At 65.8% G+C, this 54,264-nt stretch carries 55 protein-coding genes, 1 tRNA gene and 3 pseudogenes (2 of these 59 cut by a window edge); 31 read left to right on the plus strand and 28 right to left on the minus strand.

All coding sequences use genetic code 11. From position 1 onward, the window contains the following. The 5 genes from tssI to LGM71_RS22010 all read left to right on the plus strand — a co-directional run. On the plus strand, window positions 1–1,593 hold the 3' portion of the coding sequence (gene tssI / locus LGM71_RS21990; protein ID WP_226116400.1) for a type VI secretion system Vgr family protein. The gene continues 1,407 nt to the left of window position 1, outside the view; 1,593 of the gene's 3,000 nt are visible here — the last part of the coding sequence; its start codon lies beyond the left edge, outside the window; its stop codon occupies window positions 1,591–1,593. A 95-nt stretch (window positions 1,594–1,688) separates the two neighbouring features. Next, window positions 1,689–2,375, plus strand: a complete 687-nt coding sequence (locus LGM71_RS21995; RefSeq protein WP_226116401.1) for an ankyrin repeat domain-containing protein — start codon at window positions 1,689–1,691, stop codon at window positions 2,373–2,375. 97 nt (window positions 2,376–2,472) lie between these two features. Beyond that, entirely contained in the window at window positions 2,473–3,294 is an 822-nt protein-coding gene (locus tag LGM71_RS22000; protein ID WP_226116402.1) for a DcrB-related protein, read from the plus strand. A gap of 12 nt (window positions 3,295–3,306) precedes the next feature. After that, window positions 3,307–4,590 carry a PAAR domain-containing protein gene (locus tag LGM71_RS22005; RefSeq protein WP_203249546.1) on the plus strand — a complete coding sequence of 428 codons (1,284 nt, stop codon included), beginning with the start codon at window positions 3,307–3,309 and terminating at the stop codon, window positions 4,588–4,590. Next, window positions 4,587–5,018: a hypothetical protein gene (locus LGM71_RS22010; protein WP_059605653.1), complete on the plus strand. Its 432-nt coding sequence runs from the start codon at window positions 4,587–4,589 to the stop codon at window positions 5,016–5,018. The genes LGM71_RS22005 and LGM71_RS22010 overlap by 4 nt, the downstream gene beginning before the upstream one ends. Before the next feature lie 161 nt (window positions 5,019–5,179). Here LGM71_RS22010 and LGM71_RS22015 read toward each other — a convergent pair whose 3' ends face one another. Together LGM71_RS22015 and LGM71_RS22020 are read right to left on the minus strand one after the other, a co-directional pair. Continuing rightward, window positions 5,180–5,674 (minus strand): hypothetical protein, encoded by a 495-nt coding sequence (locus LGM71_RS22015; protein ID WP_059680486.1) that lies wholly within the window; start codon window positions 5,672–5,674, stop codon window positions 5,180–5,182. Beyond that, window positions 5,671–6,261: a hypothetical protein gene (locus LGM71_RS22020; protein ID WP_175816146.1), complete on the minus strand. Its 591-nt coding sequence runs from the start codon at window positions 6,259–6,261 to the stop codon at window positions 5,671–5,673. The genes LGM71_RS22015 and LGM71_RS22020 overlap by 4 nt, the downstream gene beginning before the upstream one ends. Before the next feature lie 248 nt (window positions 6,262–6,509). On the opposite strand from LGM71_RS22020, the gene LGM71_RS22025 reads away from it, so the two are divergent. The 3 genes from LGM71_RS22025 to LGM71_RS22035 all read left to right on the plus strand — a co-directional run bounded on the left by LGM71_RS22025 (window position 6,510) and on the right by LGM71_RS22035 (window position 8,850). Then, the gene (locus tag LGM71_RS22025) at window positions 6,510–6,719 is read left to right on the plus strand and encodes a hypothetical protein (protein ID WP_124626724.1); all 210 of its coding nucleotides are present in this window, start codon (window positions 6,510–6,512) and stop codon (window positions 6,717–6,719) included. 138 nt (window positions 6,720–6,857) lie between these two features. Next, the gene (gene otsA / locus LGM71_RS22030) at window positions 6,858–8,279 is read left to right on the plus strand and encodes an alpha,alpha-trehalose-phosphate synthase (UDP-forming) (protein WP_226116403.1); all 1,422 of its coding nucleotides are present in this window, start codon (window positions 6,858–6,860) and stop codon (window positions 8,277–8,279) included. Further along, complete coding sequence (locus LGM71_RS22035) at window positions 8,272–8,850, plus strand: AAA family ATPase (RefSeq protein WP_226116404.1); 579 nt, start codon at window positions 8,272–8,274, stop codon at window positions 8,848–8,850. The genes otsA and LGM71_RS22035 overlap by 8 nt, the downstream gene beginning before the upstream one ends. Before the next feature lie 25 nt (window positions 8,851–8,875). On the opposite strand, the gene LGM71_RS22040 is transcribed toward LGM71_RS22035, so the two are convergent. Together LGM71_RS22040 and LGM71_RS22045 are read right to left on the minus strand one after the other, a co-directional pair. Further along, window positions 8,876–10,243, minus strand: a complete 1,368-nt coding sequence (locus tag LGM71_RS22040; protein WP_124626730.1) for an MFS transporter — start codon at window positions 10,241–10,243, stop codon at window positions 8,876–8,878. A 182-nt stretch (window positions 10,244–10,425) separates the two neighbouring features. Beyond that, complete coding sequence (locus LGM71_RS22045; RefSeq protein ID WP_059605672.1) at window positions 10,426–10,806, minus strand: DUF5594 family protein; 381 nt, start codon at window positions 10,804–10,806, stop codon at window positions 10,426–10,428. Window positions 10,807–10,923: 117 nt separating this feature from the next. On the opposite strand from LGM71_RS22045, the gene LGM71_RS22050 reads away from it, so the two are divergent. Beyond that, window positions 10,924–11,325: a hypothetical protein gene (locus LGM71_RS22050; RefSeq protein WP_124626732.1), complete on the plus strand. Its 402-nt coding sequence runs from the start codon at window positions 10,924–10,926 to the stop codon at window positions 11,323–11,325. A gap of 196 nt (window positions 11,326–11,521) precedes the next feature. Here LGM71_RS22050 and LGM71_RS22055 read toward each other — a convergent pair whose 3' ends face one another. Continuing rightward, complete coding sequence (locus LGM71_RS22055; RefSeq protein WP_124905493.1) at window positions 11,522–11,851, minus strand: hypothetical protein; 330 nt, start codon at window positions 11,849–11,851, stop codon at window positions 11,522–11,524. Between the two features lie 144 nt (window positions 11,852–11,995). Between LGM71_RS22055 and eco the strand changes: the two genes are divergently transcribed. Further along, a complete protein-coding gene (eco, locus tag LGM71_RS22060; RefSeq protein WP_175816149.1) occupies window positions 11,996–12,496 on the plus strand; it encodes a serine protease inhibitor ecotin in 501 nt (166 codons plus the stop codon). Window positions 12,497–12,577: 81 nt separating this feature from the next. Here the strand turns inward: eco and LGM71_RS22065 are convergent. Continuing rightward, window positions 12,578–12,835, minus strand: a pseudogene (locus LGM71_RS22065) (TetR/AcrR family transcriptional regulator); the annotation flags it as partial. On the opposite strand from LGM71_RS22065, the pseudogene LGM71_RS33320 reads away from it, so the two are divergent. Next, window positions 12,835–13,085: pseudogene (locus tag LGM71_RS33320) on the plus strand (SDR family oxidoreductase); the annotation flags it as partial. The pseudogenes LGM71_RS22065 and LGM71_RS33320 overlap by 1 nt on opposite strands. A gap of 43 nt (window positions 13,086–13,128) precedes the next feature. Here the strand turns inward: LGM71_RS33320 and LGM71_RS22075 are convergent. Continuing rightward, complete coding sequence (locus LGM71_RS22075) at window positions 13,129–13,560, minus strand: hypothetical protein (protein ID WP_226116406.1); 432 nt, start codon at window positions 13,558–13,560, stop codon at window positions 13,129–13,131. Between the two features lie 399 nt (window positions 13,561–13,959). On the opposite strand from LGM71_RS22075, the gene LGM71_RS22080 reads away from it, so the two are divergent. Beyond that, the gene (locus LGM71_RS22080; protein ID WP_319000394.1) at window positions 13,960–15,078 is read left to right on the plus strand and encodes a right-handed parallel beta-helix repeat-containing protein; all 1,119 of its coding nucleotides are present in this window, start codon (window positions 13,960–13,962) and stop codon (window positions 15,076–15,078) included. 429 nt (window positions 15,079–15,507) lie between these two features. On the opposite strand, the gene LGM71_RS22085 is transcribed toward LGM71_RS22080, so the two are convergent. Beyond that, window positions 15,508–15,855, minus strand: coding sequence for a hypothetical protein (locus tag LGM71_RS22085; protein WP_226116408.1), 348 nt, complete (start codon window positions 15,853–15,855; stop codon window positions 15,508–15,510). A gap of 214 nt (window positions 15,856–16,069) precedes the next feature. After that, window positions 16,070–16,543, minus strand: a complete 474-nt coding sequence (locus tag LGM71_RS22090) for a surface-adhesin E family protein (protein WP_226116409.1) — start codon at window positions 16,541–16,543, stop codon at window positions 16,070–16,072. A 548-nt stretch (window positions 16,544–17,091) separates the two neighbouring features. On the opposite strand from LGM71_RS22090, the gene LGM71_RS22095 reads away from it, so the two are divergent. After that, window positions 17,092–17,439 (plus strand): hypothetical protein, encoded by a 348-nt coding sequence (locus LGM71_RS22095; protein ID WP_226116410.1) that lies wholly within the window; start codon window positions 17,092–17,094, stop codon window positions 17,437–17,439. Between the two features lie 93 nt (window positions 17,440–17,532). Here the strand turns inward: LGM71_RS22095 and LGM71_RS22100 are convergent, their stop codons facing one another. From LGM71_RS22100 to LGM71_RS22110, 3 genes are all read right to left on the minus strand, one after another. Next, window positions 17,533–17,700: a hypothetical protein gene (locus LGM71_RS22100; protein ID WP_226116411.1), complete on the minus strand. Its 168-nt coding sequence runs from the start codon at window positions 17,698–17,700 to the stop codon at window positions 17,533–17,535. Window positions 17,701–17,792: 92 nt separating this feature from the next. Then, a tRNA-Arg gene (locus LGM71_RS22105) sits at window positions 17,793–17,867 on the minus strand. Between the two features lie 147 nt (window positions 17,868–18,014). After that, window positions 18,015–18,197: a rubredoxin gene (locus tag LGM71_RS22110; RefSeq protein ID WP_006478164.1), complete on the minus strand. Its 183-nt coding sequence runs from the start codon at window positions 18,195–18,197 to the stop codon at window positions 18,015–18,017. Between the two features lie 12 nt (window positions 18,198–18,209). On the opposite strand from LGM71_RS22110, the gene LGM71_RS22115 reads away from it, so the two are divergent. From LGM71_RS22115 to LGM71_RS22140, 6 genes are all read left to right on the plus strand, one after another. Continuing rightward, the gene (locus LGM71_RS22115; RefSeq protein WP_174906323.1) at window positions 18,210–18,383 is read left to right on the plus strand and encodes a hypothetical protein; all 174 of its coding nucleotides are present in this window, start codon (window positions 18,210–18,212) and stop codon (window positions 18,381–18,383) included. A gap of 11 nt (window positions 18,384–18,394) precedes the next feature. Continuing rightward, window positions 18,395–18,799: a DUF4399 domain-containing protein gene (locus tag LGM71_RS22120; protein ID WP_059600451.1), complete on the plus strand. Its 405-nt coding sequence runs from the start codon at window positions 18,395–18,397 to the stop codon at window positions 18,797–18,799. 126 nt (window positions 18,800–18,925) lie between these two features. Beyond that, the gene (locus LGM71_RS22125; protein WP_174919989.1) at window positions 18,926–20,911 is read left to right on the plus strand and encodes an ATP-binding cassette domain-containing protein; all 1,986 of its coding nucleotides are present in this window, start codon (window positions 18,926–18,928) and stop codon (window positions 20,909–20,911) included. 223 nt (window positions 20,912–21,134) lie between these two features. Next, window positions 21,135–23,117: a DNA topoisomerase IV subunit B gene (locus tag LGM71_RS22130; RefSeq protein ID WP_059600344.1), complete on the plus strand. Its 1,983-nt coding sequence runs from the start codon at window positions 21,135–21,137 to the stop codon at window positions 23,115–23,117. 62 nt (window positions 23,118–23,179) lie between these two features. Next, window positions 23,180–25,501, plus strand: a complete 2,322-nt coding sequence (gene parC, locus LGM71_RS22135; protein WP_226116412.1) for a DNA topoisomerase IV subunit A — start codon at window positions 23,180–23,182, stop codon at window positions 25,499–25,501. 248 nt (window positions 25,502–25,749) lie between these two features. Then, entirely contained in the window at window positions 25,750–26,208 is a 459-nt protein-coding gene (locus LGM71_RS22140; RefSeq protein ID WP_059600346.1) for a CopD family protein, read from the plus strand. Between the two features lie 62 nt (window positions 26,209–26,270). Here the strand turns inward: LGM71_RS22140 and LGM71_RS22145 are convergent, their stop codons facing one another. Continuing rightward, on the minus strand, window positions 26,271–27,155 hold the full coding sequence (locus tag LGM71_RS22145; RefSeq protein WP_124905502.1) for a LysR family transcriptional regulator: 885 nt from the start codon (window positions 27,153–27,155) through the stop codon (window positions 26,271–26,273). Between the two features lie 112 nt (window positions 27,156–27,267). Between LGM71_RS22145 and LGM71_RS22150 the strand changes: the two genes are divergently transcribed. After that, window positions 27,268–27,714, plus strand: coding sequence for a multidrug/biocide efflux PACE transporter (locus tag LGM71_RS22150; protein ID WP_226116413.1), 447 nt, complete (start codon window positions 27,268–27,270; stop codon window positions 27,712–27,714). Between the two features lie 35 nt (window positions 27,715–27,749). Here LGM71_RS22150 and LGM71_RS22155 read toward each other — a convergent pair whose 3' ends face one another. The 7 genes from LGM71_RS22155 to LGM71_RS22185 all read right to left on the minus strand — a co-directional run bounded on the left by LGM71_RS22155 (window position 27,750) and on the right by LGM71_RS22185 (window position 36,106). Further along, entirely contained in the window at window positions 27,750–28,964 is a 1,215-nt protein-coding gene (locus LGM71_RS22155; RefSeq protein ID WP_151049696.1) for a chromate transporter, read from the minus strand. Between the two features lie 196 nt (window positions 28,965–29,160). After that, window positions 29,161–31,500, minus strand: coding sequence for an EAL domain-containing protein (locus LGM71_RS22160; protein WP_174906329.1), 2,340 nt, complete (start codon window positions 31,498–31,500; stop codon window positions 29,161–29,163). A 217-nt stretch (window positions 31,501–31,717) separates the two neighbouring features. Further along, a complete protein-coding gene (locus tag LGM71_RS22165) occupies window positions 31,718–32,599 on the minus strand; it encodes a PhzF family phenazine biosynthesis protein (protein ID WP_174906330.1) in 882 nt (293 codons plus the stop codon). 13 nt (window positions 32,600–32,612) lie between these two features. Next, on the minus strand, window positions 32,613–33,071 hold the full coding sequence (locus tag LGM71_RS22170) for a RidA family protein (RefSeq protein ID WP_034208050.1): 459 nt from the start codon (window positions 33,069–33,071) through the stop codon (window positions 32,613–32,615). A 42-nt stretch (window positions 33,072–33,113) separates the two neighbouring features. Beyond that, complete coding sequence (locus LGM71_RS22175; protein WP_226116414.1) at window positions 33,114–34,295, minus strand: PLP-dependent aminotransferase family protein; 1,182 nt, start codon at window positions 34,293–34,295, stop codon at window positions 33,114–33,116. Between the two features lie 152 nt (window positions 34,296–34,447). Next, the gene (locus LGM71_RS22180; protein ID WP_124626763.1) at window positions 34,448–35,356 is read right to left on the minus strand and encodes a DMT family transporter; all 909 of its coding nucleotides are present in this window, start codon (window positions 35,354–35,356) and stop codon (window positions 34,448–34,450) included. Between the two features lie 57 nt (window positions 35,357–35,413). Then, window positions 35,414–36,106, minus strand: coding sequence for a VOC family protein (locus LGM71_RS22185; protein WP_226116415.1), 693 nt, complete (start codon window positions 36,104–36,106; stop codon window positions 35,414–35,416). Between the two features lie 233 nt (window positions 36,107–36,339). On the opposite strand from LGM71_RS22185, the gene LGM71_RS22190 reads away from it, so the two are divergent. From LGM71_RS22190 to LGM71_RS22205, 4 genes are all read left to right on the plus strand, one after another. After that, window positions 36,340–37,800: a PLP-dependent aminotransferase family protein gene (locus LGM71_RS22190; protein WP_059600355.1), complete on the plus strand. Its 1,461-nt coding sequence runs from the start codon at window positions 36,340–36,342 to the stop codon at window positions 37,798–37,800. Window positions 37,801–37,958: 158 nt separating this feature from the next. Further along, complete coding sequence (htpG, locus tag LGM71_RS22195; RefSeq protein ID WP_226116417.1) at window positions 37,959–39,857, plus strand: molecular chaperone HtpG; 1,899 nt, start codon at window positions 37,959–37,961, stop codon at window positions 39,855–39,857. A gap of 8 nt (window positions 39,858–39,865) precedes the next feature. Then, window positions 39,866–40,462 carry a chorismate--pyruvate lyase family protein gene (locus LGM71_RS22200; RefSeq protein ID WP_226116419.1) on the plus strand — a complete coding sequence of 199 codons (597 nt, stop codon included), beginning with the start codon at window positions 39,866–39,868 and terminating at the stop codon, window positions 40,460–40,462. Then, on the plus strand, window positions 40,462–40,938 hold the full coding sequence (locus LGM71_RS22205; RefSeq protein ID WP_226116421.1) for a DNA-deoxyinosine glycosylase: 477 nt from the start codon (window positions 40,462–40,464) through the stop codon (window positions 40,936–40,938). The genes LGM71_RS22200 and LGM71_RS22205 overlap by 1 nt, the downstream gene beginning before the upstream one ends. A 92-nt stretch (window positions 40,939–41,030) precedes the next feature. Here the strand turns inward: LGM71_RS22205 and LGM71_RS22210 are convergent, their stop codons facing one another. After that, window positions 41,031–42,833: an alkaline phosphatase D family protein gene (locus tag LGM71_RS22210; RefSeq protein WP_226116423.1), complete on the minus strand. Its 1,803-nt coding sequence runs from the start codon at window positions 42,831–42,833 to the stop codon at window positions 41,031–41,033. A 229-nt stretch (window positions 42,834–43,062) separates the two neighbouring features. Here LGM71_RS22210 and LGM71_RS22215 point away from each other — a divergent pair. Then, window positions 43,063–43,260, plus strand: a pseudogene (locus LGM71_RS22215) (DNA-deoxyinosine glycosylase); the annotation flags it as partial. Between the two features lie 133 nt (window positions 43,261–43,393). On the opposite strand, the gene LGM71_RS22220 reads toward LGM71_RS22215, so the two are convergent. Continuing rightward, a complete protein-coding gene (locus tag LGM71_RS22220) occupies window positions 43,394–43,648 on the minus strand; it encodes a hypothetical protein (protein ID WP_124626901.1) in 255 nt (84 codons plus the stop codon). 138 nt (window positions 43,649–43,786) lie between these two features. Here LGM71_RS22220 and LGM71_RS22225 point away from each other — a divergent pair, with 138 nt between their 5' ends. From LGM71_RS22225 to LGM71_RS22240, 4 genes are all read left to right on the plus strand, one after another. Beyond that, window positions 43,787–44,704, plus strand: a complete 918-nt coding sequence (locus LGM71_RS22225) for a hypothetical protein (protein WP_059600359.1) — start codon at window positions 43,787–43,789, stop codon at window positions 44,702–44,704. A 199-nt stretch (window positions 44,705–44,903) separates the two neighbouring features. Beyond that, window positions 44,904–45,146, plus strand: a complete 243-nt coding sequence (locus LGM71_RS22230; protein WP_059600360.1) for a DUF3311 domain-containing protein — start codon at window positions 44,904–44,906, stop codon at window positions 45,144–45,146. Continuing rightward, a complete protein-coding gene (gene mctP, locus LGM71_RS22235; RefSeq protein ID WP_059680633.1) occupies window positions 45,143–46,693 on the plus strand; it encodes a monocarboxylate uptake permease MctP in 1,551 nt (516 codons plus the stop codon). Before LGM71_RS22230 ends, mctP begins: the two co-directional genes overlap by 4 nt. A 429-nt stretch (window positions 46,694–47,122) precedes the next feature. Then, entirely contained in the window at window positions 47,123–47,635 is a 513-nt protein-coding gene (locus tag LGM71_RS22240) for a hypothetical protein (protein WP_151049680.1), read from the plus strand. Window positions 47,636–47,688: 53 nt separating this feature from the next. On the opposite strand, the gene LGM71_RS22245 is transcribed toward LGM71_RS22240, so the two are convergent. The 5 genes from LGM71_RS22245 to LGM71_RS22265 all read right to left on the minus strand — a co-directional run bounded on the left by LGM71_RS22245 (window position 47,689) and on the right by LGM71_RS22265 (window position 52,818). Next, window positions 47,689–48,141, minus strand: coding sequence for a VOC family protein (locus LGM71_RS22245; RefSeq protein ID WP_059527353.1), 453 nt, complete (start codon window positions 48,139–48,141; stop codon window positions 47,689–47,691). Window positions 48,142–48,387: 246 nt separating this feature from the next. Next, window positions 48,388–49,341 (minus strand): transaldolase, encoded by a 954-nt coding sequence (tal, locus tag LGM71_RS22250; protein WP_124903321.1) that lies wholly within the window; start codon window positions 49,339–49,341, stop codon window positions 48,388–48,390. Between the two features lie 169 nt (window positions 49,342–49,510). After that, window positions 49,511–50,722, minus strand: coding sequence for a benzoate/H(+) symporter BenE family transporter (locus tag LGM71_RS22255; protein ID WP_059600364.1), 1,212 nt, complete (start codon window positions 50,720–50,722; stop codon window positions 49,511–49,513). 56 nt (window positions 50,723–50,778) lie between these two features. Next, window positions 50,779–51,954: a vWA domain-containing protein gene (locus LGM71_RS22260; protein ID WP_124626783.1), complete on the minus strand. Its 1,176-nt coding sequence runs from the start codon at window positions 51,952–51,954 to the stop codon at window positions 50,779–50,781. A 21-nt stretch (window positions 51,955–51,975) separates the two neighbouring features. After that, a complete protein-coding gene (locus tag LGM71_RS22265) occupies window positions 51,976–52,818 on the minus strand; it encodes an AAA family ATPase (RefSeq protein WP_226116425.1) in 843 nt (280 codons plus the stop codon). Between the two features lie 246 nt (window positions 52,819–53,064). On the opposite strand from LGM71_RS22265, the gene LGM71_RS22270 reads away from it, so the two are divergent. Together LGM71_RS22270 and LGM71_RS22275 are read left to right on the plus strand one after the other, a co-directional pair. Then, a complete protein-coding gene (locus tag LGM71_RS22270) occupies window positions 53,065–53,424 on the plus strand; it encodes a c-type cytochrome (protein ID WP_011885616.1) in 360 nt (119 codons plus the stop codon). A gap of 40 nt (window positions 53,425–53,464) precedes the next feature. Beyond that, window positions 53,465–53,824, plus strand: a complete 360-nt coding sequence (locus LGM71_RS22275) for a c-type cytochrome (RefSeq protein ID WP_011885615.1) — start codon at window positions 53,465–53,467, stop codon at window positions 53,822–53,824. A gap of 72 nt (window positions 53,825–53,896) precedes the next feature. Here LGM71_RS22275 and LGM71_RS22280 read toward each other — a convergent pair whose 3' ends face one another. Further along, window positions 53,897–54,264: the 3' portion of a DUF1841 family protein gene (locus tag LGM71_RS22280; RefSeq protein WP_413226898.1), read on the minus strand. 187 nt of this gene lie beyond the right edge of the window; only the last 368 of its 555 coding nucleotides appear in the window; its start codon lies off the right edge, out of view; the stop codon is at window positions 53,897–53,899.

The following is a 54,264-nucleotide window of genomic DNA, read 5'->3' on the forward strand; positions in this document are numbered from 1 at the left end:
TCCGCGATCGTGGTCGGGCCGAAGGGCGAGGAAATTCACACCGACGGCAGCCGGGTCAAGCTCCATTTCCTGTGGGACCGGCGCGGCAAGCTGGACGGTTCCGATTCGATGTGGGTGCGCGTATCGCAACCATGGGCAGGCAAGGGATGGGGTGGCTCGGCGATTCCGCGGATCGGCCAGGAGGTGCTCGTCTCGTTCAATCAGGGCGATCCGGACAACCCCATCGTCGTCGGCCGTGTGTTCAACGGCGATTCGGGCAACCCGTATCACGGCAGCGGCGGCCAAACGATGGGGATGCGCAGTCAGACGCACAAGGGCGAGGGCTTCAACGAACTGCGATTCTCGGACGTGAATGGCGCCCAGGAGGTCTTTCTGCATGCGCAGAAGGACATGAAGACGATCGTCAAGGACAGCGAGTCTCACACGGTCGAATCCGGTGCGCGGAACGTGTCGGTGCTCAAAGGCGACGAGAGCAAGCATGTCGCAGAAGGCAGCCTGTCGGAAAAGATCGCGAAAGCGCGCTTCACGACGGCCAACACCGTTGGCGTGCAAGCGCTGGCTGGCGACGCCGGACCCGGCAAGCAGAGCTATCAGGCGACGGACGAGATCGAGCATCGGGTCGGCGCGAGCATCGTGACGCTGAAGCCGGACAGCATCAAGTTGTCCCACGGCGCATCGAGCATCCTGATCAATCAGAGCGGCATTTTCCTCGATGGTCCGGTGATCCATCTGAACCAGGGGCTTTTCGTCACGCCCGAGCAGGCGATGGCGATCGAGTGGGCGAATCAGCAGGCCGTCATCGCCGCGGGTCTCGCGTCTGCCGATCCGAAGGTGCAGGCCGCGGCACGCAAGCTTCAGGCGACGGTGAAGGCGCAGCAACTGGCCAAGCTGGCGGAAGCGGTGTACACGCCGGGTACGGCGCCGCCGGGATGGAAGAACGTGTCGAACGATCCGGAAGCGCTGAAGAAGTTCGGCATGCGGCCGCAAGATCTGAAGATCCCCGGCAGCAATTTCGGCGCGCAGGTCTACGCACCCGATCCCGCGGTGTTCGGCGACAGCATGAAGCCGACGCTGGCATTCAAGGGCACGCAGCCGACGGTCAAGGAGGACTGGTCGAACAACCTCAGCCAGGGGCTGGGCGACAATTCGCCGTACTACGATCGCGCCGTGACCTTAGGCAAGAAGATCTACGGCTCCGGTAATGCGGGCGGCCTCGACCTCACCGGCCATTCGCTCGGCGGCGGGTTGGCGTCGGCTGCATCGCAGGCGAGCGGCGCTGGCGCGACCACCTTCAACGCGGCAGGCCTCAATCCTGAAACGTTGCCGCTGTACGGAGCCACGCCGCGGGCGTCGTCGATCACGAACTATCGCGTCGACGGCGACATCCTGACGGGCTCGCAGGAAGGCGGGCTCGGCCCGATCAGCGATGTGACGTCCCACCTGATGCCCAAGGCCGTCGGCGAGCAGATCACCATTCCGGGCACCAGCGTGACGACGGTCCAGCGGCACATGATGGGGCAGGTGACGAGCGGATTGAATACGACCGTCGCGGAGCAGCAATCGTCGCTGCTCGGTCAACTTCAGGGACATTGATGAAATACAGCAAGGTCATCGCCGCGGGCGCGGTTGTCGCGGTAATCGGTTTGTCGTCGCCGTTCTGGTGGCCGACTCAAGCACAGGAAACAAAAATGGCAGACTTCAAACGTTACCCGCCCGAAGATTTTTTCACGGGACAGCCGCTCGAGCTGGCGCGTGCCATTCGCGACGGGAATCTGGAGCAGGTCAAGGCGCTCGCGCCGCATACCGATCTCGCTGCCCTGGGCAACAGGAAGGCGAGCCTGTTGTCGTTCGCAGTGCAGGAAGCCGTGCCGGTGAAGACGGACGCCGCCAACGTGCGCTTTCAGATCGTCAGCGAACTGGTGCGGGACGGCGCGAAGCCCGAACAACCGTTCGGCGAGAATGATGCGAACGTTGCATATCTGGCCGCGCGGGCCGACACGCCGAACCTGCTCAAAGCGTTGCTCGCCGGCGGCATGAATCCGGATCTCAAGTACGACGGCGATACGCCGCTGCTCTTCGCGACCTGCAAGGACACGCTGTTGCCGCAAATGCGCGTACTGGTCGAGCACAAGGCGAACGTCAATGTGCGGGATTCGATGAAAGAAACCGCGCTTTTTGAAGCGACGCGCCTGCGGCAATGGGACGTCGTCGATTATCTGCTCGCGCACGGCGCCGATCCGTCGGTGAAGAACGACAACGGTCTCGCGTACGCGAAGGTCCTCGGCGACGAACTGCAACAGACGCCGAAAGGTTCGCCGCAGCAGGGCCGCATCGAAGCCATTCACAAGCGTCTGGTCGCGGCTGGCGTGCGGTAACGTTGCCCCGTGACGGTTGCGCCGGCTGCGGCCGTGCAGCCGGCGAACAGTGTCAATCCGGCACCTGCCCCGACGGGCCGGCCGAACCGAGAAGAGCATGTCCGAATATCAGATGAACGATGCCGTCATTCAGTTGCCGGCGCACTTCAAAGACAAGACGATTCACCTGTTTACGGTCGATGAAACGGGTAGCGGTAGTAGCGGATTCACTTTCGTGGTTTCGCGCGCGCCGATGGAGCCGGACGACACGGTCGATACGTTCGTGACGCGGCTGGTCTCGGAGATGCGCAAGTCGCTGCCGCGTTTCGAATTGAAGCATCTGGAAAACCGGGAAATCGACGGCGAAACCGCCCGTGAAATCGATTATCGCTGGGTGTCGGAAGGTGCACCGCTGCATCAGCGCCAGACGGTCGTGATGTCGCCGAAGGCGGGGCACGAACGTGTGGCGATCAGTTTCATCGGCACTTGTCCGAAGTCGTTTACCGAGGACAAGAGCAAGGAATACAAGAGCCTGCTCGCGAGTGTCGTGCTGGCCCGGCCCGATCGGGCGGCCTTCGTGCCGATCGCGCTTGGCCAGGACGAGGCGGGCATCGTGTTCGTGCTGCACGAGCCGAGCGCGACGCTGTACGTGCTCACGGGCATGGCCGAACTGTACCGGCACGACGTCACGGAAATGTTCGACGACACTGCATTCTTCGGCTCGGGTGGCGAACCGCTGGTGCTGCAGCCGGCCCCGGACGGGCAATCGGCGTGGCGCGCGAAGGACGGCCGTCAATTCGCGCTGTGGACGGTGGATTTGCGCGAGCACGCATCGCTGAGCGATCGACTTGACGGTGTGACGGCGGTGAAGGGCATGACCGGCATGCAGAGCGTCGGGGCCGTGCGTGCTTATCTGACCGCGGTTGCGAACGCGGGCTGACGGGGAGCGGGCGTGGATACATTACTCGCGGCTGCGCGGTTGGGCGATCCGATCGCGCATACGGCATCCAAGGGATGGATGATCGCCGGGCTGATCGCGGGTGCAGTAATCGGTGCCGTCGCGGTGGTCGCGACGGGCGGTGCTGCGTTGACGGTCGTCGCTGCAATCGCGGCGGGCGCTGCTGCGGGCGGCGGTCTCGGCGAAGTGCTGGGCACGATGTCATGGGCGCCGCGGCATGTCACCGGAAGTCTCATAAAGGGTTCGCCCAACGTCTTCATCAACAGTCGCGCGGCGATGCGTGCCATCCTGAGCCTGGGCCTGTGCAGCGATCACGCGGGTCCGCCGCAGGTGGTCGCGCAGGGTTCGTCGACGGTCTTCATCAACAGCCAGCCGGCGAGCCGCAAGGAAGACCGGATGATGTGCGGCGCGTTGATCAACGACGGATCGCCGAACGTATTCATCGGCGGCCCGGCGGTCGGGGAGTTCAATCCTGAAATCCCGGCGTGGGTGAACTGGACGATGCTGGCGGTCGGCGTGGCGGCGACCGCCGTGCTCGCCGGGCCGGCGATCGCGATTCTGGGCGCGGCCGGCGGGTTCGTCGGCGGGGAAGTCGGTTCATGGGTCGGCGGCAAGGTGTTTGGAGAAGGGTCGGACGGGCAGAAGTGGTCGATGCTTGGCGGCAGCCTCCTGGGAGGGGCTGGCGCGGCAAAGGGGGCCGGGCTCGTTGGCGGTGCGAAGGGCGCCGGGTCCGTTGCGGGCGAAATCTCTGCCGGGGAAGCCGCCGCCGACGCGCTTGCCGGCACGCTGCCCAAGGCCGGCGCGACGAGTCCTTTCGATTACGTGGTCGATTCGATGCCGGCGGACCTCGTCAGCAATCCAAAGGGTGTCTACGGGTACACGCCAGTGGAAGGATCCGAGTTTGCGGCGCCCAAGTGGCCGGTCGACTGGACGAATGCGGAGCAAGTTGCCAATGCCCGGAACGTGCGGCTCGAATACCATCAGGGCCTGGCCGACGAAAGTGCATGGGTATCCGACATGCGCGCCAGCGGCGCCAGCGAAGAAACGATTGGGCGGCAGATCGTCGACATGCGCAATCAAACCCGGATGTCGAAATACGCCGAGGACAAGCTGCCGATGTTGTATGAGCGCAATATGGCGAAATACGGAAACAAGTATGGCCCGACGTATGAAGCATTGCTTCAGAAATATGGTAGCCCGGAGGGGGTGATCGCCGCGGGGACACGCAGCAACCCTTCAATGGACATTCTTACTGGCATCGCGAAGGTTGGAAAATGATGAAGAACGTGCAACTCGGCGTGATCAATCGCCCGTCGAGCTTCGTTGAGCTGAATGTGGAGACAGGCGTGTTTTCCGCGCTGGTCGGAGACGGTTACGTGGCGCGGGGGAATTACATCTCTGTCGAGGGCCAGGACGTTGCTGTCTTCGCGGCGGATCGGCAGCTTTATCTTCAATGGAACAAAAAACGCTGGAACTTCGCGGATCTCGGACACAACGTCAAGTACGAACACGACTTCCACCGCGGGATGACGACTTTTTCCATTGATGGCGATGCGATTCAGTATCCCGCGTGGTGGGTTGGCGATGACACATTCGATCCGAATCTGCCCGAGCTCGATGAAGACGAGGATCACTTCGCCTATATCGCGAGCTTGGCCAAAAACAAGGAATTGCAGCGATCCTTGATCGATGTCTGGAGCCGCTAGGCACGAGCCCGGCCCATTTTGTGCCGCCCTGGATTACAACCCGGACGATGCGCTGTCCGCGAAGATCGAGGAACGCGTGGCGCAGCTTCGCACGCGTCTGTAACCACGAAAGTATGCAGAACGACACGGACGCCACGCACGATGCGCGGCGCATCGCCCCGTTACTGCAGATTCCCCCAGCGGTCGACGGCCGGTTCGGCCGACGCCCACTTCCAGTGCGTGCCTTGCTGGCACGCATTCGCGAAATACCAGTCGGCCTTGTCGCCGTCCTTCACCGAGAATGCGAATTCCTTGCACAGCGCGAGCGCTGTCGAGTACGCACGCGTGACGCGCACTTCGCCTTCGCCGTTTTCCAGCGGCAGCGTGTTCTTCACCTTCCACGGCTTCACTTCGCCGACGGCCAGGCTGCCTGCCGCCTTCGCGATCGCGTCCTGCTGATTCTGATGGAGTTGCTTCATCGTGCGGTTGACGGCTTCGTCGGTCGCGGCCTGCACGGCAATCCCGACGCCGACGCCGACCGCCGGATTCGCGGTGACGAGGCCCGTCGCCGCGCCGGCGAGCGCGCCGCTCGCCGCGCCGACCGAGCCGCAGCCCGACAGCGCGGCGCTGGCCGCGCACAGGACGCCGATCGCCGCGATACGGATCGCGACGCTCATTGCAGCGCGCCCCAGCGTTCGGTCGCGGGTTCGGCCGACGCCCATTTCCACACGGGGCCGTCGCGGCAGATCGTGGCGACGTAGAACGCCGATTCGGCGGCCTTGTCGGCTTTCGCCGGCGTGTCGACCGCGAACACGATTTCCTTGCAGTCGAGCGGGCCGATGCTGATCATCCGGCTGACCGTCACGCGGCCCTGCTCGTCGTCCTCGATCGGGAACGAATGGTGCGTCGACCACGGCGCGACGCCGCCGACGTCGAGCGGGCCCGCGGCCTTCGCGATCTGTTCCTGCGTGTAGCGGTGCGCAACGCGCTGCGTGTACTGGACACCAGCCCGTGCGCCGGCGACGGCGCCCAGGCCGATGCCCGTCGCGACGGCGGCGTTGTTGGTGACCTTGGAGGCGATCGCGGCGCCCGCGATACCGGCGCCGGCTGTCGCGCCTTCGCTGTACAACGAATTGCAGCCGGACAGCAGTGCGGCCGTGGCGATCGCGGCCAGCATGACGCGCGCCGGCGTGGCCCGGCGCGGCGATTCGAAACGAATGTTCATCCCTGAGTGCAAGTCCTGTCTGGGTGAGCGGCGACGCATGCACGCCTGATGCCGCGTCATTGTTTCGCAATTGTCATAGGAAAACTGCAAAGCTTTGACAAATCGCCGCGCGGCAGGCCGCGTGCGCGCGGGCGGCGTAATTGTCGGATAGATGCTCGACGAAGGGTCGAAACGTTACAAATTGAAGGTAATTGTTACCTTCGTGCACAACGAAGCGACCTAGACTGTTTTGCTATGGAATGTTTCTACGACGGCCTCGCGCCGCGCCGCATATGAGACACCCAGCCATGCGCCGTTCGAAACGGTTATCACCTCGGCCACCCGACGCGGCGGCCGGCCGTCCGGAAGACCGCCCGCGTCCGCGGACCGACGCGCCATCGGCGCCGCCTGCGGGCGCGCCCGACGACACGCCGTCGGACGGCGATCACAACCAGGGCGGCGCTCGCCCGGAAGGGCTCGACTATCAACGCGACCTCGGTCAGGAGCAGGACGCCTGATTTCGTCGTAGCCGCATTCCACCGCCGTATTTCATTGCAATTCTCGGAACTGAATCGCCGCGCGGCCGCCTTCGGGCCGCCGCGCCCGCTTTGGCGCGCGTCGCGCGCCAGCCAATCGAATCGAGGAGGGGAAGTCGCATGAGCAGATTGATCGTGGTATCGAATCGTGTCGCCGCCGGCGAGGACACGCGCCCGAGCGCAGGCGGCCTCGCGGTCGGCGTGATGGACGCGCTGAAGGAAACCGGTGGCGTCTGGTTCGGCTGGAACGGCGAGATCGTCGGTGCGCCCGACGCGGCACCCGCGATCCAGCGGGACGGCAACGTCACGTATGCGACGGTCGGGCTGACCCGGCGCGACTACGATCAGTACTACCGTGGCTTCTCGAACGCGACGCTGTGGCCGGTGTTTCACTACCGCGGCGATCTCGCGCGCTTCGACCGGCAGGAGTACGCGGGCTATCTGCGCGTGAACGCGATGCTCGCGAAGCAGCTTGCCGCGCTGCTGCGGCCCGACGACCTGATCTGGGTGCACGACTATCACCTGCTGCCGTTCGCGCATTGCCTGCGCGAGCTCGGCGTGAAGAACCCGATCGGCTTCTTCCTGCACATTCCGTTTCCGTCGCCCGACATGCTGCGCCTCGTGCCGCCGCACGAGGAACTCGTGAAGTTCATGTGCGCGTACGACATCGCGGGTTTCCAGACCGATGCCGACAAGCAGGCGTTTACCGACTACATCGAGCGGCGCGGCGTCGGCGCGGCGAGCGACGACGGGATGCTGCATGCGCACGGCCGCATCGTGAAGGTCGCCGCCTATCCGATCGGCGTGCATCCGGATGCGATCGCCGAGGCAGCCGTCCAGTACGGCTCGCGCAAGCCGGTGAAGATGCTGAGCGATGCGCTCGCCGGCCGCAAGCTCGTGATGAGCGTCGACCGGCTCGACTATTCGAAGGGGCTCGTCGAACGCTTCCAGTCGTTCGAGCGGATGCTCGCCAACGCGCCGGGCTGGCAGGGGCGCGTGTCGCTCGTGCAGATCGCGCCGCCGACGCGCTCCGACGTGCAGACCTACCAGCGCATTCGCGAAATGCTCGAGGGCGAGGCCGGCCGCATCAACGGCCGCTTCTCGCAGCTCGACTGGACGCCGATCCAGTACCTGAACCGCAAGTACGAGCGCAATCTGCTCATGGCGTTCTTCCGGATGTCGCAGGTCGGCTACGTGACGCCGTTGCGCGACGGGATGAATCTCGTCGCCAAGGAGTACGTCGCATCGCAGGATCCGGCCGATCCGGGCGTGCTCGTGCTGTCGGAGTTCGCGGGCGCGGCGGCCGAGTTGACCGGTGCGCTGCTCGTCAATCCTTACGACCTGTCGCAGATGGCCGACGCGCTCGAGCGCGCGCTGTCGATGCCGCTCGCGGAGCGGCAGGCGCGTCACGAGGAGAACCTCGCGCGGCTGCGCGAGAACAACCTGTCGGTCTGGCGCGATACGTTCGTCGCCGACCTGCGCAGCGTCGCGGCGGCGGCGTCGGTCACGCAGCGCGCGGGCCGGCGAGTCGCGCATGTCTGAGCGCGTGGAGGAGGGCGGCGCGCAGGAGGTGTCCGCCCGCTTCTTCGTCGTCACGGGCGGCCCCGGCTCCGGCAAGAGCACATTGCTCGATGCGCTCGAGCGCAGCGGTTTCGCGCGCTCGCACGAGGCCGGGCGTGGTGTGATCCGCGACCAGATGGCGATTGACGGTCCGGCGCTGCCCTGGCGCGACCGGGCCGCGTTCGCCGAGCTGATGCTGAACTGGGAGATGCGTTCGTACCATCTCGCACGAGGCGCGCGCGGGCCAGTGTTCTTCGACCGCGGCGTGCCGGACGTGATCGGCTACCTGCGCCTGACGGGCCTCGCGGTACCCGCGCATGCGGAGGCCGCGGCGCGGCGCTTCCGTTATCACCGGCGCGTGTTCATTGCGCCGCCGTGGCGCGACATCTACACACAGGATACCGAGCGCCGGCAGGATTTCGCCGAGGCGGTGCGCACCTACGACGCAATGGTCGAGTGCTATACGGCGTATGGGTATCGGCTGATCGAGCTGCCGTGCGTGAGCGTGAAGGCGCGCGTGCGCTTCGTGATGGACGCGCTCGACGCCGCGTGACCGGCGCTCGCTACGCGCGGCGGCGTCAGGTTGCCGCGTCGGGGCGCGGCGACGCGATGCGCAGCATGCTGACCACCGCGGCGAGCGCCGCGAACACCGTGGCGACATAGAGCGCGATCGTCGGCCCGCGGTCGGGCGCCAGCCCGAAAATCAGTGCGACGAGCGCGGCACCGAGCGTCTGGCCCGTCAGGCGTGCCGTGCTCAGCATCCCGCCCGCCCCGCCGCTGCGCTCGCGCGGCGCCGACGACAGCATCGCTCGATTGTTCGGCGACTGGAACAGCCCGAAACCCGCGCCGCACAGCGCCATCCGCCACACGATGTCGACGGTGCCCGGATGCGCGCCGATCGTCGCGAGCGACAGTAGCCCGGCCGCGAACAGCGCAAGTCCGATTCCGCCGAGGATCCCGGCCGAGTAGCGATCCGACAGCACGCCGGCGAGCGGCGCGGCGAATACGATCACGAGCGGCCACGGCGTCATGTAGAGGCCGGTTTCGACTTGCGAGAAACCGAGCGAATGCTGCAGCCAGAACGGCAGCGCGACGAACGCGAGCATCTGCGACGTGAACGATGCAACGGACGTGCAGATCGACAGCGCGAACATCGGGATGCGCATCAGGTCGACCGGCAGCAGCGGCGCCGGCTGCGACAGCTGTCGCTTCACGAAGAAGTAGCCGACGGTGAACGCGATCGCCAGTTCGGCCGCGACGTACGCGTGGCTTTCGCCGTGGCCGAGCCCGTCGACGGCCATGATCAGCAGGCCGAACACGCACGCGTTCATCAGCGCACTCGGGAAGTCGTACGGCGCGTCGTGCAGCGGGTTGGCCGGCAGTGCACGGAGACTGCCGAACACCGCGGCGATGCCGATCGGCACGTTGACCGCGAACAGCCAGGGCCACGACGCGAACGACAGGATCGCCGATGCGACCGTCGGGCCGATCGCCGACGACAGCGCGACCACCATCGCATTGATCGACAGCCCGCGCCCGAGCATCGACGACGGGTAGATCATCCGCACGAGCGCCGCATTCACGCTCATGATGCCGGCCGCACCGAATCCCTGTATCACGCGCATCACGGCGAGCATGGGCAGCGAGCCGGCGAGCGCGCAGCCGAGCGACGCCGCGGTGAAGAGCCCGAGCCCGGCGATGTAGATGCGGCGATAGCCGATGCGTTCGCCGAGCGACGCGAGGGGCAGCAGCGTGATCGTGACCGCGAGCTGGTACGCGTTGACGATCCAGATCGATGCGGCATCGGACGCGTGCAGGTCGCGCGCGATCGTCGGCAGCGCGACGTTCGCGATGGCGCCGTCGAGCACGGCGAGCGTGATGCCCAATGCGACGCAGACGATTGCCCAGTAGCGTTGCGGAAGCGGCAGGCCGGTATCGGCGTTCATGACGGGAGCGAAGGCGTGATTGGCCGCGTACCCGGATGCCGGTTGCGTGCGCAACCATGCTCGCGGGTGGAGGCGGTGGTGAACGGCCCGGTCAGCCTGGCGGCGCTGGAGCGGGACCGGTCGAGTGTATCACCGGGCCGCGTCGAGCGACGCCGCCGCCGGCCGGCGGCCGGTGCGTGCACTCAGCCTTCGAAGTCGAGACCGCCGAGCCGCACGAGCGGGGCGGCCTGCGTGCGCGACGCGAGATCGATGTCGCGCGCGCCCTGCCATGCGCTCAGCTTCCTCGGCAGCGCGCTCAGGTAGTGCTCGAATCGCGCGGGCCCGTCGGGTGCCATCAGTCGTTCGATCTCGTCGGTGTCCCAGGTCAGTTCGAGGTTCAGCGGATGCACGAAGCCGCTCACGTGCTCGTGCGGCGCGCTGCGGATCTGCACGCGCGTCGGTTGCCCGTGCCCGCCGTACGGGACGACGTCGGTCAGCACGTGATCGGCGAAGTAGGCGGCGATCGCCTGCGCAATGCGCGGCGCGAATTCGGTATCGAAACGGCGGGCGGTTTCGGGCTGCATGAAGGCGTCTCCTGTGTGCCGAAAATCGTAGCACGGCCGCGCCGCGTTTCGGTGTGCGTGATACGCGTAATGGCGCGTTACCACTTGCTGCATCTATTACGGCCGCGCGCAGCCACAATGCATCGCATCCAGTACCACTTCGCGTGGGAGTCCATCATGAAAAGAATTGCCGCAGTATGTGTCCTCGCCGGTTCGCTCGCCGTGGCGGGCCCGGCGTCCGCGCATGGTCGCGACGGGGGCGCCGTCATCGGCGCGCTGATCGGCGGCGCGGTGCTCGGCGCGATCGTGACATCGGCGATGAATCCGCCCGTCGCATACCAGGCGCCCGTGTATCAGGCACCGGCCTATCAGCCGCCGACGTACTATCAGGCCCCGGCTTACCAGCAGCCGGCTTATCCGACCTATCAGCAGGCGCAGTACCAGGACGACGGCCAGGACTATTGCTACGACCGCTATCAGCGCCCGTATGTGTGCGGCGCGCCGGTGTCGGGCGGCTATGCGCGGCCGGCCGGCTGGTAAGCGGGCCGGTGATCGGGCTCGTCGCCGCGTGGCCGGTGCCGATTGAGTGAATCGCGGGTATGCAGGAAGACAAAAGGAAAGGCCCTCGCGTGATGCGAGGGCCTTCGTCGTTTCTCGGGCGTCGGGTTTTGGGCGCCAGACGGCGGCCGTGCGAGGCCGTGTGCGGATACAAACGGTTGCAATTGGATCCGCGGGATCAGTGACGATGGCCGCCGTCGCCGCGTCCGCCGCCGCCATCGTTCCAGTCGCCGCGACGTCCGCCGCCGCGTCCCCAGCCGCCATGGTCCCCACGATCGCGATCCCAGCGGCGGTAGTCGCGGTGTCCGCGATCCCAGTCGCGTCCGCCGCCACCACCCCAGATATTGACCGTGCCATAGACGGGGGATGCCCCGTAGGCCGGCCCGTACGCGTAGCCGGGATCGGAATAGTAGGTCTGTCCGTAGCCGTATCCGTATCCGGCGTCCGGACCGACGACGCACCCGGCCAGCAGCGTGGCGACGCCGGCGGCGGCAATGAGCTTCAGCATGATGTTCTCCGTTGGTTCCCCTATAAGTACCGCGCGCGGGGATTGCCGGCTGTTTGCAATTGTGTCGCCAAATTACAGCCTCGTAAGGTCGTGCGACGAAAGTGTTAGCATCGGGGCCTATTTTTGTTTATCAGGAGCACATCGATGAAATTCGCGATCCGGGCCGCCCTGGCCGCCGTTTGCGTGACGACCGCCGCCGCCTGCGCGGCGGGGCCCGCATCGGCGCCCGCCGTGCCGGCCGAATCGATCAAGATGTTCCCGCAGCCGGCGGCTGGCCAGCAGCGCGCGGTGATCGCGCTGCCCGCGCTCGAGAACGAAGGCGATGCGCGCGTCGAGCTGATGATCGGCAAGATGCTGCAGACCGACTGCAACCAGCAATGGTTCGGCGGCGAGTTGACCGCAGAGGACGTGAAGGGCTGGGGCTATACGTACTACCGGCTGACCGACGTGAAGGGGCCGGCATCGACGCTGATGGCCTGCCCGGGCCAGGCGCCGCAGCAGCGCTTCGTGCAAGTGCGCGGTGACGGCCAGCTGCTGCGCTACAACAGCCGCCTGCCGCTCGTCGTGTACGTGCCGGACGGTTTCGACGTGCGCTACCGCGTGTGGCATGCGTCGAAGGACGTGCAGCACGCCGTCACGCAGTAACGCACCGACCGGCGCGGTCATGCGGGGCGCTTGCCGCTGCGCGGCCACCCGGTCTTGCGGGCTTCTCTCCGGAGCCCGTCACTATCCGCCGCTCGCATCCGCGAGCGCCGGCCATGCGGCCAGCGCGGTTCGCGCGACCGCCTCCACATCGCGACGGCTCGCGCCGTAGCGCGTCTGAATCGCCATCCCCTGTTGGACCGTCACGGAGTAGCGCGCGATCGCATCGAAGTTCGCGTGCGCGGAGAGCTCGCCGGTTACCACGCCTTCGCCAAGCCGCGCGCGTAATGCGGCGACCGTCTGCTTGCGCATCGCGATCAGCGTGTGCCGTACCGCACCGCTGGACGCAAGGGCTTGCGCACGATCTCGGCGTGTGCGGCATCACGGTCAATCTCGTGCATTCGGGGGGCGACCGATACCGACATGAATCCGGCCGACGGTGAGCATGCCGCCGCACAACGTTCGCGGATGGCGGTTCCGCAGTACGGCGAGGCCGAGGATGAGGCGGCGCTCGTCGCGCTCGTCGTCGGGCTGGAAGGGCAGGTCGATCAACGGGACGGGGTTGGAGACCGACGGCGGCGTGAATGTGTAAGGGGCGATGGCCGGTGCGACCCGATCGGACGGAGTGACGTTGACTACGGGCAGCCGAGCTGCCGATGCTCGACCTCCAGATCGGCTCGTTTGTCGTAAGCACGCAGCTCGTTGCGCGGCTTGCCGTCCGGGCCGACGCCGCGCACGACCTTGTGGCCGCGGTCCGGCGCATGTTTGACGGCATCGATGCCGGCGGCCAGTTCGCTGCAGCGAGCAACGGTCGACGCGCGTTCCGGGCGGCGTGTTGCCGCATCCGCGACGTTGGCGACGCCCGGGCTGACGTATCGCTGCTTCGGCGTCGCCAAGCCGGTCGTCCTTGCGACATCGGCGGCATTCGCCGTGCAGATCAGCGCCGACGACATGGCCAGGGCCGCGAGTGTTTGAGTCATGGTCGAGGTCCGGGTGCGGATGAAGGTTCGGGATTCTACGTAATCTACGGTACATGTCGATTGCGCCAGGTCCGGGTGCGATCGCATGTCGCATGTCGTCGTGATGGCGCGGCGATGAATGGAAGAGGATAACGAACTATTTTACAGGTGAAATGAGGAATTCATTTACAAAGTGATCAAGCGTACTTACGATGACGCCAATTTGGGCTAGCGGAACTTCGTATGCGTACAGTCGATCGGGCGACGTTTGCCGCGCTCTGCCTTTGTCTTGCCGCATGTGGCGGCGGTGACGACAACGCTGCCGCAGGCGCGCAGACCGTTGCGGGCACATCGACATCGTCCGGCGCACCTGCCGGTGCTGCATCCGGCGCAGCGGCTTCATCGACGAGTTCCGGCAGCCCGGCGTCGACCGCCGGGGCGACCGGTACGGCGTCCGGTGCGACGCTTCTGCCTTCCAATGGCACCAAACCCGTTCTCGTCGCCGATGTGACGGTTTTCCCGGCCAGCGACGGCAGCGACCAGGCCGACGCGTTGCAGAAAGCATTCGACAGCCTGCGTGCCGGCCAACGCCTGGTCATCGCACCGGGACGCTACGTCGTCGGGCATTCGCTTGCCGTGACGGTGCCCCAGGCGGTGATTTCCGGATACGGCGCGACGCTGGCCGCCACGAATCCGGCCGACCAGACGATCGTGATGAGCGGCGCCGGTTCGACGCTCGTCGGCGTGACGCTGGCCGGCACCGGCACGACGCGCCTCACGACGCCCGAGTCGACGAAAGTCGAGGTGACGGGCTCGGACGTTCAGGTGCTCGGCGTGACGATCCGGGGCGGCGCGAGCGCCGGGATCTTCGTGTTCGGCGGCAACGGTATCGCGATCGTGGGCAATACCGTTCAGGCGACGCTGGCCGACGGCATCCATACGACTTACGGTTCGACCAACGTGCTGGTGCAGAACAATACGGTGGCCGGCACCGGTGACGATCTGATCGCCGTGGTCAGCTATCTCGGCGACGGCCGCCTGAGCAACAACGTGCTGATCGACCATAACGCGGTGTCGGGCAACGCGTGGGGGCGCGGCATCACCGTCGTCGGCGGGCAGGCGGTAACGATCTCGAACAATACGGTCGACGGCGTCGAGAAGGCGGCGGGAATTCTGGTCGCACAGGAGGACAGCTGGAAAACCTATGGGTCTTCGAACGTCGTCATTACGGGCAATACCGTGACCAACATCCAGAACGCGAACGTGAACAACGGGCTGCAGCCGACGCAGCAGGGCGCGATCGAGCTGGATACATGGTCGGGAACCGTGTCGGATGTCACCGTGGCGGACAACCGCGTGTCGGGCTCCGGCTATGCGGGTTTCCGGGCGTACGGGAACGTGTGTTCGTTCAGTGTGACGGGCAACACGTTCTCGTCGATTGCCGGCTTGCCGGTCTGGCTGTTGACGAATGGTTGCGCGGCGAACCAGATCGTCGTCGATGCGAATCGGCTCGGGGACGGCAGTCTGCTGGCGCTGCCGGCCGGGGCGTCGCCGGCGGGGACGTTTACCGTGACGGGCGCGAATGCGAGTCTGATGCCGCAGGTCAGGACCGGATTGATGCAGTGACGGGGCGGTGAGGCTGCAAGGCGGGTGGGTGTTGTGTGGCAAAGCCCGAACGTAGGTGGTCGCGGCCGAACAGGGGAGCAGGCGCGAACTTGCACGAATCAGCGCCCGGATGCAGCAAATGCGGGCGATGCGGGTTTCAGGTACGACTCGACCGCCCGAACGCGTTCTTGGTATGGATACATGGACTGTGGCCGCATACACTTCGGTCCGGCCATTCTTCTGGATCGTAAACCACTCGCGCGCGACAGCCTCACACGTCGATGCGGGCTCGATCGCTCGGGTGTGTTTCGCTTCTCGCTTCTGCTCATACGGACCTCTTCGGTTGCCGTAAATTATGGCTCGAAGATGTCTACGGAAGGCTGGCCGGTCCAAGTTGCGCCGGCAGTTCCGGCAATGGCGGGGCGGTACTCATCGAATTTATTCCTCGCTCTAGTTACAGCCCCAGGCACTGCAATTCCTACTGAACGCGTTTCCGTTTGAATCGGTTCCATACACGGAGCGATTACCGTTGCCGTAGTTGGTGATGGTCTGGTTCCACATGTTGCCGTTGGCCGCTGTTCCATTGATGTAAGTGGAATTGCCGATCGTCCGGGCACTCTCGCTCCAGTTGCTCCCCGTATTGGCGTTGTAGCCGTTCACGGTCGTTGAGTTACCCATGCGGCTGACGGAGTAGGAGTTCCCGCTGTTGTCGTTGCAAGTTTGAAATGCTGCAGTGCCAAAGCACGCGGCACAAGCAGTGTTCGAGACGATGACGAGAGCTAAAGCGGCGATCTTCATGGCGAAATCCCCGACGTGTGTGGACTTCTAGGAGCAGTTCCTAAAGAGGATAGGGGGTGCTCATTGGTACTACAAGGGCAGATCTTTAACCCGGGTTTTGAACGCACGACGTCGGGACTTCGCCGTGCGAAAGCTAAAAGAAAGAAATTCGCTTGTCCGTCGGCATTGTCTGCCGATGATGTCAATGGCTTTAGCTGAGTGCAATGACACCCAATTACATCGCCGACCCCGACGCTTTCTTCGGCGACTTCACTTTATGTCGGGAAGCGCAAACGCTTTCGAGCATGGCTTCACCTAGCGTATCTGGAACGACATCGGAATACATTGCCTTAGCTGGCGGCGTGGACCAAGACCAAACCACCTTACCACTCCCGTTGTGGTCGTCGTAATAGACGGTTTGCGCTGCAGCGGACGTTCGCTGTTCGCAGTCAAAAAGCACTAGTGCTTTGTCGGACACATATCGGGTGCCAGCATACGAGCCGGGTACATCCAGCGAGTACATGTTGTCTTGCAGAAACCAGGCTTTCGCATGACTGCCTGAGAATGCCATGCTCACAGCGTCAAGCGAGACCGTCGCGGTTCCATCCGAGGAGCGTCCTATTTCAATCCAATTGGACGCAATCGCGTTGAATGCGGTGGCGAGAGATATGCAGGCAACAGCGCTTCGCAGTTGTTCGGTCTTCATCATTCACCCCGCACCCCGTTGTTTATCCGAACGATAGACCAATTCACCCGGTTTCGGAATGCCAGCGCGTATAACGCCACCGGCGCGGGCATTGTCATTGTCCAGCGTCGCGAAGGCTCACGGCTGAAGGTCGCATGTGCTTGAAGTGACTCGCTATTTTGCGAAATCGTCAGCAACCTTGACCTGAGGCGGAATTTTGTGACCAATCAGGCAGTGAGTCTCGCGTCGATGTGAGCGGTACCTGCTTCGCTATTGGATGTGCCGCCGTGCGCGTCATAGACTTCGCCTGTGCCCAAGTAGTCACCGGCGCGCATGATGTCTGCTCGTGCAACCGCGTGGTCGACGATCTCGACGGGAAACAGATCAGGAAAGGGGAGCATACCCATGTCGCGTAGACAGAACGTCGCCTGTCCGCTGCCGTGACGGAATCTCGATATCATCCCGCTACAGGAATCGGACTCAAATTCCGGAGAATCCGCGAGCCGCGGAAGCTATGGCCGCCTGCCCCGGCGAGAACCCGCTGAGGCTTCGCTTAGCGAGCTAACGACACTATGAACAAATCACAAGATATCGAGAACGCGGACTCTGGGCCGTCATCAGGTGCGATCAAGCTCGCAATCGCAACCTTCGTCGGGCTGTGGCTTCCGTGGATCGGCTTTGCATACTGGTATGTCGAGGTCGGCGGATTTCATAGCGGAATCTTTGCAGCCGGCACGATGAGCTTCCTTGTATTTACCGCTGCTACGTGGGTCGCGACACCCCTGTTTACATTGATCTATGTGGTGTATGCGAATCGCTCAGAGCTTCGCAAGACATACGACCAAGTCATGTTCGCCATTCAGTGTTTGATTCTTCTTGGAATGTGGGCGGCTGTGATAGCCCCATTCGCCGGACACTAGATCGGAACGTACGGGGCTACGGCTAACGCTACGAATGAGAGAGGCCCACGGCCCTCGCTGCGGGACGGGTACCCTTGGGTCCGAGGCCTGCAGCTAGACCACGTAGTGAATCTTCCCCGCATGCGGAGCCCCAGCGGCCGCGAGCAGCGGTTTTATATCGCCGGGGATGCGGCGGCGGAAGTACAGCAGCGAACTGTTCGACTTCTGCCCGACGTATTTGAGCTTAACGGACACGAGTGAGGAGAGATGCAGCAGGGCCATTGGAGTACCGCATGTGGTAACCGTTGTGGTACCCACACACGACCCTGAGATCCCTGTCAGTCAAGCCAGTCAAGGCTTTGGGGGTGATGATCTGGTCCCCCCGACAGGAATCGAACCTGTATCTAGCGCTTAGGAGGCGCTTGTTCTATCCATTGAACTACGGGGAGAGCCATGTCCGCAGTTTCGCGTACGGAAGACGCGAACGGGACGGCGATGTGGACAGCGCGCAGAGTATAGCAAACGCGCGGCGCATCGGCGGACGGAATGCGTGCCGATGCGCGCCGCGCGCGCTCGATCGTGTCCGGAAGCCCGAATCAGAAATCGACGACGACGAAATCTTCCTTGCCCACGTCGCACAGCGGGCAGCGCCAGTCGGCGGGAATGTCGGCGAAACGGGTGCCGGCGGGGATGCCCTCGTCGGGCAGGCCTTCCGCTTCGTTGTAGACCCACCCGCAAATCAGGCAGACCCAGCTCTGGTATTCGGTTACTTCGCTCATGTGGTGCTCGGAATGATGAAGATCTGTGATGCCGCCCGCCGTGTTGCCGGCGGACGAAAGGCGCAATGGTACCGGAATTTCGCCGAACGCCTCCGCAACGTCGTTTTAAACGTGCGCATCGCGAACAATTTCCATCATCGCGCGGGCCGGGCACGCAGTGTATGCTTCGTGAGCCTTTCAATCTGAAGGAGAAAACGATGCTCAACAAGAAGTGGATCGCAGGTGCGGTATGTGTCGCGGCATTGGCCGTGTCGACGCTCGCGCGTGCCGAGGCGCGCGTGTTCTTCGTCGAGCCGAAGGATGGCGCGACGGTGTCGAGCCCCGTGCACGTGAAGTTCGGCCTCGAAGGCATGGGGCTCAAGCCGGCCGGCGACATGACGCCGGACACGGGCCACCATCACCTGCTGATCGACGGCCAGCCGGTGCCGAAGGGCGACGTGATCCCCGCGACAGACCATTCGCTGCACTTCGGCAAGGGCCAGACCGAAACCGATGTGAAGCTGCCGCCCGGCCAGCACACGCTGACGCTGCAGCTCGGCGACGGCGCGCACCGTTCGTACGGTCCCGAGCTGAGCTCGACGATCTCGGTCAACGTAAAGTAATCGCATCTTCCGCATGCGGGCACCCGGCCGGGAAGGTGCGGCCGGATGCCCGCCACGGCACGAAATGAACCGCGCACCGGCCTAGTCCGTCCGGCCATCGCGGCGCAGGCGTCCGCCACCGGTACAATGGGCGCTTCCGATTTCTCTCTTCGCCGCCTCCCCATGTCGCTTTATTCCATTACCGGCGCGCAACTCGCGTTCGGTCACGTCGCGTTGCTCGATCACGCGGATTTCTCGCTGGAGGCCGGCGAGCGCGTCGGCCTGATCGGTCGCAACGGCGCGGGCAAGTCGTCGCTGCTGAAGATCGTCGCCGGGCTGGCGAAGCCCGACGACGGGCTCATTACGCGCCAGCAGGAGCTTGTGACCGTCTACGTGCCGCAGGAGCCCGAATTCGAACCGGGCGCGACCGTGTTCGAGGCCGTCGCCTCGGGGCTCACGCACACGCGCGAAGTGCTCGAAGAATACGATTCGATCGCGCACCGCCTTGCGGAGACGCCCGAAGGCGCCGAGCACGACGCGTTGCTCGCGCGGATGAACGCGCTGCAGTCGTCACTCGATGCGCACGATGCTTGGAATTGGCGTACGCGCGTATCGATGACGCTCGCGCAGATCGGCCTGACGGACGGCGATGCGCAGGTCGACGCGCTGTCGGGCGGGATGCAGAAGCGTGTCGCGCTGGCGCGCGCGCTCGTGGTGCAGCCCGACGTGCTGCTGCTCGACGAACCGACCAACCACCTCGACTTCGACGGCATCCGCTGGCTGGAAGAACTGCTCGTCGCGCAGCGCGCGGGCCTGCTGTTCATCACCCACGATCGCGCGTTCCTCGACCGCGTCGCGACGCGCATCGTCGAGCTCGATCGCGGCCGGCTGCTGTCGTATCCGGGCAATTTCTCCGCGTACCAGACGCGCAAGGCGCAGCAGCTCGAAGTCGAGCGCGTGGAAAACGAGAAGTTCGACAAGCTGCTCGCGCAGGAAGAAGTTTGGATCCGCAAGGGCGTCGAGGCGCGCCGCACGCGCAGCGTCGGCCGCATCGCGCGGCTCGAGCAGATGCGCAACGAGCGCGCGGAGCGCCGCAATTCGCAGGGCAATGTGAAGCTCGACGTCGCGCAGGGCGAGAAGTCGGGCAAGATCGTCGCGGAGCTGACGGACGTGACGAAGCGCTACGGCGGCCGCGCGGTCGTCGAGCGCTTCTCGACGACGGTCATGCGCGGCGACAAGATCGGCTTCGTCGGCCCGAACGGCGCGGGCAAGACCACGCTGCTCAAGCTGATTCTCGGCGAGCTGAAGCCCGACGAAGGCACGGTGCGCACCGGCACGAACCTGCAGGTCGCGTACTTCGACCAGATGCGCGCGCAGCTCGACCAGGAAAAGAGCCTGGCCGACACGATCAGCCCCGGAAGCGAATGGGTCGAGATCGGCGGCGTGCGCAAGCACGTGATGAGCTATCTCGGCGACTTCCTGTTCGCGCCTGAGCGCGCACGCTCGCCGGTGAAGTCGCTGTCGGGCGGCGAGCGCAACCGGCTGCTGCTCGCGCGCTTGTTCGCGCGTCCGGCCAACGTACTGGTGCTCGACGAACCGACCAACGACCTCGACATCCCGACGCTCGAACTGCTCGAAGAGCTGCTGGCCGACTACGACGGCACGGTGCTGCTCGTCAGCCACGATCGCGCATTCCTCGACAACGTCGTGACGTCGGTGATCGCGGCCGAGGGCGACGGCAAGTGGCGCGAATACGTCGGCGGCTTCACCGACTGGCAGATCCAGAGCGAGCGTTCGCAGCAGCTCGCGCAGCAGGAGGCGGCGAAGCGCGCGGTGAAGGAAGCGGCGCCGGTCAAGGAAGACGCGGCGAAAAGCGCGGCCGGCCGCAACGCACAGCGCACGGTGAAGCTGTCGTTCAACGAGCAGCGCGAACTCGATGGGCTGCCGGAGAAGATCGCGGCGCTCGAGGAAGAACAGAAGACGATCAATGCGCAGCTCGAGGATGGTTCGATCTTCGCGAAGGATCCGCAGGAAGGCACGCGCCTGACCGAACGGTTCGCGGCGATCGACGACGAGCTCCTCGCCGCGCTCGAGCGGTGGGAGACGCTCGAGGCAAAGCGCAAGCCGGTCTGACGCCCCGTGCGCCGTGTGAGTGATCTTGCTACGGCGCGCCACGCGGAACCAGTAAAATACCGCGCGTCCCGGGCAGCGCAGCGAATGCCGCGCGCCCGCTTTCGGAGCAGTCCAAGCACACCGTTGTTTCGATTCGCTTTTTTACGGAACTCAACGTTTTGTCCACGACGTTGTCCACACGAAGTGTGGACAACGTCCCGATGAATGACGAAATTCAGCGCCTATGTCAACGAAGAAGCCCAGCGCGGCCTATAGCGAAGCATCGATCAAGGTGCTCAAGGGCCTTGAGCCGGTCAAGCAGCGGCCCGGCATGTACACCCGTACCGAAAATCCGCTGCACATCATTCAGGAAGTCATCGACAATGCGTCCGACGAGGCGCTCGGCGGCTACGGCAAGCAGATCACGGTCACGCTGCATGCCGACCAGTCGGTGTCGGTCGAGGACGACGGCCGCGGCATCCCGTTCGGGATGCACCCCGAAGAGGGTGTGCCGGTCGTCGAGATCGTATTTACGCGCCTGCACGCGGGCGGCAAGTTCGACAAGGCTGCAGGCGGCGCGTACACGTTCTCGGGTGGCCTGCACGGCGTCGGCGTGTCGGTGACGAACGCACTCGCGACGCGTCTCGACGTGACGGTCTGGCGCGACGGCAAGATCGCCGAGCTCGGCTTCGCCGAAGGCGACGTCGTGAAGCCGCTCGCGACGCAAGGCGCGGGCCGCGGCGAGAAGAAGTCCGGCACGCGCGTGCGGGTCTGGCCGAATCCGAAGTACTTCGATTCGCCGAACCTGCCGCTTGGCGAGCTGCAGCGTCTGCTGCGCTCGAAGGCCGTACTGCTGCCGGGCGTCGAGGTGGTGCTCGTCAACGAGAAGACCGGCGAACGCCAGGCGTGGAAGTACGAGGACGGCCTGCGCGGCTACCTGCTCGACGAGATGAACGGCAGCGAGCTGCTGATCCCACTGTTCGAAGGCGAGCGCTTCGCCGATGCGCGTTCGACCGACGAGACCTTCGCCGAAGGGGAAGGCGCGTCGTGGGTCGTCGCATGGAGCGAGGAAGGATCGCTCGTGCGCGAGTCGTACGTGAACCTGATCCCGACGCCGGCCGGCGGCACGCACGAGTCGGGCTTGCGTGACGGTCTCTACCAGGCGGTCAAGAGCTTCGTCGAACTGCACAACCTGCAGCCGAAGGGCGTGAAGTTGCTCGCGGAAGACGTGTTCGCGCGCGTGTCGTTCGTGCTGTCCGCGAAGGTGCTCGATCCGCAGTTCCAGGGGCAGATCAAGGAACGCCTGAACAGCCGCGACGCGGTGAAGCTCGTGTCGTCGTTCTCGCGTCCGGCGCTCGAACTGTGGCTGAACCAGCACGTCGAGCACGGCAAGAAGCTCGCCGAACTGGTGATCAAGCAGGCGCAGGCGCGCACACGTGCGGGCCAGAAGGTCGAGAAGCGCAAGAGCTCGGGCGTCGCGGTGCTGCCGGGCAAGCTGACTGATTGCGAGACGGAAGATATCGCGCGCAACGAGTTGTTTCTCGTCGAGGGCGACTCGGCGGGCGGTTCCGCAAAGATGGGCCGCGACAAGGAATACCAGGCGATCCTGCCGCTGCGCGGCAAAGTGCTGAACACGTGGGAAACCGAGCGTGATCGCCTGTTCGCGAACAACGAGGTTCACGACATCTCGGTCGCGATCGGCGTCGATCCGCACAGCCCCGACGACACCGTCGACCTGTCGAATCTGCGCTACGGCAAGATCTGCATCCTGTCGGACGCGGACGTCGACGGCTCGCACATCCAGGTGCTGCTGCTCACGCTGTTCTTCAAGCATTTCCCGCAACTGATCGAGCGCGGTCACGTGCATGTCGCGCGGCCGCCGCTGTTCCGCGTCGATGCGCCCGCGCGCGGCAAGAAGCCCGCGCAGAAGCTCTATGCGCTCGACGAAGGCGAACTCGAGGCGACCCTCGACAAGCTGCGCAAGGACGGCGTGCGCGAAACGCAGTGGAGCATCAGCCGCTTCAAGGGTCTCGGCGAAATGAGCGCGGAGCAGTTGTGGGACACGACGATGAACCCCGACACGCGCCGCCTGATGCCGGTGAAGCTCGGCGAACTCGACTACGAGGCGACCGTCGCGCGCATGACCATGCTGATGGGCAAGGGCGAGGCAGCCGCGCGACGCGGCTGGCTCGAGGAAAAGGGCAACGACGTCGAAGCGGACATCTAAACCCGCGCGGCCGGGCATGACGCCCGGCCCGGCCTCACGCCACTTACGAATACGGAATTCAGATGGACGACAATACTTCCGATCTCTTCGCCGGGTCCGATGCACCGGACGCCGAAGCGCTGACGCTCGGCAACTACGCGGAGCAGGCGTACCTCAGCTACGCGGTCAGCGTCGTGAAGAGCCGCGCGCTGCCCGACGTGTGCGACGGCCAGAAGCCGGTGCAGCGCCGGATCCTGTTCGCGATGAACGAAATGGGCCTCGGCCCGGACGCGAAGCCGGTGAAGTCGGCGCGCGTGGTGGGCGACGTGCTCGGTAAATACCACCCGCACGGCGACCAGTCGGCATACGATGCGCTCGTGCGTCTCGCGCAGGATTTCTCGCTGCGCTATCCGCTGATCGACGGGCAGGGCAACTTCGGCTCGCGCGACGGCGACGGCGCGGCAGCGATGCGATACACCGAGGCGAGGCTCACGCCGATCTCGAAGCTGCTGCTCGACGAGATCGACCAGGGCACGGTCGACTTCATGCCGAACTACGACGGCTCGTTCGAGGAACCGAAGACGCTGCCGAGCCGCATGCCGTTCGTGCTGCTGAACGGCGCATCGGGCATCGCGGTGGGTCTCGCGACCGAGATTCCGTCCCACAACCTGCGCGAGGTCGCGGCGGCGGCGGTGGCGTTGATCCGCAATCCGAAGCTCACGCACGCGGAGCTGATGAACCTGATCCCCGGCCCGGACTTCCCGGGCGGCGGCCAGATCATCTCGAGCGACACGGAGATCGCGGCGGCCTATGAAACCGGCCGCGGCAGCCTGAAGGTACGCGCGCGCTGGAAGATCGAGGATCTCGCGCGCGGCCAGTGGCAGCTCGTCGTCACCGAGCTGCCGCCGAACACGTCGGGCCAGAAGGTGCTCGAGGAAATCGAGGAGCTCACCAACCCGAAGCTCAAGCTCGGCAAGAAGACGCTCACGCCCGAGCAGCTCAACACCAAGAAGGCGATGCTCGACCTGCTCGACGCGGTGCGCGACGAGTCGGGCAAGGAAGCGGCGGTGCGGCTCGTGTTCGAGCCGAAGTCGCGCACGATCGACCAGACCGAATTCGTGAACACGCTGCTCGCGTATACGAGCCTCGAGTCGAACGCGACACTGAACCTCGTGATGATCGGCGCCGACGGCCGGCCAGGCCAGAAGGGGCTGCTGACGATCCTCGACGAATGGGTGAAGTTCCGCCAGCTCACGATGACGCGCCGCTGCCGCCATCGTCTCGCGAAGGTCGACGACCGCATCCACATCCTCGAAGGGCGGATGATCGTCTTCCTGAACATCGACGAGGTGATCCGCATCATCCGCGAGTCGGATGAGCCGAAGGCTGCGCTGATGAGCGCGTTCGGCCTGAGCGACCGCCAGGCCGAAGACATCCTCGAAATCCGCCTGCGTCAGCTCGCGCGGCTCGAGAAGATCAAGATCGAGAAGGAACTCGAGGCGCTGCGTGACGAGAAGGCGAAGCTCGAGGAACTGCTCGCGAACGAAAGCGCGATGAAGCGGCTGATGATCAAGGAGATCGAGGCCGACGCGAAGCAGTACGGCGACGACCGCCGCACACTGATCCAGCAGGAAAAGCGCGCGACGTTCGAGGCGAAGGTCGTCGACGAGCCGGTGACGGTCGTCGTGTCGCAGAAGGGCTGGGTGCGTGCGCTGAAGGGTCACGGGCTCGACCCGGCCGGCTTCTCGTTCAAGGCAGGCGATCACCTGTATGCGGCATTCCAGTGCCGCACGCCCGATCGACTGATCGCGTGGGGCAGCAGCGGCCGCGTGTACTCGGTCGACGTGTCGGTGCTGCCGGGCGGGCGCGGCGACGGCGTGCCGGTGACGTCGCTGATCGAGCTCGAATCGGGCTCGCACCTGATGCACTACTACGCAGCGCCGGCCGACCAGCAACTGCTGCTCGCGTCGAGCAACGGCTTCGGCTTCCTCGCGAAGGTCGGCGACATGGTGAGCCGCGTGAAGGCCGGCAAGTCGTTCATGACCATCGATGCGGGCGCGGTGCCGCTCGCGCCGATGCCCGTGCTGCCGAACGCAACGCAGGTCGCATGCCTGTCGAGCGGCGGTCGACTGCTGGTGTTCGGGATGGACGAGATGAAGACGCTGTCGGGTGGCGGCCGCGGCGTGATCCTGATGGCGCTCGACGACAAGGAAACGCTCGTGCAGGCGCTCGCGATCGACCCGGCCGGCGTCGTGCTGATCGGCACCGGCCGCGGCGGCAGGGCGCAGGACGAAACGCTGTCGTACGCGGGGCTCGCGCCGCACGTCGGCAAGCGTGCACGCAAGGGCCGCGCGCCGGAAACGAAGCTCAAGGTCGTCAACGAACTGCGTCCGCTGCTCGGCTGACGCCGCATCCGTTGGCCGGCTCGACCGGTATCGAAGGCCGCACCTCCGCTTCGGCGGGCGTGCGGCCGATTCTTTTTTTGCGCGACGCATCCAGGCAAGCGCGAGTGGCGCCGTCACGCGGAACTTGCAAAATATTGTGAAATTCCGCCAGGGGTCTGAACCGAGCGGCTGCGCGCGGGTCGAACGTCGCTCGAGACCGCGCGTGACGCGGCTGTTCGTTGCACTTAACTCATACCAGGATTGCCGCCATGTCCCACGCTGTTGCCGTCGCGCTGTTTCTTCATCTGCTGGCCGTCGCCGTGTGGGTGGGCGGGATGGTCTTCGCGCACTTCTGCCTGCGCCCGGCGCTGTCCGACCTGACGCCGCAGTTGCGACTGCCGCTGATCGAGGGCGTGTTCGGCCGATTCTTCAACTGGGTGTCGGGGTCGGTGATCGTGATCCTGCTGTCCGGCGGTTTCCTGCTCACGGCATTCGGCGGCGCGCACGCGACGTGGACGCTGCATGCGATGGCGGGGCTCGGTGTCGTGATGATGCTGATCTTCGGCCACATCCGCTTCGCGCTGTTCCCGCGCATCCGCCGCGCGGTGCAGGCGCAGAACTGGCCGGACGGCGCGCGCGCGGTGAACACGGTGCGCCTGCTTGTCGTCGTCAACCTCGTGCTCGGCGTCGTGACGATTGGCGCAGCCGTGCTGTCGCGCGGCCTCTGAGCGCGAACGCCTGACCTTGCGGCGCCGTTCGCCGCCCGCCGCCGGCGCGATGCCGCGCGCCGCTATGCGGCCAGCATCGCGTCGAGCAGCCACGCGCCGGCCGGGCCGAGCGGCCGGTTGCGCGACCACACCGCATCGACCCGCACGCGGCGCGGCCAGCCCCGCGAGCGCAGCTCGCAGAGGCGCTCGCCCGCGAAGTGCTCGACCATCCAGCGCGGCAGCTCGGCCCAGCCGAACCCCAGCACCGCCATCTCCAGCAGCATCAGGTAGCTCGGCGCGAGCCAGCGCTGCGTGCCGATGACGATCCGGTCGTCGGCGCCGCGATCCTCCGGTTTCACATACGTGTTGAGGCGCAGCTCGCGCGCGTCGCGCAGCGCAGCATGCGGCACGTCAGCGTCGCCGTAGGCGGCCAGCGCGTGCGTGCGCCCGACGAACAGGCCGATCTCCGATTCCTCCGCCACCGTCGCCGCGCCGATATCGGGCGGGTAGGCGGCGCGCGCGGCCATCAGCCCGAGCTGGGCGCGGCCCTGCTGGATCAGGTCGAGCACGTCCTCGTGTTCGGCAATCTGGCATTCGAGTTCCAGCGTCGGAAAGCGCCGCTCGAGCGCCATCAAGGTTTCCTCGTAACGCTTCGATTGATACGTATCGGACACGACGAGCGTCAGCCGTGCTTCCTCGCCCTGCGCGAGCCGCGCGGCGGTGCGGTCGATCGCCGCGCCGGCCTCCAGTGCGCGCTGCACCTGCGGCAGCAGCGCACGTCCGGCGTCGGTCAGCGTCGGTGCGCGCGTGGAGCGGTCGAACAACTGCACGCCGAGATCGATCTCGAGGTTCGCGATCGCTTCGGACACCGTCGACTGGCGCTTGCCGAGCTTGCGCGCGGCGGCCGTGAACGAGCCGAGCAGCGCGGCTTCGGCGAAGGCGAGCAGGGCTTCGGGGGCGTGGCGCATGCGCGGGTCTCACGGCGTTATATCGGAAAAACCGATGATATCAAACTGGATTCATGCATTTACGCCGATCAAAATGGCCGGCATACGCTTCACAAACGAACTGGAGGGACCCATGAAACAGATGAACAAGACGGTGACGGAGCGCCTCGTTCACGCGCTGACGTTCGAACTGGTGGCGATCGCGCTGTGCGCGCCGATCGGCGCGTGGTTGCTCGACATGCCGGTGTCGCACGTCGGCGTGCTGACGGTGATGGTGTCGCTGATCGCGATGGCCTGGAACATGACGTTCAACACGCTGTTCGACCGTTTCGAGCGCCGCGCCGGCCTCTCGCGCACGCTCGGGATGCGGATCGCGCACGCGGTCGTGTTCGAACTCGGCCTGGTCGCAATGGTGGTGCCGGTTGCCGCGTGGTGGCTGAACGTGAGCCTGGTCGAGGCGCTGCTGCTCGACCTCGGCATCGTGCTGTTCTTCCTGCCGTACACGTTCTGCTTCAACCTCGCGTACGACGCGTTGCGTGCCCGCTGGGTCGCACGCCGCGTCGCCGTGCAGGCGAGTTGAACGGCCAGCGGCCGGCGGTGGTGGAGGGCGTGCCGTCAGTGCGCGATGGCGGCCCATAACAGCCACGCGCCGCACACGATCGCGACCGCACCATAGACGGCGTACACGGGCACCTTGAAGCGCGTGAAGCACAGTGTCGCAAACGCGCCCGTGAGCCAGTAGACGGGATCGGCCGGTTCGCGATGGAGAATCCTCACGACGGCGACGACGAGAAAACCCGTCGTTGCCGCGCGCAGCAGGCGCATCCCGTGCTCGAAGCGCGAATGGCGCTTGAGCCGGAGCAGATGGTTCTGCGCGAACGCGACGAGACACCCCGACGGAATGAACAGCGCGGCGGTCGCGAGCAGCGCGCCGGTCCAGCCGTCGGTCAGGTAGCCGAGGAACGGCACGACGTTCAGCAGCGGGCCGGGCGACACCGGCGACAGCGCGAACGCGAGCGTGAAGTCGTGATCGGAGATGCCGGTGGCCGGCGACACGAACAGCGTCTTGAGCACGGGCAGTGCGGAGAAGCCGCCGCCGAACAGCGTCATGCCGGCGCCGGCGAGCCGCGGCCACAGCAGCGTCTCCTGGTAGTCGCCGGGCAGCGGCAGCGCGAACAGCGCGACGAGCACGGCGAGCAGCACGAGCAGGTTGCGGTCGCGTTTCGACAGCGTGAAGTCGACCGAGTCGTGTTGCGACGGCCCGGTCAGCCAGCCGGCTGCAAACGCAGCGAAGAGAATCCCGACGAAGGCGGCCGGACTATGCGCGAAAGCGAGCAGAATCGTCGATAGCGCGGCGATTGCCTGTTCGAGCCGTGTGCTCGCGAGCGTGCGCAACTGCTTGACCCACGTGACGCCGATCAGCGCGGCGAGCACCATCCCGAAGTGATTGATCAGCATCGGCGCGGCAAGCGAACGCACGATCGGCGTGCGGTAGAAGATCGCGAACAGCGTCATCAGCAAGGAGAACGGCAGCACGCTCGCGATGCCGGCGATCCATGCGCCGGTGCGGCCGTGCAGCGTCTGGCCGACCTGCACCGCGACATTGCAGCCGACGGGGCCTGGCACGAGCCATGCCAGGGCGACGAGATCGGCGAACACGTGCGGCTCGATGCGCTGCAACCGGTCGACGTAGTGGCGTTCGAGCTGCGCCATCATCGAAAGCCCGCCCCACGACACGGCGGAAATGCTGGCCACGACCTTGAACAAGGCCCAAAGGGATGCCTGTGCCTGTTCGACACGTTCGGCCGCTTCGACTTCGACGGTTGTCATGACTGTGCTGTTGGCGCTGGGCCTGGTCTCGCGCGTGGAAACGTGCCGGCGGCCCGCCGACACGATGGCCCTCCCGATTGTCCGCCGCGCATCGTGACACTGCCATGCGCGAAAACGCTAGTTAATGAACTAAACAACCGGATCGGAAACCGAAATAATCGGTGTGCTGCGCAACATTGCCGCGCGGACTGCGGACTCAGGCGCCCGTGCTGCCGGTCGCGCGGTGCGTGAGGACGTTCGGCAGGTCGCCGCGCACGCCGAAGCGTGCGATCAGCGCGGGGATCGCGTCGGCCGGCACGGGGCGCGAGAACAGGAAGCCCTGCGCCTCGATCTCGCCGAGCGCGGACAGCCATGCGATCTGCTCCTCGGTTTCGGTGCCCTCGACGACGACCGTCAGGCCGAGCGAGCGCGCGAGATGCACGATCGACGACACCATCACGCACACGCTGCGATCGTTCGGGATCGCCTGCACGAACGAGCGGTCGACCTTCAGCGTATCGACGGAGAAGCGGTGCAGGTACGACAGCGACGAATAGCCGGTACCGAAATCGTCGAGCGCGACCCGGATGCCGAGCTTCTTCAACGCGACGATCTTCTCGGAGACGAGCTCCGGATATTCCATCATCGCGGTCTCGGTGATCTCGATTTCGAGCCGGTTCGCGTCGATGCCGGTGTCCTGCAGCGCCTGCGAAATCGTCTCGATCAGGTCGCCGCGCCAGAACTGCACCGGCGAGATGTTGACCGCGAGCGTCAGCGTGTCGTGGCCATCGTCGCGCCAGCGCGCGATCTGTTCGCACGCGGTGCGGATCACGAAGTCGCCGATGGGCACGATCAGGCCCGTCGATTCGGCAATCGAAATGAATTCGTTCGCGGAGATGATCCCGTGCTCGGGGTGGTCCCAGCGCGCAAGCGCCTCGAAGCCGGTGATCGTGCGGTGCGTCAGGTCGATCTTCGGCTGGTAAGCGAGGAACAGTTGCCCCTCGGCGAGCGCGACGCGCAATTGCTGTTCCCAGCGCATCAGGTGGTCCGCGCGATGCGACAGGTGCGGCGCGTAGAACTGGTAGCAGTTCTTGCCCGCGTCCTTCGCGCTGTACATCGCGAGATCGGCCTTCTTCAGCAGGTCGATCTCGCTTTCGTTCGCGACGGTGTGCAGCGCGATGCCGATGCTCGCGTGCAGCACGAACGAACTGCCGCGCACGTCGAACGGCTCGGCGAACATCCGGATGATCGCTTCCGCGAGCCGCACCGCGCGCCGTTCGACGTCGTCGCCCTTCATCACGACGACGAACTCGTCGCCGCCGATCCGTGCAAGCGACCCTTCGTCGCCGACGGCATCCGACAGGCGCGACGCGGTCATCTGCAGCACGATGTCGCCGGCGTTGTGGCCGAGGGTGTCATTGACGGTCTTGAAATTGTCGAGGTCGATGAACAGCAGGCCGAGCCGCGACAGGCTGGCCGGCATCGACACGTCGTTGCGCAGCCCGCGCAGCGTCGCGTAACGGTTCGCGAGGCCGGTGAGGAGGTCGTATTCGGCGAGCTGGGTCATCTCGCGCTCGCGGCCGAGCAGCTTGCCGATCAGCCCCGTCGCGACGCCGAAGAACGCGAGCATCGCGAGCGTGATGAAGCTCGTCATCAGCAGATAGACGTTGCGCGTGTGGTAGTAGTCCGCGAATTCTTCGGACTGCGACAGCCCGACCATCACCGCGAGCGGGTAGCCGTCGAGGTGGCGGTACGACACGATGCGCGTCACGCCGTCGATCGGGTCGATGATCGTGCCCGTCACACGCTCGGCGATCGGGTACACGCCCGATGCGGAGAACGCACCGGGTGCGTTGCTGAGCGAGCCGGTGCGCCGCGCGAGCACGGCGCCCGTGTCGGACACCACGGCGATCACGCCTTCCTTGCCGATCGCCGCGTTGTTGTAGAAATCGTTCGTGAAGTAGCTCGGGTCTTCCGACACCACGACGATGCCCGCGAAGCTGCCGTCCGGATTGTTCAGGCGCCGCGTCATCTGCAGCGTCCAGTGGCTCGACACGCGGCCGAGCACGGGCTTGCTGATGTACAGGCGGTCGTCGTTGTGTGCGAGGTGGACCTTGAAGTGCTCGCGGTCGGCCAGGTTGATCGGCTTCGGATGGAGTTCGGCCGTGTTCGCGAACAGGATGCCCTTCGCGTTGACGAGCGAAACCTGGATCAGCGTGTCGCTCGGCACGACGCCTTTTTCGACCGCGCTCGCGAGGTTGAAGCGCGCGGGCGATTTCTCGAATTCGAACTTGACGAAGCGGGTGATCTGGTCGACCTGGTGGATTGCCTTGACCGTGTGCTGTTCGAGCGCAGACGACAGGATCGCCGCCGAGGCCGCCGCTTCCTTGTACGCGCTGTCCTTTTCGACCGACAGCCGCGCGACGATCACCGCCCACAGCAGCGCAAGCGCCAGCATCCCGAGCAGCGGGATCGCGAACAGCGCGCGCCGGCGCGACTTGCGCGGCGCGCGCAGCGGTCGGGTCGGCGGCGTGTGGTTTGACCGGGCGGAGCTCATCTGAGAGGGCGGCGTCCTGCTCGCATGCGTCATCCGTCTGGATGGCTGGCTATGGTTCGGGTTGTCCCGACGTCTGTTCGTTCGCGGGACACGCAACCATGGACAGACCTCCGAAACAACGGATTAGGCCCGATATTACTGGCTGGAACGCTTTTGCGATAGTTGGGCGAATCGTAGGGGCGCCGGACGGGCTGGCGCCATCGCACATCGCGAAATGTTAAACAGGAGACCGGAAGGTGCCGTCGACGACCGTGACGACGTGGCCGCCGATCCACGTGGTGCCGTCTTCGTCATAACTGACGGAGATGCGGCCGTCGCGGCCGATGGCCGTACCCTGGCGGGCCGTATACGACTGGCCGGGGCGGCGCTCCTGCCGTGTCAGCAGCCCGGCCAGCGCCGCGTTGGCGCTGCCGGTGACCGGGTCCTCGCCGAAGCCGAAGTTGCCGCCCGTCATCAGGCAGCGGATTTCGAATGTCGCGGGGCCGCCTTCGGCATGCGGCGCGTAGACGGCGAGGCCGTCCACGCCATAGCGGCGCGTGAGTGCCTCCAGCGCGGCCGGATCGGGCGACAGGCCGACGCACGCGTCGGCCGACTTCAGTCGCACGACCAGCCACGGCGCGCCGTTGTCCACCGCACACGGCTCGGCTTCCAGATCGATCGCGTCACTGCGCAACGCGGCAGCCAGCGCCGCGTAGTCCGAACGGTCGAGCGGCGTGACGCGGGCCGGCGGCGCGGCGAACGCCCAGCCGCCGGCCTGCTCGCGCAGCGCGACCCGGCCGACCCCGCACTGCTGGATCAGCCGGCCCGGCGTGCGTGGCCGCGCGCCGCTTTCCAGGAACGCATGCGCGGTGCCGAGCGTCGGATGGCCGGCGAACGGCAGTTCACCGGCCGTCGTGAAGATCCGCACGCGGTAGTCGGCGTCCGGATCGGTCGGCGTGCAGACGAACGTCGTTTCCGACAGGTTCGTCCAGCGGGCGATCTCGAGCATGGCGTCGTCGCCGAGCGAATCGGCGTCGAACACGACGGCGAGCGGGTTGCCCTTGAACGGCACCGACGTGAAGACGTCGACCTGCTTGAAGCGGACGAGACGACCGGTCATATTGATGCGCCCGTTACGCGACTTCGGCGATCAGTTCGATCTCGACGCACGCGCCGAGCGGAATCTGCGCGACGCCGAACGCCGAACGCGCGTGCTTGCCTGCGTCGCCGAACACTTCGGCGATCAGTTCCGACGCACCGTTCGTCACGATGTGCTGTTCGGTGAAGTCGAGCGTCGAGTTGACGAGGCTCATCAGCTTCACGATGCGCGTGACCTTGTTCAGGTCGCCCGTGTGCGCGTGCAGCGTCGCGAGCAGGTCGATCGCGATCGAGCGCGCGGCCGCCTTGCCGTCTTCCGTCTGCAGATCCGCGCCGAGCTTGCCGGCCCAGACCTTGCCGTCCTTCTTCGCGATGTGGCCCGACAGGTAGACCGTGTTGCCGCTTTGCGCGCTCATCACGTAGGCGGCGGCGGGTGCGCCGGCGGTCGGGAGTTCGATGCCGAGCGACTTCAGTTTGTCGTAGACGTTAGCCATGTGTTCGATTCCTCGTTGAGAGTCGTGACAGGAAAAAGGGGATCAGAGACGCTCGCGCAGCAGCTTGCCGAGGCGCGCGACGCCTTCCTCGATCTTCTCCGGCGGCACCGTCACGAACGACAGGCGCAGCGTGTTCTGCTGCGGGTCGTTCGCGAAGAACGGCGCGCCCGGCACGAAGGCGACGTGGTTGGCGACCGCGGCCTCGAGCAGCTTCATGCTGTCGATCTGCGCGGGCAGATTGACCCAGATGAACATGCCGCCGTCCGGGCGGTTCCACGTGACGCCTTCCGGCATGTGGCGCGCGAGCGACGCGAGCATCGCCTCGCATTGCGCGCCGTACAGCTGGCGGATCGTCGGGATGTGCTCGTCGAGGAAGCCGTCCTTGATCACTTCGTGCGCGATGCGCTGCGTGAGCGTCGGCGTGTGCAGGTCGGTGGCCTGCTTGGCCTGCACGAGCTTGAAGTGGAGCTCCTCGGGGGCAATGATGTAGCCGATCCGCAGGCCCGGCGCGAGCACCTTCGAGAACGTGCCGAGGTGCACGATATGGTCGGGCGCCATCGACAGCATCGTCGGCAGCGGTTCGCCCTGGTAGTTCAGTGCGCCGTACGGGTCGTCTTCCAGCACCGGGAACGGGCTCGACTGCGCGAACGCGGCGAGCGCGCGACGGCGCTCGACGGGCAGGCGGCGGCCGGTCGGGTTCTGGAAGTTCGGCTGCGCGTACAGCAGGCGCGCACCTTGCGTCAGGTCGGGCGTGAGGCCTTCGGGCAGCAGGCCCAGCTCGTCGGTCGGCACCTGCACGTAGCGGGGCTCGTACAGCGAGAACGACTGCAGCGCGCCGAGGTAGGTCGGGGTTTCGACGAGGATCGGGCTGTCCTGATCGATCAGCGCCTTGCCGAGCAGGTCGAGCGCCTGCTGCGAGCCGGTCGTGATCAGCACCTGCGACACGCGCACGCTGTAGCGCTCGGCGATCCATTCGCGCAGCGGCAGGTAGCCTTCGGTCGCGCTGTACTGGAGTGCGGCGGCGGGCGCATCGCGCAGCACGCGGTCGGCCGCGGCGCGCATGCGTTCGGCCGGGAACGTCGCGGGAGCGGGCAGGCCGCCTGCGAACGAGATGACCTCGGGGCGTTCCGTGACCTTCAGGATCTCGCGGATCGCAGAGCTCGTCAGCTTGCGGGCGCGTTCGGAAAGCTGCCAGTGCGGCGGATGCAGGTCGCTCGGATTCATAGTCTCCTCGTTCGGATATCGTGGTCAGTCAAGAAAGGTCGATCGGGCTGATCGCGTCGACGCGGCCGGGTGGGCGCGCGGGAGCGCGATCGGGCCGTCGCGGCCGGGTGGGCAAAACCGTTCAGGCAAAACGAACATTATGGCGCACCTCATCAACCGGCGCGAGCGGCGCGCGGGGCCGTGGCCACCGCCGAGCGCCGGCCCAGCATCACGGTCGCGATCACGGCGGCCGCGAACAGCCAGGTCGACGGCGTCACCGTCTCGCCGAACAGCAGCGCGGAAAAGGCGATCGTGAAGAAGATCTGCAGCAGCTGCACCTGGCCGACCCGCGCGATGCCGCCCATGGCGAGTCCGGCGTACCACGCGAAAAAGCCGATGAATTGCGAAAAAAGGGTCACGTAGCCGAATGCAAGCCACGTGCGCAACGCGAGCGGGGCAGGGTGCGCGACGTGCTGCGTCCATGCGAGCCAGCCGACCGGCAGCACCAGGAACGGCGCGGACACGACGAGCGCCCAGCAGATCACCTGCCAGCCGCCGATCTGGCGCGCGAGGCGCGCGCCTTCCGCGTAGCCGAGCGCGCCGATGCCGACCGCGACGAGCATCAGTGCGTCGCCGGCCTGCACCGTGCCGCCGCCGTCACGCAGCGCGAACGCGATCACGAGCGCGCTGCCCGCCAGCGCGCTGGCCCAGAACGCCTTCGACGGCCGCTCGTGCGACAGCCACGCCGCGTACAGCGCGACGAACAGCGGCTGCAGCCCGTTGACGACCGCGCCGTGCGAGGCCGGCACGGTTTTCATCGCCCAGGCGGAGAACACCGGATACGCGATGATCACGCCGGCCGACACGACCGCGAGGCTTTTCAGCTGCGCGCGGGTCGGCAGCCGTTCGCGGCGCCACCACAGCAGCAGGCCGGCCGGCACCGACGCGGCGAGCGCGCGGCCGAGCCCGTTCAGCAGCGGGTTGAGTTCGGAAACGACGATCCGCGTCATCGGCAGCGTCAGGCTGAAGATCATCACGCCGATGAGGCCGAGCAGCATGCCCCGGGTTTCGCGCGAATTCATGAAATGGGTGTCTCCGTAATGCGGGGTTCGTGTAATCGGGGGGGGCGGCAGGGGCGTTCAGCGCAGCGTGCGTGCGCCCTGCGGCGTGTCGAATTCGGCGACGAGCGCCGGCGGGCCGTCGCCGGTGTCGACGTCGAGCAGATGGCCGGCGCCGAGCCAGTCGAGCTGCTCGCGGATGACGTCCGCATGCGGGTGGATGCCCTTGAGCGCTTTCAGTGCGACGCCGTCGTTCGGCAGCGATTCGGCCGGATGGCGCGGGCTGTCCCACTGGATCAGCGATGGCACGAGGCCGTCGCCGACGCCTTGCCACGCGGGAAACGCGCCGTCGTCGGGCACCGTGAGACCCCAGCTCAGGTCGCCGCGCCGCATCGCGACGACCGGCGCGATGCGCGCCGGGTACTGGCTTTGCCACATCGCGAGCTGGCGCGGGCGGTCGACGCGCGCGACCCAGTGAGCGAGAAACGGGCCCTGCGCGAGCCGTGCGTGCATCGCCGGATCGTCGAGCGCGAACAGCCGCGCGCGCGGCGGCGTGGCGCCGTCGTCCGGGGCGGGTGCGTCGGGGTCGATCGCGATCACTTCGAGGTAGAGCCCGCCCCAGGCGCCGAACAGCGCATTGTGGGTCCGCATCAGCGGGTGGCGGCCGCCGCCGGCCGGCTCGATGCCGAGCGAAGCGGCGACATGGCGCACGCCTTCGTCGAGCGTGCGCGCGGCGATCACGAGATGGTCGAGGGTCAGGGAGCGGGCTGGCATGAACGTCGGTCGGGAAGCGAAAGTGTCATGGTGGGCGGGCGATGCGCCGGACGGTTGCGGAAACGGCCGGTGCCCGGGCCGCGATGCAGGCCCGGCGGTGCGGCACCACGTGCGGCAAGGCCGCGACGGCAGCCGCACGATCGCCATTCGTGCCAACTGTAATCGTCGGCACCGGCACAGTAACGGTACAATCGGCGCGATAGCCTTCGGTACAGTTGGAGCAGCCACCACCCATGTCCACCGTCCCACTCGCCCAGATTCCCGCGCCGCACGATACGGCCACGCTCACGCTCGTCGACCAGCTCGTCCAATGGGCGCGGCGCCGAATCGACGAACGCGTGTTCCGGCCCGGCATGCGGATGCCGTCGATCCGCAAGCTCGCGCTCGACAAGAGCGTGTCGCGCTTTACCGTGGTGGAAGCGTACGAACGGCTCGTCGCGCAAGGCTACCTCGACTCGCGGCGCGGCTCGGGTTTCTACGTGCGCGAGCGTACGGCCACCGGCCCGCAGCCGGCCGACAACGTGGTGCGCGTGGCCGAGGCCGCGCCCGTGCACAACACGATCGACGTCGTCTGGCTGCTGCGCAACATGCTGCACACCGTCAGTCCGGAAAAAGGGCCGGGTCTCGGCTACTTGCCGGGCCGCTGGCTCGACGGCGAGCTGATCACCGGCGCGCTGCGCGCGCTCGGACGCCAGTCCGGCGCGCAGATGCTCGGTTTCGGCACCGCGCAAGGCTTCCTGCCGCTGCGCCAGCAATTGCAGACGCGGCTCGCGGAAGTCGAGATCGGCGCGAAGCCCGAGCAGCTCGTGCTGGTGTCGGGCATCACGCAGGCGATCGACCTGATCTCGCGGATCTACGTGCGGCCCGGCGATGCGGTGATCGTCGGCGATCCCGCGTGGTTCCAGATGTTCGGCCGCTTCGCGTCGCAGGGCGCGCAACTGGTCGGCATGCCCTATACGCCCGACGGCCCCGATCTCGACGCGCTGGAAACGCTCGTGCAGATGTGGCGGCCGAAGATGCTCGTGATCAATTCGGTGCTGCAGAACCCGACCGGCACGTCGCTGTCGGCCGCGCAGGCGTTCCGGATCCTGAAGCTCGCGGAAGCGTACGACTTCCTCGTCGTCGAGGACGACGTGTACGGCGACCTGTGCCCGCCGAGCTATCCGGCCACGCGGCTCGCGAGTCTCGACCAGCTGAAGCGCGTGATCTACTTGGGCAGCTATTCGAAGACGCTCGCGGCGAATTTGCGGGTCGGCTATGTCGCCTGCGCACCGGAGATCGCAAAGGCGGTCACCGACCAGAAAATGCTGGTCGGCATGACGACGCCGGAGCTCAACGAGCGCGTCTTGTACAAGATCCTGACCGAAGGGCATTACCGGCGCCACGTCGAGCGCCTGCGCGCGCGGCTCGACGGCGTGCGCGACAAGACCGCGCGGATGCTCGAGCGTACCGGGTTGCGGCTCTTCACGATGCCGGCGGCGGGGATGTTCCTGTGGGCCGACACGGGCGTCGATTCGGACGCGCTCGCGGCCGCCGCGCACGAGGAAGGGTTCCTGCTGACGCCGGGGAGCCTGTTCTCGCCGCAGCAGTCGTCGTCGACCTGGACGCGCTTCAACGTCGCGAACTGCGGCGATCCGGCACTGCCGGGGTTTCTTGCGCGCTATATCGAAGCGGCGGCGCGGCGCGCGTCGTGACGCGGGGCGGCAGGCCGCCCCTTGAAATCCGCTCGCCCGTCCCCAGATACCCGCGCGAACCGCTTGCGCCAGGCGGTCGTCCTTGACGGGCCCGCCGGCATCGCGCGCCGGCCGCCCGCGCCACACCATTCAAGTTCATGTAAGAGGAAACAGCATCCATGGCACACGAAACGATGAGCTTTCAGGCAGAGGTCAAGCAACTCCTCCACCTGATGATTCATTCGCTCTACAGCAACAAGGAAATCTTCCTGCGCGAACTGGTGTCGAACGCGTCCGACGCCGCCGACAAGCTGCGTTTCGAAGGGCTCGCGGACAACGCGCTGTACGAGAACGATCCGAACCTGCGCATCCGCATCGGCTACGACAAGGCCGCCCGCACGATCACGATCGACGACAACGGCATCGGCATGAGCCGCGACGAGGCGATCGCGAACCTCGGCACGATCGCGCGTTCGGGCACCAAGGAATTCTTCACGAAGCTGTCCGGTGACCAGCAGAAGGACGCGGCGCTGATCGGCCAGTTCGGCGTCGGCTTCTACTCGGGCTTCATCGTCGCGGACAAGATCACCGTCGAGACGCGCCGCGCGGGCCTGCCGGCGAACGAAGCCGTGCGCTGGGAAAGCGCGGGCGAGGGCGATTTCACGATCGACGCGATCGAGCGCGCGCAACGCGGCACGACGATCACGCTGCACCTGCGCGAAGGCGAGGACGAACTGCTGTCGTCGCACCGCTTGAAGTCGATCATCCAGAAGTATTCCGATCACATCGCGCTGCCGATCCTGATGCAGAAGGAAGAGTGGGATCAGGAAAAGGGCGAGATGGTCCTGAAGGACGAGGACGAGACCGTCAACCAGGCGAGTGCGCTCTGGACGCGTTCGAAGAGCGACGTCACCGACGAGCAGTACACGCAGTTCTACCAGCATATCGCGCACGACCACCAGGATCCGCTCACGTGGACGCACAACCGCGTCGAGGGCCGCAGCGAATACACGCAGCTGCTGTTCGTGCCGGCGCATGCGCCGTTCGACCTGTGGAACCGCGATTACCGCGGTGGCCTGAAGCTGTACGTGAAGCGCGTGTTCATCATGGACGACGCCGAGCAGCTGCTGCCGCAATACCTGCGCTTCGTGAAGGGCGTCGTCGATTCGGCCGACCTGCCGCTGAACGTGTCGCGTGAAATCCTGCAGGAAAGCCGCGACGTGAAGGCGATCCGCGAAGGCGTGACCAAGCGCGCGCTGTCGATGCTCGAGGAACTCGCGAACGCGGAAGAGGACGCCGGCAAGGAGAAGTACAAGACGTTCTGGAGCGCGTTCGGCCAGGTGCTGAAGGAAGGTCTGGGCGAGGATCACGCGAACCGCGAGCGGATCGCGAAGCTGCTGCGCTTCGCCTCGACGCACGGCGACACCGACGCGCAGGACGTGTCGCTCGCCGACTACGTGTCGCGCATGAAGCCCGAGCAGAGCAAGATCTACTACGTGACTGCCGATACGTGGCAGGCCGCGAAGAACAGCCCGCACCTGGAAGTGTTCCGCAAGAAGGGTGTCGAGGTGCTGCTGCTGACCGATCGCGTCGACGAATGGATGCTGTCGTTCCTGCATGAATTCGACGGCAAGCCGCTCGCGAGCGTGGCCCGCGGCGATCTCGACCTCGGCGAGCTGAACGACGAGGAAAAGAAGGCGCAGGAGCAGGCGGGCGAGGCGATCAAGCCGGTCGTCGAGAAGATGAAGGAAGCGCTCGGTGACAAGGTGAAGGAAGTGCGCGTCACGTTCCGCCTGACCGATTCACCGTCGTGCCTCGTCGCGGACGATAACGACATGAGCGGTTACCTGCAGCGGATGCTGAAGGCGGCCGGCCAGAACGCGCCGGCGATGCAGCCGATTCTCGAGATCAACCCGGAGCACGCGCTTGTGAAGCAGCTGAACGCCGACAGCGCCAACTTCGGCGACTGGTGCCACCTGCTGTTCGACCAGGCGTTGCTGGCCGAAGGCGGGATGCTCGACGATCCGGCGAGCTTCGTGAAGCGGACCAACGCGCTGCTGCTGTCGCGCTCCGCGTGAACGCGCGGATGCGATTCGACGGCGCACGGGCGGGCTGGCGCGAAACGCCCCGGCCCGGCTGCACGCTCGACCAGCGCGACTGGCTGACGCGCGGTGGTTCGTTGACCGCGCATCTGGCGCGGCTCGGCGGTGTGAGCGTACGCGTGACGCGCGAGGCCGTCGACTGCGCGTGGTTCGACGAACCGGATGCGCTCGACAGTGCGCCGCGCGCGCCGATGTGGGTGCGCGAGGTGATCCTGTCGGTCGACGGCATGCCGTACGTCGCCGCGCACAGCATCGCGCCGCTTGCCGCCAGCAAGGGCGTGTGGCAGGCGATGCGGCGGTTGCGCACGCGGCCGCTCGCGGAGCTGCTGTACAGCGATCCGCAAGTCGAACGCTCCGCGCTCGTCAGCCGGCGCGTGATCGCCGGTCATCCACTGTATGCGCTCGCGAGCCATGCGTTGCAGGGTGCGCGAGCGCCGCATGCGTTCGCCGCGCGGCGCTCGGTGTTCCAGCGGCACGGCAAGCCGTTGATGGTCACCGAGTGCATGCTGCCTGCGCTGTGGCGCCATCTCGATGCGCACGGCGACGGGCCGCGATCCGTCGGGCCGCGCGGGGCGGCGTGATGCTGCAGGGCTTTGGGCCGGTCGTCGGGCCGCATACGCACACGATGATCCTCGGCAGCTTTCCGGGCGAGGCGTCGCTCGATGCCGCGCAGTACTACGCGCATCCGCGCAACCAGTTCTGGCGGTTGCTCGGTGCCGTGCTCGGCGAGCCGGGGCTGCACGAGCTTGTGTACGACGCGCGGCTCGAGCGCGTGCTTTCGCACGGCATCGGCATCTGGGACGTGCTGGCCGCGTGCCATCGCGAAGGCAGTCTCGATTCGGCGATCCGGCATGCGAAGCCGAACGACTTCGACTCATTGCGCGAGCATGCGCCGTTGCTGAAGAAGGTCTGCTTCAACGGCAAGACGGCGGGGCGGTTTGCTGAAGTGATCGGCGCAGCCGGTTACGAAACGCTCGTTCTGCCGTCTTCGAGCCCGGCAAATGCTTCGCTTTCGTTCGAGCAAAAGCTGCTGCGTTGGCGCGAAGTCGAATCCTGATTGCATGGATGGTCTCCGGGTGTCGAATCAGCCCAAACCTCAACCAGTTTTCGATGCGCTGCGCGAACATGCGCCATTGCTGAAGCGTGAAGCTAGACGCGTTCGACGCGTACCTCGACCGAGTCCTTGGGCACGGTCAGCCGCGTGCGGTCGAGCAGGGCATCCGCGGGAGCGGTGCCGTCCGGGTTCAACGGCCTCACTTTGTTGAACACCACGGAAAAACGCTCCGGCGTGACGGTGGCCGACGCATAGCCCTGTGCGTCGTGGTCGGCGTAGCGCAGGTCGGGGTTGTTCGTCATCAGGAAGGTGTCGAGTTTGGCCGGAGTGGCGGCCAGCGACGCAAGCGGCGTGCCGCCCCATGCGGCTTTCAGGTAGGAATAGAAGGACGCGCTGCTGATGCCTGCGCAAACGAAATCGACGGCCACGGGCGTACCTTTTTCCGGGTCGGGGTCGTCCCGCACGACGCCACACTGAAACGCGTGCAGGTCCCCGCTGATCGCGACGACGTTGCGGACCCCCTGCTCGTTCAAGTATGAGAGCAGTTCGTGTTTGTGCGCCGGATAGCCGTCCCATGCGTCGCAATCGACCACGAGGCGTGCTGCCGGTGTCTTCGGCGCGCCTGGCATCACGGCCCACAGACGGTTCAACATCACCTCGTTGCCCCACACCTTCCAGGTCGCAGGCGAACCCTTTAGCGTGGCTTTCCACCATTGCGTCTGCTCCGCGCCGAGCATCGACGGCGCGTGACCGAGCTGCTCGGTATCCCGCGCCTCGAAGCGCTGCAGCACATTCTGGTTGACGAAGTAGCGCGAGCCGGCCGCGTCATCGCCATTGACCGGGTCGTGCCCGTGTGTGCGCGCGACAGCCGCCTCGCTGACGACATGGTCGTCGCGATACAGCCGCTCGTCCGTCATCACGAGATGCATCAGCACGCCGAAGCGAAATTCGCGATAGATACGAATGTTGGTGTACGACGGATTGTCCGGTTCGAAGCGCACGTCGCTCCAGTCCACCGGCATGTACTCCGCCCACGCGCGACTGGCGTTGCGGCGACGCTGCGTCTCCTGCCTCTCTTCGTTGGTGTAGACCTGATGATCCTGCCAGCAGTCGTCGGAGAACTCGTGGTCGTCCCATATCGCGATCATCGGCAGGCGCCGGTGCAGCGTCTGCAAGCGCGGGTCGGCACGATAGGTGCGATAGAGCGTCCGATAGTCTTCGAGCGTATCGGCATACACGCGGCCATCGGCGAGAGGCTTTCCGTCTGGCAGGCGCAGCGGAGGATGCGCCGCCTCGACCGCGCCGGGTTTCGAGGACCCGACCGTTTCATAGATGTAATCGCCCACATGCACGACGAAATCGAGATCGCTTTCGGCTGCCAGCAGGCTCATGGCTTGCCAGTGATTGATGCTCCAGTCCTGGCAGGTGAGCCAGGCGAAGCGAACGCGGTTGTTGGCTTCATCGGCATCCGGAGCCGTGCGTGCGGCGCCGGCGGCACTCACGTCGTCGCCGGCGACGAACCGGTAGTGGTACGTGATATTCGGTGAGAGCTCCGTTACCTTCGCGCGCACGGTGAAGTCATAGGTGGCGCGTGCCCTCAACGGTACGCTGGCGACGAGCGCCGAGAAATCCGGCCGCGTCGATACTTCGAGCCGTAACGGGACCGTGTGCGCGACGCCTTTTGCGCGGTGCCGCGTGTCCTCGAAGACCGGCACGCATCGCGTCCAGAACACGACGGAGCGATCGCGCGGATCACCGCTGGCGACGCCCTGCGGGAACCGATACCGGCCTTTGCGCACGGTGCTGGCAGACGGGGCCGACCGCGGAACGCCAAGCGTACCGGTAGCTGCCGCAACCGTGAAAAAGGTCGACGACTTGAGGAAATGGCGGCGATCCATCGATCCTCCGATCGACATACCGTGGATGCCAGGAGAGGCGCGTCGCGATGCAGCAGTACGCGATTGCGTCTCTCGGTCTGCAATCCTGCCTCCCGCCACCGGGCACGAGCGGGGGGAATGGTCGATTTACGACACTACCTCGAAGATCTGCTCGTGAAAAGTCGTTAGCCATTCCGTTTCGATGCCGTGGGCCTCGCAGCGATTGATCTGATGTCAAATCGACCCAAACCGCAACCAGCTCTGGCGGTTGCTCGGTGCCGTGCTCGGCGAGCCGGGGCTGCACGAGCTTGTGTACGACGCGCGGCTCGAGCGCGTGCTTTCGCACGGCATCGGCATCTGGGACGTCCTCGATGCGTGCCATCGGCAAGGCAGTCTCGATTCTGCGATCCGGAATGCGAATCCGCACGAACGTCACGCGCTTGCCGACCAGCATCGCCGCGACTTCGTCATGACTCAGCCAATGGCGGGCCATGTTCGCCATGACGATGGTCAGCGGCTTGCTGATGCCGTGCCGTCGAACGCCTGTTGATCGGACGATTCGGCGGATATCGTCGCGCCGATCACTCGTCGTCGCCCCATCGCCACCGGGGCTTCTCGCCCTTGAGCAGGCACACTGCAATCAGCAGCGCGACCCACACCACGACGCAGGTGCCGTATGCAAGCGGCGAGCGTTGCGGCGGCACGAGCCACGCGGTGGCGAGGATCCCGATCGCGAACAGCAGCAACACGACCCATCCCTGCCATGCGACCGGCAACCCCCAGCCCCATCCGTAGCGCTTTGCCGGAAACCAGATCCTTTTGCCGTTCGAGTTCATGCGTCCTCCCTGGATCACCGAATGCAGCGTAGCGCCAACCGGATTCGAAGTCATGCAGGGCATGCGGCACGGCCACCATCCCCCGCCAATGCTATCCTCTCGTCCGCCAAAACCAGCTTCACCCAGCGAGATTCACACATGACCCGACTGATCAAGCGCGCGTCCGCCGAGGCGCGCGCGTTCAAGCAACGCAAGCCGGCCGCCTACAACGGCTCCGAAAAGCTCCAGCCGCCGCGCGTGAAGCGCCGTCCGGAGATCGACGAACACGACGACGTGCCCGTCCTCGAGGCGCCGCGCAAGCCGCGCTTCGCACCCGTCACGTTCTCTGAAGAGCGCGGCGTGCGCTTCCTGCACTTCGGTACCGAATGGGTGCAGGGTGCGATGCGGATCTCGAAGCCGCTGCACATCGAGCTCGAATACGCGCAGCAGATGATGGCGTGGCTGCTGTTCCTCGAAACGCCCGAGCGGATCGTCCAGCTCGGGCTCGGCACCGGCGCGCTCACCAAGTTCTCGCACCGCTTCCTGCCGCACGCGAAGGTCGAGGCCGTCGAACTCAACCCGGCCGTGATCGTCGCGGCGCGCACGATGTTCGCGCTGCCGCCCGATGACGCACGCCTCGTCGTGCATGAAGCCGATGCATGGGATTTCGTCAACGATCCGGCCAACCGCGGCACGACGGGCGCATTGCAGATCGACCTGTACGACGCGACCGCCCGCGGCCCGGTGCTCGACAGCGTCGCGTTCTACCGCGCGGTGCGCGGCTGCCTCGCCGACGCGGGCGTCGCGACGATCAACCTGTTCGGCGACCATCCGAGCTTCGTGCGCAACATGAAGCACCTGAACGCGGCGTTCGACCATCGCGTGATCGCGCTGCCGGAAGTGCACGACGGCAACCGGATCGCGATCGCGTTCTCGGGCCCCGCGCTCGACGTGTCGTTCGCGCAGCTGGAAGCGCGCGCGAAGCTGATCGAGGACACGCTGAAGCTCCCCGCGCGCAAGTGGGTGAAAGCTTTGAAAGAAACGACCGGCGCACGCGAATCCTCGTTCGCGATCTGACGCTCATGCACCGGTCGCATGCCGGTGCAACCGCTTGACTGGGGGGCGGATCACCTCGGGTTCGCCCCTGCTTGACCGCTCGCTCGCGGCTCCTATACTGGCGCGAAGCCAGGGGAGCCGCAGCTTACCCGTTTTGCCCCTCCTCTCGCCGCCGTACCCGCTTGACAAGATCGATAACCGGGAAAGATGAGGAGACGTCATGGCTCACGATGCCGACGCCAATCGGGCCGCCAAGCGCTGGCTCTGGCTGCTGGTGCTGCCGCTGATCGCGATGGTCTGGGTGCCTTCGTACAGCAAGATCGAACCGCAATGGTTGGGTTTTCCGTTTTTCTACTGGTACCAGTTGTTGTGGGTGTTCATTAGCGCGGTGATCACCGCGTTCGTGTATTTCAAGACCAAGCACGCATGGAAGGCAGGCGGCACGCAGGGAGGTGCGCGATGAATCTCGGCGCGACCTTCGTCTTCGTACTCCTGTTCATCGGTGTCACCATACTCGGTTTTCTCGCCGCGAACTGGCGGCGCGGCGATCTCGCCCACCTCGACGAATGGGGGCTCGGCGGCCGCCGCTTCGGCACGATCGTCACGTGGTTCCTGCTCGGCGGCGACCTCTACACGGCCTACACGTTCGTCGCGGTGCCCGCGCTCGTGTTCGGCGCCGGCGCGATGGGCTTCTTCGCGTTGCCGTACACGATCCTGATCTACCCGTTCGCGTTCGTCGTGTTTCCGAAGCTGTGGAGCATCGCGAAGCGGCACGGCTACGTGACGGCCGCCGACTTCGTCAACGCGCGTTACGGCAGCCGGATGCTCGCGCTCGCGATCGCGGTGACGGGCATCCTCGCGACGATGCCGTACATCGCGCTGCAGCTCGTCGGCATCGAAGTCGTGATCGGCGCGCTGGGTTTCGACACGACCGGCTTCGTCGGCGACCTGCCGCTCATCATCGCGTTCGCGATTCTCGCCGCATACACCTACACGTCGGGGCTGCGCGCGCCCGCGATGATCGCGATCGTGAAGGACATCCTGATCTACATCACGATCGCGGCGGCGGTCATCGTGATCCCCGCGAAGCTCGGCGGCTTCAGCCACATCTTCGCGTCGGTGCCGCCGGCGAAGCTGCTGCTGAAAGCGCCCGATGCGACGAGCCTGAACGGCTACAGCGCGTATGCGACGCTCGCGATCGGCTCCGCGCTCGCGCTGTTCCTGTATCCGCACTCGGTCACGGCGATCCTGTCGTCGGCGTCGGGCAACTCGATCCGCCGCAACATGGCGATGCTGCCCGCGTACTCGTTCGTGCTCGGCCTGCTCGCACTGCTCGGCTACATGGCACTCGCGGCGGGCGTGAAGGACATGCCGCAGTACGCGCCGTACTTCAAGGCGTTCGGCCCGAACTTCGCGGTGCCCGCGCTGTTCCTCGAGTATTTCCCGTCGTGGTTCGTCGGCGTCGCGTTCGCGGCGATCGGCATCGGCGCGCTGGTGCCGGCGGCGATCATGTCGATCGCGGCCGCGAACCTGTACACGCGCAACATCCACCGCGAGTTCGTGAACCGCAACATGACGCACGACCAGGAGACGCACGTCGCGAAACTCGTGTCGCTGATCGTGAAGGTCGGCGCGGTCGCGTTCATCCTCGGGCTGCCGCTGACGTACGCGATCCAGTTGCAGCTGCTCGGTGGGATCTGGATCATCCAGACGCTGCCGGCGATCGTGCTCGGCCTGTACACGCGCGTGCTCGACCATCGCGGCCTGCTGGCCGGCTGGGCGGCAGGCATCGTGTGCGGCACGTGGATGGCGATTTCGCTGAAGCTGGCCAGCTCGATCTTCACGATCCACCTGTTCGGTCTCGCGATTCCCGGCTACGCGGCCGTGTGGTCGCTGGTCGTGAACCTGGTGGTATCGGTGGCGGTGAGCGTGCTGGTGCGCATGATGGGCATGGCGCACGCGGAGGACCGCACGCGGCCGGAGGATTACCTCGACGTCGTCGAGGGCTGAACGCCTCCCGGCTGTTGCAGTTTCGACACGGCGCCCGCGACGCAAATCGCGGGCGTTTTGCACGGTCCGCCGTGAACGCCGCGTGCGGCCGTGCTTCCGTTTCCGTTGATCTCCAAGCGATTCTAGGATAGTCGCGCCGCGGCGAAAATCGGTGGAAGACCGATTGGAAGCTGCGCTTCCCGTTTGCCAGTATTGCGTCCCGCCCGGCCACGCCGGGTGATTCGATCTCGACACGATTCGACTACATGAGGGATGCAATGATGAAGATTGGATTGCTGGTGCTTGGCCTGTGGTGCGCCGCGCTTGCCGGTTGCGTGAACGCGTACTACCGGTGAGGCGAACGATGAGAGTCCTGTTGATGTGGGTGCTCGTCGCCCCGATCCTGCTCGCCGGCTGCGCGAACATGTATTACCGGTGATGGTGGGCCCGATGAAAACGATCTTGCCGGCCGCGCTGCTGTGCGCGATGCTCGCCGGCTGCATTTCAGTCTACGGTCCAGGACAGCGGTACGCGGCGCGCGATGCGCCGCCGCAGCGGCAGGATACGTCCGACGGCGCGCACGGCGCCGACGATGCGTCGGGCATCGTAATCGGCAATCGCAAGTATGACGAAGTATGGACGGCCGTCGCGCAGTTCTACGCGGACCACAAGCTTGCCGTGCGCGTCAGCGATCGCGACGCGGGGCTCCTGGCCGCCGCCTATGCCGATTATCCGAACGCAGGGAATTTCCTGGATTGCTCCGAGCTGAAGCAGACGTCCAACGTGACACACACGCTGAAGGTCGTGACGCGCATCGACGACGCCACGCAAGGCGTGACCGTGTCGATCGACGTCGCGGGCACGGCCAGCGTGGTCGCGGCCGGCAAGCAGAAGAGCGCGCGCGTCGCGTGCCGCTCGAACGGCACGCTGGAGCGGGCGCTGGCGGAGGCGCTGCGCAAGTAGCGAGGCCGCCCGGACCACAGCGCTTGCGCGGCGGTCCGGGCGGCGCGCGTGCGTTACTGCCCCGCGCGTTTCGCGAGATCCTCGCGTTGCGAGAGATCTTCGACGTTGACCATCCAGTGCACGCCGAAACGATCCTTCGCCATGCCGAAGCCGAGCGCCCAGAACGTCTTGCCGAACGGCATCGTCACTTCGCCGCCGTCGGCGAGCGCATTGAACAGCTTCTGGCCTTCCTCGACCGTCGCCGGGTTCAGCGACAGCGAATAACCCGAATGCGTGCCGCCCGGCTGGCTGCAGTCGCCGTCCGAGCACATGATCATCGAGTCGCCGATCGTGAAGCTCGCATGCATCACCTTGTCGCTCATCTCCGGCGACATCGGGTAGTCGGGATTCGGCGGCGCGTCCTTGAAGTGCATCTTGAACATCGTCTTCGCGCCGAGCGCCTTTTCGTAGAACTGAAGGGCCTCTTCCGCGCGGCCGTAGAACGTCAGATACGGTTGGACCTGCATCGTTGTCTCCTGTTGGCCGGGCCGGCGTGTCGGTGCCGGCCCGGGTACTTCCAAGATTGACCGGGAAGAGCACGCCGGGATGCGGCCGGCGCACTCGTGACGTGGATTGTAGTGCGCGCGCTTGACGATGGAATGAAAAATAAAAACGGCCGCGAACACGGAGTTCGCGGCCGTTCGTCACGCTTGCTGACGGCTGTTGTCAGGCTTGCTGACAGTTCAACTGACAGCCGTCACGTGCAGCACGGTTCAGCGCAGTGCATCGATCAGCTTCTCGAGCTTCACCGCGTCGGCGGCGAACACGCGGATGCCCTCGGCCAGTTTTTCCGTTGCCATCGCTTCGTCGTTCAACTGGAAGCGGAACGATGCCTCGTCGATGGCGACGCGCTCGGTCGGCTTGTCCTGCAGCGCGTCCGGCGACAGCTTGCGTGCCACCGTATCGTTGCTTTCCTGCAGCTTCTGCAGCAAATCGGGGCTGATCGTCAGCAGGTCGCAGCCCGCGAGCTCGGTGATCTGGCTCGTCGTGCGGAAGCTCGCGCCCATCACTTCGGTGTTGTAACCGAACGTCTTGTAGTACGTGTAGATGCCTCGCACCGACTGCACGCCCGGATCGTTCGCACCACCGTTCTTCGCTTCATCCCAGTCGGCCCCGGCCTGCTTCTTGTACCAGTCGTAGATGCGGCCGACGAACGGCGAGATCAGTTGCGCGCCGGCTTCCGCGCATGCGGCGGCCTGGACGAGCGAGAAAAGCAGGGTCATGTTGCACTTGATCCCTTCCTTCTGCAGCACCTCGGCCGCGCGAATGCCTTCCCACGTCGACGCGAGCTTGATCAGGATGCGCTCGCGGCCGATGCCGGCGGCTTCGTAAAGCTTGATGAGCTCGCGACCCTTGTCGATCGAGCGCTGCGTGTCGAACGACAGGCGCGCATCGACCTCGGTCGACACGCGGCCCGGGATCAGCTTCAGGATCTCGGTGCCGAATGCGATCAGCAGGCGGTCGATGATGAAATCGGTGCTTTCGTTGCGATGATCGCGGACGGTTTTCTCGAGGATCGGCTTGTACGCGTCCTTCTGGACGGCCTTCAGGATCAGCGACGGGTTCGTGGTCGCGTCCTGCGGCTTGTATTGCGCAAGCTGCTGGAAATCGCCCGTGTCGGCGACGACGGTCGTATATTGCTTCAGCTGGTCGAGTGCGGTAGTCATGGCGATTCGGGAGGAGGGCGCAAGGCGCCGGGGTTCTCACGGGCCGCGCGAGCGCGGCAGCGAAGCGAGGCGGCGCCCGGGCGCCACCTCCGATCCGCTATTTTAGGCCCGAATCGCGTCGTGCACGTTTCGGCGTGCCGTTTGCGGTGCGGGGCCGCGCCATGCGGCGCTACGCGGGGCGCCGCGCGTTCAGGATCACCTGCGTGACGATCCCCGCGACGAGCCCCCAGAACGCCGAGCCGATCGACAGCAGCGTGAGGCCCGACGCGGTGACCATGAACGTCACGAGCGCGGCTTCGCGCTGCTTTACGTCCTGCATCGCATTTGCGAGCCCGCTCATGATCGAGCCGAACAGCGCGAGCGCGGCGACCGACACGACGAGCGCCTTCGGCAGCGCCGCGAACAGCGCGGCGATCGTCGCGCCGAAGATTCCGGCGACCAGGTAGAACGTGCCGCACCACACGGCGGCCGTGTAGCGCTTCGCGTGATCCTCGTGCGCTTCGGGGCCGGTGCAGATCGCGGCGGTGATCGCCGCGAGGTTCACGCCGTGCGAGCCGAACGGCGCGAGCAGCAGCGATGCCAGACCCGTGGTCGCGATGAGCGGCGACGACGGCGTCGAATAACCGTCCGCGCGCAGCACGGCGATGCCGGGCACGTTCTGCGATGCCATCGCGACGACGAACAGCGGAATGCCGATGCTGACGATCGACGCGATCGAGAACGCGGGCATCGTGAACACGGGCTGCGCGAGCGCGATGTGGAAGCGGCTGAAGTCGAGCAGGCCGAGACCGCCGGCCACCGCAGTGCCGACGATCAGCGTCGTGACGATCGCGTAGCGCGGCGCGAGTCGCTTGACGATCAGGTAGGTGAAGAACATCGCGAGCACGAGCGCGGTCTGGAACTGCGCGGCGCGGAAGATCTCGATGCCGATCTCGAACAGGATGCCCGCGAGCAAGGCCGCCGCGATGCCGGCCGGAATGCGCCGCATCAGCGTGTCGAACAGCCCGCTCACGCCGACCGCGGTCAGCAGCAGCGCGCACACGACGAACGCGCCGATGGCCTCGGGGTACGGCACACCGGGCAGCGACGCGATCAGCAGCGCGGCGCCGGGTGTCGACCATGCGACCACGACGGGCGCGCGAAAGCGCAGCGACAGGCCGATCGTCGTCAGCGCCATGCCGATCGACAGCGCCCAGATCCACGACGAGATCTGCGCGTCGGTCAGGTGCGCGGCGCGGCCGGCCTGGAACATCAGCACGAGCGAGCTCGTGTAGCCCGTCATCATCGCGACGAAGCCGGCGACGAGCGCGGAGACGGACGTGTCGGTGAAAAAGCGGCGGCCGCCGGCGCGGCCAGCGCTCGCGGTGGGCGAAGGGTTCATGCTATCTCCGGGGGAGGCCGCTCCGACGCGGCCTTCGTGTCTGCAGGGCGGGTTCGTTATTTGCTGAGTGCGCGCATCGCGGTTTCGAGGCCCGCGAGCGTGAGCGGATACATGCGCTGACCGAGCAGGTCGCGGATCACCGCGACCGATTGCCGGTACTCCCATAGCCGCTCGGGCTCGGGGTTCAGCCAGGCATGGTGGGGGAACTGGTCCGCGAGGCGGCGCAGCCAGACGGCGCCGGCTTCCGGGTTGTTGTATTCGACCGAGCCGCCGGGCTGCAGCACCTCGTACGGGCTCATCGTCGCGTCTCCGACGAAGATCAGCTTGTAGTCGGGCGTGAACTTGTGCAGCACGTCCCACGTCGCGGTGCGCTCCGAGTGACGACGGCGGTTGTTCTTCCACAGGTGGTCGTACACGCAGTTGTGGAAGTAGTAGAACTCCAGGTGCTTGAATTCGGCCTTCGCGGCCGAGAACAGCTCTTCGGTGCGCTTGATGTGATCGTCCATCGAGCCGCCGACGTCGAGCAGCATCAGCACCTTCACGTTGTTGTGGCGCTCGGGCACCATCCGCAGGTCGAGCCAGCCCGCGTTCGCGGCCGTGCTGCGGATCGTGCCGGGCAGGTCGAGCTCCTCGGCCGCGCCTTCGCGCGCGAAGCGGCGCAGCCGCCGCAGCGCGACCTTGATGTTGCGCGTGCCGATCTCGACCGAATCGTCGTAGTCGCGGTATGCGCGTGCTTCCCACACCTTCACCGCGGTGCGGTTGCCGTTCGACGGGCCGCCGATGCGCACGCCTTCCGGGTTGTAGCCGCCGTGCCCGAACGGCGACGTGCCGCCGGTGCCGATCCACTTGTTGCCGCCTTCGTGGCGTTCCTTCTGCTCGTCGAGCAGTTCCTTCAGGCGCTCCATCAGCTTGTCGAGCCCGCCCATCGCTTCGATCTGCGCCTTTTCCTCCGGCGACAGCTCGCGCTCGAGGCGCTTCTCGAGCCAGTCGAGCGGGATGTCGAACGCTTCGGACGGCAGCACGGACACGCCGTGGAAATACGCGCCGAACGCCTGGTCGAACTTGTCGAAGTACTGCTCGTCCTTGACGAGCGTCATCCGTGCGAGGAAGTAGAACGCGTCGATCGACGGCGAAATCAGGCCAGCCTTCAGCGATTCGAGCAGCGTCAGGTATTCCTTCACCGAGACGGGCAGCTTGGCTGCGCGCAGCGCGTAGAAGAAATTGAGCAGCATGGCCGGGCCTTCGCGGGTGGGTTACCGGTTGTGCCGGTTCATGTAGACGAGCCGCTCGAGCAGGCTCAGATCCTGCTCGTTCTTCAGCAGCGCGCCCGCGAGCGGCGGCACGATCTGCTTCGCGTCGGTGCCGCGCAGCGCGTCGGCCGGGATGTTCTCGGCGAGCAGCAGCTTCAGCCAGTCGAGGAGTTCGGACGTCGACGGCTTCTTCTTCAGCCCCGACACGCCGCGCAATTCGAAGAAACTTTGCAGCGCCGCCTGCAGCAATTCTTCGCGGATGTTCGGAAAGTGGACCGCGACGATCTGCTGCATCGTCGACGCATCGGGAAACTGGATGTAGTGGAAGAAGCAGCGGCGCAGGAACGCGTCGGGCAGTTCCTTCTCGTTGTTCGACGTGATGATCACGAGCGGGCGGTGCTTCGCGCGTACCGTCTCGCGCGTCTCGTACACGTGGAATTCCATCCGGTCGAGCTCGCGGAGCAGGTCGTTCGGGAATTCGATGTCGGCCTTGTCGATCTCGTCGATCAGCAGCACGCTCGGGTGCTCGGCGTCGAACGCCTGCCACAGCACGCCCTTGACGATGTAGTTCGAGATGTCCTTCACGCGTTCGTCGCCGAGCTGCGAGTCGCGCAGCCGCGATACCGCGTCGTATTCGTACAGGCCCTGCTGCGCCTTCGTCGTCGACTTGATGTGCCACTGCAACAGCGGCATGTCGAGCGCGGCCGCCACTTCCTCGGCGAGCATGGTCTTGCCGGTACCGGGCTCGCCCTTGATCAGCAGCGGGCGTTGCAGCGTCAGCGCGGCGTTGACCGCGAGCTTCAGGTCGTCGGTGGCGACGTAGTGCGAGGATCCTTCGAAACGCATGGCGGCGCTCTTTCCTGGTCGCAAAAAAACCCAGTATAAGTCAGAAGGGCTGTCCGGTTGGCCCGGGGCCGCGTATCGTTGCGGGGTTGCGGCGGGGCCGGACTGGGGCGCCATATGGACGCGTTCCCCGCCGACGCGGTACAATCTGGCCGTTTTTTTTGGCCTGCGTGGCGATCCGATAAGCAAAACGGCGCGGGCCGTTGCCGCTTCGGCGCCAGTTTCCCCTCAAGCTAGGTTACAAGAGCTATGAACAAATTCGTCGGCAAACACGTCGTTGTCGCAGCGCTCGTGGCGCTCGCGGGCAGCGCGCAGGCGGCCGGTGTGGTCGGCAACCCGAAGGACGGGGCGAGCAAGGCCGCCATGTGCATCGGTTGCCACGGCATCCAGGATTACCGCGCGGCGTACCCGGAGGTCTACCGGGTGCCGGTCCTCGGCGGCCAGAACCAGCAATACCTCGAGAACGCGCTGAAGGCCTACCGCAAGAAGGATCGCCACTTCCCGTCGATGAATGCGATCGCCGGTTCGCTGACGGACCAGGACATCGCGGATCTGGCGGCTTACTACGCCGCCCAGAAGGCCGACACGAAGGACAATCCCTACAAGTAAAGCGCGCGCCGCCGATCTGACCGGCGGGACAGGAGCATTCATGAATAACGCATTCAAGACGGCGGCGGTTGCACTGGCGGCCGGCCTCGCGATCGGTACCGCGCATGCGGCGGACACCACGAAGGGCAAGGAGCTGGTCGAGTCGCACAATTGCGCGGCCTGCCACGGCGCGCAGCTGAACAAGCCGATCAACGCAGAGTATCCGCGCCTCGCCGGCCAGCACGCCGACTACCTCGTGTGGGCGATGCGCCAGTACCAGATGGGGCTGACGAACCCGCTGCTCGGTCGCAATAACGCGATCATGCAGGCGCAGGTGCAGAACCTGTCGGTCAGCGACATGAAGGACATCGCAGCCTACATCGAGTCGCTGAAAGAGACCGATCTCGTCTTCAAGAAGTAAGCGCATCGGACCTTCCCGGTCGGTGCAGCCGGAGTACCCCGCCGCGGCGGGGTATTTTTTTGTCCGCGGCGCTCAGTCGCGCGACGCGCGGCGCAGGATGCGCTGCAGGTACGCGTCCGTATCGGGCGGCGTGCCGGTGCGCTGCGCTTCCCAGATCGTCTCGCCGAGGCATTCCATGATCATGTGCTGCGCCTCGTGGGTCGAATCGAGCTTCGCGGCCAGCTTGTCGTGCGCGGCGCGGATGCCGGGCGGCTGGTCGATCGACAACTGCTCGCTGATCGCGAGGTGCATCGACAGGTGCAGGAACGGGTTCGTGCGGCCTTCCTCGGGCGTGTAGTTGCGCGCGGCGGCGCCGTCGGCGTCCGCGAGGTCGTCGTGGTATTCGGGATGCTCGACGATCCAGTCGGCTGCCATCGCTTCCAGCGGCGTCAGGATCTCGC

The sequence above is a fragment of the Burkholderia sp. AU33545 genome (assembly GCF_020419685.1).
Lineage (GTDB): Bacteria > Pseudomonadota > Gammaproteobacteria > Burkholderiales > Burkholderiaceae > Burkholderia > Burkholderia diffusa.

What these genes read in the sequence shown, in the direction of transcription:
- LGM71_RS21995 (WP_226116401.1), top strand. Translation starts at nt 1,689, where the DNA reads ATGGCAGACTTCAAACGTTACCCGCCCGAAGATTTTTTCACGGGACAG.
- LGM71_RS22000 (WP_226116402.1), top strand. Translation starts at nt 2,473, where the DNA reads ATGTCCGAATATCAGATGAACGATGCCGTCATTCAGTTGCCGGCGCAC.
- LGM71_RS22010 (WP_059605653.1), top strand. Translation starts at nt 4,587, where the DNA reads ATGATGAAGAACGTGCAACTCGGCGTGATCAATCGCCCGTCGAGCTTC.
- LGM71_RS22015 (WP_059680486.1), bottom strand. Translation starts at nt 5,674, where the DNA reads ATGAGCGTCGCGATCCGTATCGCGGCGATCGGCGTCCTGTGCGCGGCC.
- LGM71_RS22020 (WP_175816146.1), bottom strand. Translation starts at nt 6,261, where the DNA reads ATGCGTCGCCGCTCACCCAGACAGGACTTGCACTCAGGGATGAACATT.
- LGM71_RS22025 (WP_124626724.1), top strand. Translation starts at nt 6,510, where the DNA reads ATGCGCCGTTCGAAACGGTTATCACCTCGGCCACCCGACGCGGCGGCC.
- otsA (WP_226116403.1), top strand. Translation starts at nt 6,858, where the DNA reads ATGAGCAGATTGATCGTGGTATCGAATCGTGTCGCCGCCGGCGAGGAC.
- LGM71_RS22035 (WP_226116404.1), top strand. Translation starts at nt 8,272, where the DNA reads ATGTCTGAGCGCGTGGAGGAGGGCGGCGCGCAGGAGGTGTCCGCCCGC.
- LGM71_RS22040 (WP_124626730.1), bottom strand. Translation starts at nt 10,243, where the DNA reads ATGAACGCCGATACCGGCCTGCCGCTTCCGCAACGCTACTGGGCAATC.
- LGM71_RS22045 (WP_059605672.1), bottom strand. Translation starts at nt 10,806, where the DNA reads ATGCAGCCCGAAACCGCCCGCCGTTTCGATACCGAATTCGCGCCGCGC.
- LGM71_RS22050 (WP_124626732.1), top strand. Translation starts at nt 10,924, where the DNA reads ATGCATCGCATCCAGTACCACTTCGCGTGGGAGTCCATCATGAAAAGA.
- LGM71_RS22055 (WP_124905493.1), bottom strand. Translation starts at nt 11,851, where the DNA reads ATGCTGAAGCTCATTGCCGCCGCCGGCGTCGCCACGCTGCTGGCCGGG.
- eco (WP_175816149.1), top strand. Translation starts at nt 11,996, where the DNA reads ATGAAATTCGCGATCCGGGCCGCCCTGGCCGCCGTTTGCGTGACGACC.
- LGM71_RS22075 (WP_226116406.1), bottom strand. Translation starts at nt 13,560, where the DNA reads ATGCGATCGCACCCGGACCTGGCGCAATCGACATGTACCGTAGATTAC.
- LGM71_RS22085 (WP_226116408.1), bottom strand. Translation starts at nt 15,855, where the DNA reads ATGAAGATCGCCGCTTTAGCTCTCGTCATCGTCTCGAACACTGCTTGT.
- LGM71_RS22090 (WP_226116409.1), bottom strand. Translation starts at nt 16,543, where the DNA reads ATGATGAAGACCGAACAACTGCGAAGCGCTGTTGCCTGCATATCTCTC.
- LGM71_RS22095 (WP_226116410.1), top strand. Translation starts at nt 17,092, where the DNA reads ATGAACAAATCACAAGATATCGAGAACGCGGACTCTGGGCCGTCATCA.
- LGM71_RS22100 (WP_226116411.1), bottom strand. Translation starts at nt 17,700, where the DNA reads ATGGCCCTGCTGCATCTCTCCTCACTCGTGTCCGTTAAGCTCAAATAC.
- LGM71_RS22110 (WP_006478164.1), bottom strand. Translation starts at nt 18,197, where the DNA reads ATGAGCGAAGTAACCGAATACCAGAGCTGGGTCTGCCTGATTTGCGGG.
- LGM71_RS22115 (WP_174906323.1), top strand. Translation starts at nt 18,210, where the DNA reads ATGATGAAGATCTGTGATGCCGCCCGCCGTGTTGCCGGCGGACGAAAG.
- LGM71_RS22120 (WP_059600451.1), top strand. Translation starts at nt 18,395, where the DNA reads ATGCTCAACAAGAAGTGGATCGCAGGTGCGGTATGTGTCGCGGCATTG.
- LGM71_RS22125 (WP_174919989.1), top strand. Translation starts at nt 18,926, where the DNA reads ATGGGCGCTTCCGATTTCTCTCTTCGCCGCCTCCCCATGTCGCTTTAT.
- LGM71_RS22130 (WP_059600344.1), top strand. Translation starts at nt 21,135, where the DNA reads ATGTCAACGAAGAAGCCCAGCGCGGCCTATAGCGAAGCATCGATCAAG.
- parC (WP_226116412.1), top strand. Translation starts at nt 23,180, where the DNA reads ATGGACGACAATACTTCCGATCTCTTCGCCGGGTCCGATGCACCGGAC.
- LGM71_RS22140 (WP_059600346.1), top strand. Translation starts at nt 25,750, where the DNA reads ATGTCCCACGCTGTTGCCGTCGCGCTGTTTCTTCATCTGCTGGCCGTC.
- LGM71_RS22145 (WP_124905502.1), bottom strand. Translation starts at nt 27,155, where the DNA reads ATGCGCCACGCCCCCGAAGCCCTGCTCGCCTTCGCCGAAGCCGCGCTG.
- LGM71_RS22150 (WP_226116413.1), top strand. Translation starts at nt 27,268, where the DNA reads ATGAAACAGATGAACAAGACGGTGACGGAGCGCCTCGTTCACGCGCTG.
- LGM71_RS22155 (WP_151049696.1), bottom strand. Translation starts at nt 28,964, where the DNA reads ATGACAACCGTCGAAGTCGAAGCGGCCGAACGTGTCGAACAGGCACAG.
- LGM71_RS22160 (WP_174906329.1), bottom strand. Translation starts at nt 31,500, where the DNA reads ATGAGCTCCGCCCGGTCAAACCACACGCCGCCGACCCGACCGCTGCGC.
- LGM71_RS22165 (WP_174906330.1), bottom strand. Translation starts at nt 32,599, where the DNA reads ATGACCGGTCGTCTCGTCCGCTTCAAGCAGGTCGACGTCTTCACGTCG.
- LGM71_RS22170 (WP_034208050.1), bottom strand. Translation starts at nt 33,071, where the DNA reads ATGGCTAACGTCTACGACAAACTGAAGTCGCTCGGCATCGAACTCCCG.
- LGM71_RS22175 (WP_226116414.1), bottom strand. Translation starts at nt 34,295, where the DNA reads ATGAATCCGAGCGACCTGCATCCGCCGCACTGGCAGCTTTCCGAACGC.
- LGM71_RS22180 (WP_124626763.1), bottom strand. Translation starts at nt 35,356, where the DNA reads ATGAATTCGCGCGAAACCCGGGGCATGCTGCTCGGCCTCATCGGCGTG.
- LGM71_RS22185 (WP_226116415.1), bottom strand. Translation starts at nt 36,106, where the DNA reads ATGCCAGCCCGCTCCCTGACCCTCGACCATCTCGTGATCGCCGCGCGC.
- LGM71_RS22190 (WP_059600355.1), top strand. Translation starts at nt 36,340, where the DNA reads ATGTCCACCGTCCCACTCGCCCAGATTCCCGCGCCGCACGATACGGCC.
- htpG (WP_226116417.1), top strand. Translation starts at nt 37,959, where the DNA reads ATGGCACACGAAACGATGAGCTTTCAGGCAGAGGTCAAGCAACTCCTC.
- LGM71_RS22200 (WP_226116419.1), top strand. Translation starts at nt 39,866, where the DNA reads ATGCGATTCGACGGCGCACGGGCGGGCTGGCGCGAAACGCCCCGGCCC.
- LGM71_RS22205 (WP_226116421.1), top strand. Translation starts at nt 40,462, where the DNA reads ATGCTGCAGGGCTTTGGGCCGGTCGTCGGGCCGCATACGCACACGATG.
- LGM71_RS22210 (WP_226116423.1), bottom strand. Translation starts at nt 42,833, where the DNA reads ATGGATCGCCGCCATTTCCTCAAGTCGTCGACCTTTTTCACGGTTGCG.
- LGM71_RS22220 (WP_124626901.1), bottom strand. Translation starts at nt 43,648, where the DNA reads ATGAACTCGAACGGCAAAAGGATCTGGTTTCCGGCAAAGCGCTACGGA.
- LGM71_RS22225 (WP_059600359.1), top strand. Translation starts at nt 43,787, where the DNA reads ATGACCCGACTGATCAAGCGCGCGTCCGCCGAGGCGCGCGCGTTCAAG.
- LGM71_RS22230 (WP_059600360.1), top strand. Translation starts at nt 44,904, where the DNA reads ATGGCTCACGATGCCGACGCCAATCGGGCCGCCAAGCGCTGGCTCTGG.
- mctP (WP_059680633.1), top strand. Translation starts at nt 45,143, where the DNA reads ATGAATCTCGGCGCGACCTTCGTCTTCGTACTCCTGTTCATCGGTGTC.
- LGM71_RS22240 (WP_151049680.1), top strand. Translation starts at nt 47,123, where the DNA reads ATGAAAACGATCTTGCCGGCCGCGCTGCTGTGCGCGATGCTCGCCGGC.
- LGM71_RS22245 (WP_059527353.1), bottom strand. Translation starts at nt 48,141, where the DNA reads ATGCAGGTCCAACCGTATCTGACGTTCTACGGCCGCGCGGAAGAGGCC.
- tal (WP_124903321.1), bottom strand. Translation starts at nt 49,341, where the DNA reads ATGACTACCGCACTCGACCAGCTGAAGCAATATACGACCGTCGTCGCC.
- LGM71_RS22255 (WP_059600364.1), bottom strand. Translation starts at nt 50,722, where the DNA reads ATGAACCCTTCGCCCACCGCGAGCGCTGGCCGCGCCGGCGGCCGCCGC.
- LGM71_RS22260 (WP_124626783.1), bottom strand. Translation starts at nt 51,954, where the DNA reads ATGCTGCTCAATTTCTTCTACGCGCTGCGCGCAGCCAAGCTGCCCGTC.
- LGM71_RS22265 (WP_226116425.1), bottom strand. Translation starts at nt 52,818, where the DNA reads ATGCGTTTCGAAGGATCCTCGCACTACGTCGCCACCGACGACCTGAAG.
- LGM71_RS22270 (WP_011885616.1), top strand. Translation starts at nt 53,065, where the DNA reads ATGAACAAATTCGTCGGCAAACACGTCGTTGTCGCAGCGCTCGTGGCG.
- LGM71_RS22275 (WP_011885615.1), top strand. Translation starts at nt 53,465, where the DNA reads ATGAATAACGCATTCAAGACGGCGGCGGTTGCACTGGCGGCCGGCCTC.